Raw genomic sequence first — 57671 nt, 5'->3', positions numbered from 1 at the left:
TTTACCGATGTAGACTTTGGCTATGTGCCGGAAAAAACCGTCCTGCACGATATCAACCTGTATGGCCGTCCGGGCCAGAAGATCGCCTTTGTCGGCTCTACCGGTGCCGGTAAGACCACCATCACCAACCTCATCAACCGGTTCTACGACATTCAGGACGGCAAGATCCGCTACGACGGCATCAACATCCACAAGATCAAAAAGGCCGATCTGCGCCGTTCTCTGGGCATCGTGCTGCAGGACACCCATCTGTTCACCGGCACGGTGATGGAGAACATCCGCTACGGCCGGCTGGATGCCACCGATGAAGAGTGTATCGCCGCCGCCCGCCTTGCCAACGCGGATGGCTTCATCAAGCGCCTGCCGGAGGGCTACAACACCATGCTCACCGGCGATGGTGCCAACCTCTCGCAGGGCCAGCGCCAGCTGCTGGCCATCGCCCGTGCCGCCGTGGCAGATCCCCCGGTGCTGATCCTGGACGAGGCCACCTCCTCCATCGATACCCGCACCGAAGCGCTGGTGCAGCGCGGCATGGACGGCCTGATGTACGGCCGCACCAGCTTTGTCATTGCGCACCGCCTGTCCACCGTCCGCAATGCAGACTGCATCGTGGTGCTGGAGCAGGGCCGCATCATCGAGCGCGGCAGTCACGACGAGCTGATCGCCAAGAAGGGCAAGTATTACCAGCTGTACACCGGCAATCTGGCCGAAAACTAAGCGTTTTTCTGCCTTCTCAAAAGAGCCGCCGTACCGGCACACCGCCGTGCGGCGGCTCCTTTTCTCTTCTCCGCTCTGGACAATCACCCCCTGTTCGCGGTATACTGAACCTTGAATGAATTGCAGGAAAACGAGGTCAGAACATGGCATATCCGGAAAACGCCCTTACATTGGACATCCTGCCGCTTTCGGCAGACACAGCCCGGCTGGTGCGGGTGTACGGCACAGAGCCGTGTATCGCGCTGCCCGGCACCCTGCCAGCACCGGAGGGCGGCAGCTTTGCTGTTACCGAACTGGGCGACTACTGCTTTTCCGAAAAGCCGCGCAGCCTGCCTGCGGCAGACAAGACCTGCCGCTACGAGGCGGCCCCGAACGGCACGGCGCGGCTGACTCGGGCCTTTGGGCAGGCGGTAGGCGGCACCTGCCGCCGGTACGACTTCGACTTTGACGCGCCCGCTGCCGGCTCGGATGCAGACGACCTGCACCCGGTGTGTGGGAACTTTCTCGAAGAGCTGACCCTGCCGGACAGCTTACAGGTCGTCGGCAGCTGCGCATTCTACAACTGCCGCAAGCTGCGTCTGCTCACGGTGGGCACGGGCAGCCTGACCATGGGCAGCGATGTGTTTTTGAACTGCTTTGCGCTGGAGACCATCCGGGTGCAGGCAGGCCCTGAAGAACCTACCGGCCTGTTTGCCCTTGTGAACAACATCACCGAAGCGGTGCGGGCTGAGTTTTGCCCTGCCGGTACAGCAGCCCCGCTGGCGGCGCTTTGGTATCCCGCCTACTGGGAGGATATCGAGGAAACCCCCGCCCACATCCTTCTGCACACCTTTTCCGGCCAAGGATATCATTACCGGCAGTGTTTTTTAGAGAACAAATTCCTCCCCGCAGAATACGACGCGATCTTCCCGCAGGGCCACGATGCCGACGATGCCAATGTGATGGCAATGCTCTGCTTTGACCGGCTGCGGTATCCGTGGCAGCTGACCGAAGCCGCTGCCGGGCACTACCGGGCATTTCTGGCAGCCAACACAGGCCGGGTGCTGGCCCGCCTGCTGAAGGCGCAGGACAATGATGCCGTGCGTGCACTCATTGCGCTGGATGTGCTGGACAAAGACGGCTTTGCCGAAGCTTCAGCCCTTGCCGCCAAGGCTGGGAACGCCGCTGCCGCCGCTCTGCTGGCGGATGCGGAGCACAAAAAGTATGTTCCTCAGCCCAAAAAGCAGCGGTACGATTTTGATTTTTAAACAGCAGAAAACTCCTTCCGTCGCACTTCGTGCGCCAGCTCCCTCTAAGAGGAAGCCTTTGGCAGTAAGGGTAAGCTTCCGGTTTCGCCAGAGGCCCCATCCCTGAGGGGGCTGGCATCGCGCAGCGATGACTGGGGGAGTTTGCAGCGAGGCTGAGAGGGTTCTAAGTGAGGTGACACTTTTGCCCCAAACGATCCAAAAAGAAAAATTTTTTGACCCGCGCAAGCCGTTCCAGTCCCAGCGGCCGGAGACCCACGAGGAGTGGCAGGCACGCATGGGCGGCGAGGTGCTGGCGGTGGTGCGCAGCGGGCTGTATCTGGACTTCCGCTTTCTGGATATGGCGCTCAGTGCCTTGTCCCCCGCCCCGGACGAGCGCTGCCGGGTGCTGGCTACGGACGGTCAGGTCCTGTTTTATCAGCCCAGCCACCTGCTGCGGCTCTATCAGGACAATCCAAAATATCTCAACCGGTTGTATCTACACACCATATTCCACTGCGTATTCCGGCATTTGTGGCTGAAAGGCCGCCGGGAGCCGCAGCTGTGGAGCCTTGCCTGTGATATCGCAGTGGAAAACGTTATCGACAGCCTGAACCGCACCAGCGTCAAGCGCCCGCTGACCTATGTGCGCCAGAACGCCTACCAGCAGATCACCGCCGAGGAAACCGTGGTGGCAGCCGCGCCGGTGTATCGGTGGCTCACCCGGCAGACCCCCGGTGTGCTGCGCCAGCTGGAGCGGGAGTTCGTGACCGACGACCACCGCCTGTGGCCCAAGGACGCTCCCGACCAGCCCCAGCAGATGCCCACGCCGCTGCCCCAGAAAACGTGGCAGAAGATCGGGGAGCGGATGCAGACAGAGCTGGACCTACGGGATAAGGAAGCCGGGGACGGTGCCGATGCCCTGAAGCAGCAGGTAAAAGCCGCCAACCGCAGCCGCCGCAGCTACCGGGATTTTCTGCGCCGGTTCTGCGTGCTGCGGGAGGAAGTAAAGCTGGACCCGGACGAGTTCGACCTGAACTTCTACACCTACGGCCTTTCGGTGTACGGAAACCTGCCCCTCATCGAGCCTCTGGAAAGCCGGGAGAGCAAAAAGATCGAGGAGCTGGCCCTTGTCATCGACACCAGCTACTCCACCTCCGGTGAACTGGTGCGGGCGTTCCTTGCGGAGACCTACACTCTGCTGAAAGGACAGGAGAACTTTTTCCACCGGATGAACCTGCACCTGATCCAGGCCGATAACGCCATCCGGCAGGATATCCTGATCCACAATGAGGACGAGCTGATCCACGCCATGAACCACTTTGAGCTGCGGGGCGGCGGCGGAACAGACTTCCGCCCGGCCTTTGAATACGTGAACCAGCTGTGCGCCGAGAAGAAGTTCTCCAACCTGCGGGGCCTTTTGTACTTCACCGACGGCATGGGCACCTACCCCGCCAAGCGCCCGGCCTACGACACCGCTTTTCTGTTTCTGGGGGAGCGGTTCGACGATGCCAATGTACCGCCGTGGGCCATGAAGGTGGTTCTGGATGAAGAAGAATTTACCGGTGCAGCAGCCCGCCCGCAAAGCACCCTTGCCGACGCGCTGGCCGAAGAGGACGACCTGTACCGTGACCTGAACAATTCGTGAGGGAATTTGCTATGAATATCAAACGAGCCAAAGAAGAAATTGAACACACCGTAAAAGCCTACCTTGCCAAGGATGCTCTGGGCGAATACGCCATCCCGGCCATCCGGCAGCGTCCCATTCTGCTCATGGGGCCTCCGGGCATTGGCAAGACGCAGGTGATGGAGCAGGTAGCCCGGGAGTGCGGCGTGGCTCTGGTGGCCTACACCATCACCCACCACACCCGCCAGAGCGCCGTGGGCCTGCCCTTCATCCGCCAGCGCAACTACGGCGGCAAAGATGTCTCCGTGACCGAATACACCATGAGCGAGATCATTGCCAGCATCTACGCCAAGATGGAGGCCACCGGCCTCTCCGAGGGCATTCTGTTCATCGACGAGATCAACTGTGTGTCGGAAACGCTGGCCCCCACCATGCTGCAATTTTTGCAATGCAAGACCTTTGGCAATCAGGCCGTACCTGCGGGCTGGGTGATCGTGGCGGCAGGCAACCCACCGGAATATAACAAATCTGTGCGCGACTTTGATATCGTTACGCTGGACCGCGTGCGCCGCATGGACATTGAGCCGGACCTGCCCGTGTGGAAGGACTATGCCCGCGCTGCCCACATCCACAGCGCCATTTTGAGCTATCTGGAGCTGCACCCGCAGAACTTCTACCAGATCAACGCCGATGTGGACGGCACCCAGTTCGTGACCGCCCGCGGCTGGGAAGATCTTTCCAATCTGCTGGACACCTACGAAACACTGGGTCTGCAGGCCGATGAAGACCTGATCCGCGAGTACATCCAGCACCCGAAGATCGCAGAGGACTTCTCCGCCTACCTCGACCTTTACTATAAGTACCGCGACGACTACGGCGTAGAGGAGATCTTGGCCGGACAGGCAAAGCCCGCCGTGTTCGCACGGCTGCTGCAGGCCCCCTTCGACGAGCGGCTTTCGCTGGTCAGCCTGATCCTTGCAGGCCTCGGCACCCGGTTCACGGCCTCCCGTCAGGCAGATGCAGTGGCCGACAGCTGCTATGCCTTTCTGCGGGAGACCAAAAAAGCCCTTGCCACCGTTCCGGAGGATATCCCGGACGGCTCGGCAGAAATGTTCCACCAGCAGATCATGGATCACGACACCGAAACACAGCAAAAGCGTGCCGCCGGGCTGCTGAGCAAAGATGCTCTGACCACCCGCCTGCAGGTGCTGGCCGTGCTGCGCGGCTGGGAAGGCGAACTGCGCCGTGCCAACGCCGCCGGTACACAGGAAGCCTTCGACCTGCTGCGCGGGCAGTTCCAGTCCCTTGCCGATGAGCGCGAAAAGGCCCAGCAGACCGCCAGCGCCGCGCTGGAAGCCGCTTTCGACTTTATGGAACAGGCCTTTGCCGAAAGCCAGGAGATGGTGGTGTTCGTCACCGAGCTGACGGTGGACCCGGTGTCCCACGCCTTCCTCACCGAGAACGGCTGCGAGCGCTACTTCAAGTACAACAAAGACCTGCTGCTGGACCACCGCAAAGCTGCCCTGCAGCAGGAGCTGGCGGCAGAGCAGCGCCGCCACGGCGGGGTGTGAGCCATGCTGGAAAATCTTCTGTTCAGCATGAACAGCACCATGCCGCTGTTCTTTATCATGCTGCTGGGCTATGTGCTGCACCGCACCGGTTTTCTGAGCGATGCGTTTGTGGCCGGGGCCAACAAGTTCGTGTTTTATGTGGCACTGCCGGTGCAGCTGTTCCGCGACCTTGGCAAAAACGATGTCCGCGCCACCTTCGATGGCCGGTATGTGCTGTTCTGTTTTGCGGTCACACTGGCGTGCATCCTTGTGATCTGGGCGCTGGCAAAGCTGTTTTTAAAGGGCACCGGCCTTGTGGGCGAGTTCGTTCAGGTGTGTTACCGCTCGTCGGCTGCCATCCTCGGCTCGGCTTTTCTGCAGAGCATCTACGGCGATGCCAGCATGTCCAGCCTGATGATCCTTGGCAGTGTGCCGCTGTATAACATCATGGCAGTGGTCATTTTGATGCTGGAAGCGCCCACTGCGCAGGCTCAGACCGGCAATATGGCCGAAAAGCTCAAAAAGAGTGTGAAAGGCATCCTGACGAACCCCATCCTTCTGGGCATTGCAGCGGGCTTTGCGTGGAGCATGCTGCACATTTCCATGCCTGCCATGCTGGATAAGGCCCTTTCCAATGTGGCCGGTCTGACCAGCCCTCTGGCCCTGCTTGCCATTGGTGCAGGCTTCAAGGGCCAAAAAGCTCTGGGATACCTCAAGCCTACTGCTGTGGCTACTGTGGTCAAGTTGATGGTGCTGCCTGCGCTGTTCCTGCCGCTGGCTGTGCGCTTTGGCTTTACCGACGAAAAGCTGGTGGCCCTGCTGGTGATGCTGGGCAGCATCACCACCCCGGCGTGCTACGTTATGGCAAAGCAGATGGGCCACGAAGGTGTGCTTACCGGCAGCGTGTGCGTTACCACCACCCTGTTCAGCGCATTCAGCCTGACCTTCTGGCTGTTCGTGCTGCGGAGCCTCGGATATATTTTATAACATCTTTTGCATAGCACAACAGCGGACGGCCTGCAGGCTGTCCGCTGTTTGCTTTTCAGATGTTGCTTGGGGAATCAGGCCGCACCGAAGGGATGCAGCTTCTGCCCTTTATTCTGTCATTTCCAGTTCAGAGATCCATTCCCGCACGCGGTCCGGGCGGTTTGTGACGATGGCATCCGGCTGCAGGGGCCAAAGGTCTTTCACGGCCTGTTCCCCGTCCACCGTCCAGTATGCCGCCTTGATGCCCAGATCATGCAGCTTCTGCACCATGCTGGGCTGCTGGTAAGCGGTGTGATATTCACAGCTCACCCAGTCCGGCTTGAAGTCCAGCGTCTGCACATACTTTACCGGGTCCCGCTGTTCCAGCAGGCGCTGGGCTACCTCTACCAGACTCTTGCCCGGAAAGTTCGCCTGCAGCATACTGATCTGGTTGCCCATCCAGCGCAGGGCCCAGCTGCAGTTTTCGTCATCCACATTTTCCACCGACAGCGGCGGCAGCTGTGGAAAATCATCCTCTTCCAGCCCGTTCTGCAGGCCAAGCATTTCCCATGTGCTAGTGGGCAGCGCCATGGTCTCCAACGCACCGTAGACCAGCACGCCCACCTTCAGCTCCGGCATCAGCTGCTTTGCCTGCCGCAGCAGGTCGTGGTTGAACGAGATCACCACCAGCCGGTCAGTAATGTTTGCTGCACGCACCTCCTCGATCACGCGGGGGACAAAATCCGGGTCGTCATCGATGGTGGCCTTCATTTCCAGCTGAACGATGGTACCTTCCATTTCCCTGCACAGAGCCAGTGCCTCCTGCAGGGTAGCGATCCTCTCGTTCTGATAGTTCACATCCTTCCAGCTGCCAAAGTCCAGCGCCTTCAGCTCGCCCTCGGTCATGTCGTAGATCTGGCCACGCATATCGGTGTGCCAGTCAATGACAAAATCGTGGTGGATCACCAGCTTTTTATCTCTGGTCTGCTGTACGTCCATTTCCACGCCGTCCGCGCCGATCTCCATCGCCTTGCGGAACGCAGAAAGGGTATTTTCCGGCGCAAGATAGGACGCGCCGCGGTGTGCAATGATCTCAGGTGTCATAAATTCCAATTCTTTCTCACAAATTTATTTTCTCGCAAATTTCAGGCAAGGTCGGTGCCGTTTGAAGCAATGACCTTTTTGTACCAGTAGAAGCTGTCCTTGCGGCTGCGGGCCAGTGTGCCGTTGCCGTCGTTGTCCTTATCCACATAGATAAAGCCGTAGCGCTTTTTCATCTCACCGGTGGATGCGCTCACAAGGTCGATAGGGCCCCATGTGGTGTAGCCCATCAGCGGCAGGCCGTCCTCGTTGACGGCCTTTTCCATCTGCTCGATGTGGGCGCGCAGATAATCGATGCGGTAGCTGTCGTGGATGGAGCCGTCCGCTTCCACGGTATCCACCGCGCCAAGGCCGTTCTCCACAATGAACATGGGCTTTTCGTACCGGTCGTAGATGGTGTTCAGGGTCACGCGCAGGCCCACCGGGTCGATGGCCCAGCCCCACTCGCTGGCCTTGAGGTACGGGTTCTTCACGGCTTCCAGCACCGCATTGCCGTCGGCCTTTTCTTCTGCCAGGATCTCCTGATCCGTGGTGATGCAGCGGCTGGAATAGTAGCTGAAGGAGACAAAATCCACGGTGCCTTCTTTCAGAACCTGCTCATCGCCCGGCTCGGTGTGTAGGGTGATGCCGGCCTTCTCCATCCGCTTTTTTGCCCACACCGGGTAGGCTCCCCGGGCCTGCACATCGGTAAAGAAGTAGTTGTCGCGGTCCGCTTCCTGCGCGGCACGGATATCCTCCGGTGCACAGGTGCGCGGATAATACTGGCCTGCCGCCAGCATACAGCCCACCATGGCACCGGGCATCTTTTCATGGGCCAGCTTGACCGCCTTTGCGCTGGCCACCAGCTCATGATGTGCCGCCTGATACTCCACCTGCTGCACATTCTCGCCCGGATAGAACACTAGCCCTGCGCCGGTAAAGGGCAGATGCAGCAGCATGTTGATCTCGTTGAAGGTGAGCCAGTATTTCACCTTCCCCTTGTAGCGGTCAAACAGCACTTCACAGTAGTGCACATAGGCATCCACCATGCGGCGGTCTTTCCAGCCGCCATACTTTTTTATGAGGGCAATGGGGGTATCGAAGTGGCAGATGGTCACAAGCGGTTCAATGCCGTATTTGTGGCACTCATCAAACACATCCTCATAGAACTTCAAGCCCTCTTCATTGGGCTGGGCATCGTCGCCGTTCGGCAGGATGCGGGTCCATGCGATGGACAGCCGGAAGCACTTGAATCCCATCTCGGCAAAGAGGGCGATATCCTCTTTATAATGGTGATACAGGTCAATGGCTTCATGGCTGGGATAATAGTGCTTGTCGTCGCACTCCAGCATTTCCAGCCGACCCAGCGCCACCGGGAAGCGGTCCGGGCCAAACGGGGTCACATCCACGGTTGCAAGGCCCTTGCCGCCTGCCTGCCATGCGCCCTCGCACTGGTTGGCAGCGGTGGCACCGCCCCACAGAAAATCTTTGGGAAAACTGCCCATAAGTAAACCCTCCCTATTTTAATTTGTTAATTATAAGATACCGCACAATCGCTGGAATGTCCATGCCTACATTTTACAAAAAGGTGCTTCATTGTTGTGAAAGTACGACTTTTATCGTCAAATCGCCGAATTTTGATTCTATTTTTCGTACATTTTTCACGAGAAAAATGCAAAAACGGCCTGATTTTCCTTTCATTCTGTTTCTTTCAAACTGTCCGCAGACATGGTACAATAATCAGGTAAGATACACCGCCGCTTTTTCGGCATTGGAAAATGGAGTGTTTGATTATGACTGAGTTCAAGCCCATTAAAGAAGGCAAGGTTCGTGAGATCTATGATAACGGTGACAGCCTCATCATGGTTGCTACCGACCGCATTTCCGCGTTTGATGTCATCCTGAAAAACAAGGTCACCAAAAAGGGCACCGTTCTGACCCAGATGAGCAAGTTCTGGTTCGATTACACCCGCGATCTGCTGCCCAACCATATGCTGAGCGTGGACGTGAAGGATATGCCGGAGTTCTTCCAGCAGCCGCAGTTCGACGGCAACAGCATGATGTGCCGCAAGCTGACCATGCTGCCCATCGAGTGCATCGTGCGCGGCTACATCACCGGCAGCGGCTGGGCCAGCTACCAGAAGACCGGCAAGGTGTGCGGCATTCAGCTGCCCGAGGGCCTGAAGGAATCCGACAAGCTGCCCGAGCCTATCTACACTCCCTCCACCAAGGCCGAGATCGGCGACCACGACGAGAACATCTCCTACGAAAAGAGCATCGAGGTGCTGGAAAAGCAGTTCCCTGGCCACGGCGAGGAGTACGCCACCAAGCTGCGCGACTACACCATTGCCCTGTATAAGAAGTGTGCTGAATATGCGCTCTCCCGCGGCATCATCATTGCCGACACCAAGTTTGAGTTTGGTCTGGATGAGAACGGCAACGTGGTGCTGGGCGACGAGATGCTCACCCCGGATTCCTCCCGCTTCTGGCCGCTGGAGGGCTACGAGCCGGGCCACAGCCAGCCCTCTTTTGATAAGCAGTTCGTTCGCGACTGGCTCAAGGCCAACCCCGACAGCAACTACGATCTGCCGCAGGACGTGATCGACAAGACCATTGCCAAGTATCTGGAAGCTTACGAGCTGCTCACCGGCAAAAAGCTGTAAGATCGGCCGTATAAACGTATAAAAAATGCTTCCGTGCGTCGCACGGAAGCATTTTTTGTTTCACTCGCTCAGCTCCGAACTTTCCTCGGAAAAAGCTTCGGACTCCGCCGGTTTTTCGTTTTCTTCGTCCAGCAGGTACTGCACCTCGGTCTGCTTTGCCATCTGGTCAGCCGTCCAGTCCAGCTGTGCAATGCCCACCAGCTCCAGCGTGTACTGCTCCACATTCTGCAGGCTACCGGAGGCAAGACTCTGGCCCGGGTCGTTCTCCGGCGACCATGTAATGCGCAGCTCATCCGGCTGTGCGCTGCACTGCTGCACGGCATCGGTCACGCTGCGGCAGTCCTGCGCAAAGGCCTGTACGCTGTCATAGCCGCCAAACAGCTCCACAGTCAGGCTCAGATAGCCGTTTCCGGCATTCACATCCCGCAGCGTTTTCGCCTCACTGCTGTACAGGTAGGCGTTTCCGCTGATATTCTTCACACGGATATCCGGGGCTGTTTGTTTGATCTTGTCATAGGCTTCTGTCGTATATTCCTGCCCCAGCTTCATGCTTGCCTGATTCCGCTCCGGGCCGAGTTCATCCCACACGACCGGCAGCAGCGACAGACAGAAGCACCCGCCCATGAGCACAAGGCAGATCAGCACCGACCAGAAATCGTACTTCCAGCGCCCCGGGCGGGCGGCAAAAAAGAGCACCTCGCCGCCCAGCAGGATCAGCCCTGCCGCCGGGGCGATCTTGAGCATCAGCTTCCAGTCAACGCCCGGCACAAAATAGGCAAGCAGAAAGAAGATGCCCGCTGCGATCAGGCATACGCCCAGCGTAAAGCTGCCCACCCGGCGCAGCGGCTGCGGTTTTGCAGTCTGCGGTGCTTCACCGGTCAGCGGCGCATCATTTCTCGTCTCGTCCATCGTCGGCATCCTCCGTCTCATCGTCCGGGGTCACGGGCTTGCCCAGCAGAGCCGAGAGCTTGGGCATGGCAAAGCCCTTTGCTTCCGGCTCCGCCTGCGCATCCTGTGCAGTATACTCGGTAAAATCTTCGGCATCGTTCTGCGGCTTCTGCTTTCTGCCCTTGGGGCCGCGCACCAGCCACGCACCGCAGATAATCAAGGCCACGCAGACCACCACCTCCGGCAGCTGATCCATCATCAGGTAAAGTGCACGGAAGAAGGGGCTGCTCTGGCCCCAGCGCCACACGATATCCCCCAGCGTGTTCATAAGGATGTTCTGGTAGGCCACCAGCGCGCCCAGCGCGATCAGGCCCCACCCCAGCAGCTTGTGGCTGTCCAGCATGAACTGTTCCATGCGCTGGTCGTGCCAGTTGATGTGCACCAGATAATCGTCCTGCGGGGCGGTGCCTGCGCCGATCTGCGCCCGGAGATTGAAGGTGTCAAAGAAGCTGTACATCCACACAATGGGCATGGCTACATACAAAACTTCCAGCAGAGTGCCCGCACCAAAGGCCACGCAGAACATCGTAATGAGCGAAAGGCCGCGCTTCATGTAGCCCTGATACATCTGGCCTGCGCCCGGGCAAAAGGCGAAGAGGAAGGTCAGGATTCCGTTTTTCATCATAATCGATCTCCTTATTTTGTTTGATCTGCAAGTGGCGAATTTTTGTATTTTTCTGCTGCAGGGCCGCCGGCTCCGAACAGCAGGTCATTGAGTGCTTTTGCCAGCGAAGCCTGCTGCTTCGGCTTGTCGTCGTCCATTGGCTTTCCCAGTATTTCCGGCTGGGCGGACGGTCGGCCATCTTCCACCGGCTTGCCCAGCTGCAAGGCTTCTTCGGTCTGGCTCTGGCTGGTCTCCGGTGTCCATGTGTGCAGCTCCTGCCGGAAATTCAGCAGCTGGTCTATGGTGCCGGAGCGCCACATGGTAAAGGCCAGCACCGCCGCCACACCGGCCACTGCGGCACGGCCCCATGTGTTCTGCATCAGCCGCACCCAGATGGCGGCCATCACCGCCTTGTGCGCGGAGTGGGGCGGCGTTTCCAGCGCATCTGCCGTCAGCAGAGCGGTGTAGCGGTCCATGCATTTATCGCAGTAGGATAAATGCTCGGCGGTTTCCAGCCGGCCCAGCTCATCCAGCCCGCCTGCCTGCAGGGCCTGCAGGCCTTCGTCGGTCAGACAGCCGTTTTTGTCAAACAGTTCCATGTACGCACTCCTTTCCATCGTTTTCACGCTGTAGTATCTGCTGTGCCAGCATCTTTTTTGCCCGGTAGATCTGTGCTTCCACCGTCTTGGGCGGGCGGCCGCACAGCTGTGCCGCCTCGGCCATGGTGTGCTGTTCCAGCAGCACCAGACGGCAAGGCGTTCTGTAGGGCTCCCGCAGGTCCAGAATCATGGTGGTGAGCTCTTCCTCGCCCAGAGCATCCAGCACCTGCTGTTCCGGCTGGGTGCCGGGCGGCGCACCTTCCAGCGCCAGCACATCGTCGCCGGGAATGTTCACCCTGCGCACCCATGCGCTGCGCAGATAGTCCTTTGCCTTGTTGGCAGCGATGCGTGCCAGCCACTGTTTTTCAAACCCGGACGGGCAGCGGTCAATGGCCCGCCATGCCGCCAGAAAGGTCTCCTGCGTCAGGTCCTGCGCATCGCCGGCATCCGGCACCAGCTGGTGGCAGACCGTATATACGAGCGACTGGTATTTCTGCACCATCGCGCTGAATTCCAAGGTCGTCAACGGCCTGCCCACCTCCTTTCAGTTTCGTCCCGGTCCGACGAAGTGCAGCCCCTGCGCTGCCCTTCTGCACATTCATACGAAACAGCCGTTCAAAATCCTGCAAAAACTTTTATTTTTATGATACAATAGAAGTAGTATAGCACAAAAGGAGGCATTCGGCCATGGCTGTCAGTACCCGTCAGGCACTTTTGCAGGCACTTTCCGCTGCCGGGGGCAGCTACGTTTCCGGCCAGCAGCTGGCCGAGACCCTCGGCGTGAGCCGCGCTGCCGTGCACAAGGCCGCTGCGGCCCTCACGGCCCAAGGGTACGCGCTGGAAGCTGCGCCCCGCCGGGGCTACCGGCTGGCAGGCGGCGACCCGTTCTGCACCGAAGCCATCGGGGACTACCCTGCACCCATCTATTTATATGACACGCTGGAAAGCTCCAACCGCACGGCAAAGCTGCTGGCGTTGGATGGTGCACCCCATGGCACGCTGGTGCTCACCGCCCACCAGAGCGCCGGACGCGGCAGGCTGGGCCGGAGATTTGAAAGCCCGGCAGGCAAGGGCGTTTACTGCTCGGTGCTGCTGCGCCCGGAAATGCCCGCCGCCAATGCCCAGACCGCTACCATCAGCGCCGCGGTGGCGGTCTGCCGTGCCGTGAAAAAGCTCTGCGGGCTGGAGCTTGCCGTCAAGTGGGTCAACGACCTGTACTATCAGGGCAGAAAGGTCTGCGGCATCCTGACCGAAGCGGGGACCGACCTCGAGAGCGGACAGCTGGAATGGCTGGTGGTCGGCATCGGGCTGAACCTTACCTCCACCGCCGCCGACTGGCCGGAGGAGCTGGCCCGCAAGGCCGGGAGCCTGTACCCCGGCGGGCCTGCCCCGGTGAGCCGGGCCGCACTGGCCGGGGCCATTGCCCGGGAGCTGCTGGCCCTCTGCCCGGCGTTTGACTGTCTGGATGAGTACCGCGCCCGGTGCTTTGTGCCCGGCCACTGGGTGACAGTGTGTGCCGAGACCGAGACCTACGCCGCAAAGGCCCTTGCCATCGACGAGGAAGGGCGGCTGGTCATCCAGCGGGAGAACGGCCGACAGGAAGCTCTGCGCTGCGGCGAAGTGACCACACGGCCTGCACGGACCGAATAAGACGCAAAAAAGCACCCTTTCCTGCCCGGAAAGAGTGCTTTTTATGTTCTGCACTTATGTATCCAGATCCACGGCTTCCAGCACCGTGATGTCCTCTTTTTCAAAGGCGGTGCGGATCATCCCGGCAAGGCCTGGCATTTCGGCCTTGTTCTCGATGCACAGGGTGATGATGCCATTCAGGCTGGAGGCTTCCACACCCATGGAGCCGCCATCCGGCGGGACCCAGACGTTGAAGTCTTTGGTGTACTTCTGAAGCTCCGGCGTAGCCGGCAGCAGCGGATTGCCCAGATAGCTGAGCCAGAAATCCGCCGAGACACCGCTGATGTACTCACCCATCTGGAACACCCTCTGCTTGATGCGCAGGGGCGCTTTCTGCTGGTCTACCTTGTAGACCCAGCTCATTTGCTGGACCATCTGGCGCAGCTTTGCCTCCGGCTGCAGGGTGCGGAGCACCTCGGCATCCATTTCCGGCACGATGTCCGCAAGGCGGGTGTCATCGTTCAGCTTCACGCCGCTCTGGAAGGAGCACACGCAGTTGTAAAGGGCATCCGGCACGCCCGCTTCCCTGCGGGTATCTGCCGAGTAGGAATACTGGATCTCGTCTTTGCCCAGATAGTTGCGCAGCGCAAGGTTCAGCAAACCGGCCAGCGCTGTAAAGGGCTTGACGCCGTTCTCCACTGCCCGGTCCACAAGGCTCTGCTTGGTCAGCCGCACCCGGGTGCGGCGCATCCTGCCCTCGTAGGTCTGCACCACATCCCTCTGCATCGTGCTCTCGGTGGCTGTGAGGGGTGGATATTTTTCCATCATGGCCTCGATGTCATAGGCCGGGCTGCACACGATGGGCGTGTTTGCAAACGCCGTGCCATAGCGCAGGTTGCAGTACTGTTCCAGAATGCGGGTGAGGAAGGGCGACACCCCGTGGCCGTCCATGAGGAAATGATACCAGTCAAAATAGACGGTGTCCCCCTCACAGCTCACGCTGAAAAGATAGCCGTTCGTTTCCTCCGGGATATCGCGCTGTGCACTGCCCTGATACACAAGACAGGGGTTCGGGTTCGGCTCCAGAAAAAAGCTCCGCTTTTCCTGCACCAGCTGTACCCGATAGTACGGTGCGGCCGAAAGCGCCGCCTCCAGTGCGCGCTGCAAAAGAGAGGGTTCCACCGCATCCTGCAGTGCAAACTGGTACCGACACAGGATCTTCTCCCGACGGAAGAAGTACATCGTTCCCTGAAAGATGTACTCCGTCGAGCGCTGCGACTCATTCATGAACTGTTACCCCGCGTTTGCCGCCAGATAATCCACCAGATCCCCTATGGTCACAAAGTTGCGCAGCTCCTTTTCAGGGATGCGCAGGCCGAAGGTCTCCTCGAGGTCTGCCACAATGGTCAGGATCTCCATTGAGGACAGATCCAGATCGTCCATCAGGACGCTGTTCTCATTCACATCTTCGGGAGAGACCTCGGCAACATCCTCCAGGATGGCCAGGATCTGGGAAATGATCTCTGCTCGTTCCATAGAATTTTTCTTCCTTTCCGTGACGGATAATAGGCACAATCTCCTATGCCTTTCCATAATAATACCCTGATTCTCTCCTGTGCGCAAGGGTTCCGGCAACAAAGCTTTGTTTTTTGTCGGAACTCCTGTTTTCAGTCTGCCGGTCTGCCGGCCCATTTATGCATCCGGGCATTCGATCGCATCCGGATTACTGGCGCAGCAGCTTGCCTGCACCGTTGCGCGGCAGCGGCTCAGTGCTGAACTCCACTGCGCTCATACGCTTGTACAGCGGCAGGGTGCGGTTTGCCTCGGTGATAAAGTCCCGCACCTGCTGCTGTTTGTCCTCATCGCAATAGACCACCACGCCGATCTTCTTGCCCATCTCTTTTACAACACATTCCTTCACGGCTTCGCACTTGCCCACGATGCCTTCCAGCTCTTCGGGGCTGATGTTCTCGCCGCTGTCCAGAATGATGAGGTTCTTCTTGCGGCCGGTCAGGAAATAGTAGCCGTCCTCGTCCTTGCGGGCCAGATCGCCAGTGTGGAACCAGCCGTCCGCGTCAATGACCTCGGCGGTGGCCTCCGGGTCCTTGTAGTAGCCCAGCATGATGCTGTCGCCGCGCATACACAGCTCGCCGTCCTCGGCGATCTTGTAGTCCAGATAATCGTTGCCCTGACCCACAGCGCCAATGTGCTTTGCGTCCTGTGCGTAGTTGATGATGCCGTCGCCGCAGGTCTCGGTGCTGCCGTAGGTCTGCACCACGAACATGCCGTGTTCCGCCATATCCAGCATCACCTGCGGGTCGAACATGGCAGAGGAGCAGATAGGCACCCACAGCTCACCCAGACGGTCCTTGCGGCCGCGCATCACATCGTGGTGGAGCGAGTTCATGATGACCGGCACCACCGCCATGGCCTGACTGGGCATCCGCTTTACCTCTTTATAGAAGTTGCGGATGTCGCTGCTGACGTTCAGCGCCCAGCCTGCGTGGGCCCAGGAGAACAGGCAGATGAAAGCGCCAAGATGGAACATGGGCAGCACGGTGTACTGGCTCATGACGAGGTCCGGTTCGTGCTTATACGCCATCATGTGCTCACCGATCTGGGTGTGGGCACGCATCACCGAGAAGAAATTCTTCTCGCTCAGCATCACGCCCTTGCTGCGGCCCGTGGTACCGGAGGTGAACATCAGGATCATCAGGGCTTCGTGGTCGATGCAGCGGGTCAGCTGCGCAGGCTCATAGCTTCGGAAGCCATCCATGGGGCGGAGGATATCGCCGTAGGCAGCCTTGAGCTGGTCGTTGAAGCCGTAGTCGTCGCCGTCGGTCAGGATGGCGTCCGGCTCCACAAGGCCCAGCTCGTAGCTCAGCTCGTCCCAGCTCTTGCGCTGGTTCAGCAGCACCAGCACCGCACCGGCCGCCACCACGCCAAAGGTGTTCACGGCATACTCGTAGCTGTTCTTGGTGAGCAGGCAGATCTTTTTGCCCTTGATCTCCGGGATGGTGGACTGGAAGTAATTCACCGCCTTGCGGATATCCTGCACATAATCCTTATAGAGGATGGTGGTCACGGCATCGTTTGCGGTGTCGTAGAAGCGGAAGGCCACATTATCCTTGAAGCGGTCTTCCATGTTGATGGTGATAAGGTCGTAGACATTATCCAGCACTCTGATCTTACGCATTGTTCTGCTTCCTCCTGTGTTCAGCGCAGCAGTTTTCCCATGGCGTTGCGGGGCAGCGGCTGTGCGCTGAGCTCCGGCACCATGCGCTTGTACAGCGGCAGGCCGCGGTTGACCCCAGTGACGAACTCCTTCACAGTTTCCTGCTTTGCAGGGTCACAGTAGATGACAGCGCAGATCTTTTTGTCCTTTTCCTTCACGATGCACTCCTGAATGTCCGCACAGGGTACCAGCAGCTTTTCCAGCTCCTCGGGACTCACGTTCTCGCCGCTGTCCAGAATGATCACGTTCTTCTTGCGGCCGGTCAGGTACATGTAGCCATCCTCTTCCACCCGGGCAATGTCGCCGGTATGGAACCAGCCGTCTGCATCGATGACTTCTGCAGTGCCTTCCGGGTCCTTGTAGTAGCCCAGCATGATGGGGTCGCCCCGCATGCACAGCTCGCCGTCGTCCAGCTTGTATTCACAGCTGAGGTCCACGTGGCCCACGCTGGTCAGGTACTTTGCCTCCTGCGAGGAGTTCCATGCGCCGTCGCCGCAGGTCTCGGTCAGGCCGTACATCTGGGCCACAAAGAAGCCCTTCTCCATCATATCACTCAGAATCTTGGGGTCGAACATGGCAGCGCCGCAGGTCAGCACGCACAGGCCGTTCAGGCGGTCACGGCGGCCCTTCATCACATCGCTGTAGATGCTCTTCAGCAGCACCGGCACCACCGCCATCACCTCGCTGTGCATGGCACCCAGATCACGATAGAAATACTTCAGGTTGTTGCACAGGTTGATGGAGTGGCCGGTGATGCTCCACGAAACAAGGCTGGTCATGGCGGAGATGTGGAACATGGGCAGGGCGGACAGGGACGAGAATTCGTCGGTGTTCCAGCCCGTGTACTTCTTCACATCGTCAAAGGGGTCCAGAAAAGCCGGCATGGCGCTGAACAGGTTCTTCTGGCTCAGCATAACGCCCTTGCTGCGGCCGGTGGTGCCGGAGGTGAACATGATAAAGGCCAGAGCAGAGAGGTCCTCCACCTCGGTCACGTCCTCGGCAGGCTCATAGGCCGCAAAGACATCCATGGGCTTCAGGATGCTGCCGTAGGTCTCAGCGAGGGCAGGCTCCCGCTCCGCGAACTCGCCATCCTGCAGGATGCACACCGGCTCGGTGAGGCCCAGCTCATAGGAGATGGCATCCCAGTCCTTGCCAAGGTTCAGCGGCACAGCCACGGCTCCGGCAATGACCGTGCCGTACATGCAGATGACATACTGGTAGCTGTTGCGGGCCAGGATCGCCACACGCTTGCCGCGCACGTCGCCATACTCTGCACGCAGGAACGCCACGAACCGGCGCAGATCCTGGGCATACTGTGCGTAGTGCACCTCGGCCACGCCCTGCTTTTCTTCATCATACCAGCGCAGAGCCACACGGTCTGCAATGTTGGTTTCCATATTGCAAAGGGACTGATACAGCGATGTAATCATTTTTCTGCCTCCATTTTTATCATCCGATCCGGCGCTCCTGTGTACGCCAACACAGATCCTTCCAGTCATTTCCAACTGTGCCCAGTATACAATAAGGCCTGTGTCAATGCAAGAGTTTTGCAACATTTAATTCCCAATATTGACAATAAATTCTTGCATATCATGTCGTTTCCAGATGTAAATTCTGCCTTTCGCTGCGAAGCCACCCTGCCTGTGCTATGCTTTTATTGCAGGCTGCAATGTGCCCTCCGCCCGCCGGACCGCAATTCAAAATTGACAGTCTGTGCAAAAAGCATTATACTGGGTTTATATCCATACAAAATTTTATCTTTTTCATTCAAAATCTACGCATTGTGCGGCGTCCGGCTCTGATGGAATGTCCCGCGCAAGGAAGGAACCTCCATGGAAGGAACCAAGCCCCGCACCGCCAGCTCCATCGGCATGTTCGACATGCTCAAGGGTGCCGGTATGCTGACCATCGTTTTTGCGCATACCGCCGAGCTTTATCCCATGCAGGCGGTCAGCGGCCTGTCCCTGACCGCGTTTTTCCCGTTCATCTACCGCGAAGCGCTGATGTCCGCCTTTTTTATTGCCAGCGGCTACGGCTTCCGCAAGCGCTCTATCCACAAGTGCATCCACCAGCAGCTCAAAAGCCTGCTCAAACCCTATGCTTACACGGCGCTGTTCACCTGCGTGCTGCACTTTATCATTCATTATAAGACGTTCCAGTATCTACCCGGCACCATCGGCGAGTCTATCAAGGTCACCGGCGGCTTTCTGCTGGGCCTGCCCCACACGGCCGAGTATTTCGGGCAGGAGTTCTTCTCCTGCGGGCCGATGTGGTATCTGCTGGCGCTGATGGTAGGCTGGGTGCTGCTGGATGTGATCCTGAACATCTTCCCGGAGCGCTATGTTCCATGGGCTGTGGCAGGCTGCGTCCTGCTGGGCTGGGGCGCGAGCCTTGTGTGGGAGCTGCCCTTCTGCCTGATCCAGGGTGCCGTGGTGGTGCCCTACCTCTATATCGGCTTCCTTGCCAAAAAGAAGCATCTGCTGGACGAGCCCCTGCCGCCCAAAGTCTTTGCCGGGCTGCTGGCCGCCACAGCACTCATTGCCGTAGGCGCTCTTGCTACCCGCACCACCGACTGCATCTCGCTGGCCGAGTGGTCACTGGGGCCGCTGAGCATCTTTCTGGACGGTGCTGCAGGCCTGCTTTTCATCCGGCTGTTCATGCGGCTCAGCCATGGCCATGGCCCCATCGTACACTTTCTGGAAGCGGTGGGCCGCCGCTCGCTGAACATTTTCTGCGTACATACCGTGGAGATCATCGCTATTCCGTGGTATCTGATGGTAGCAAAGTTCTCTGCGCAGCCGGTGCTGGGCATGTGGCTGCAATATGCCATCGCTCTGGGCTCTATCTGGCTGGTGTGTGAGCTGCTGCGTGTACGCCGCGCACTCATCATCCGATTTTTCCCGGCACAGCGCAGAACGCCCGCCGTGCACTATACCTCCCGGCACTGACATGTTTTTCCGGCTGCTGCGGTGCAGCCCATCATAAAAGTAAGAGGAGAATCCGGTTATGAACAACGATGCCCCCGAGACCCTTGCTGCGGCCCGCAGCCGCGCTGCTGACTTGGAACAGCAGCTCAAGCTCTCTGACGAAGGTGTATCCCGGCTGGCACAGCGGTGTCTGGAGCTGGAACAACAGGTGCTGAACTATCAGGCCGCACTGGCAAGGCACGGCAGCGACAACGAGCCTGCCGCCCTCACCCTGCCACAGCTGTTCTACGATTCCGGCTCTGGCTATTCCCCGCGGGAATGCCTGACCGTTGCCGAGGACGCCTACGACGAACTGACCCACGAGGTCTCTGCGGTGTTTACCCTGCCCACGGATGCCCGTGCGCTGCGGCTGGACCCCGGTGAGCTGGCCTGCTGCGTGACTGACCTGAGCATCTCGGACGAGCGGCTGGAATGCCGCGCCATGAACGGCATCCAGCTGCAGGAAGACTGCCTGCTGTTTTTGGATGTGGACCCCAACCTGACCGTGTGCAGCACCGTGCCCTTTGCGGCCGGGATGAAGTTTGCCGTGACCTATCATTACTATCCGCTGGGCCGCTTCCAGCACGAGCAGCCCGGCAAGGCCCTGCTCAGCGCGTTGAATACCATCAAGCTGCAGGCTGAGGCCGAAAAGAACGATGTTCTGGAACAGCTGCAGGCCGCCCTTGCCGAGAACACCCGGCTGAACAATCAGCTGACGGAACTGCAGAACAGCCGTGCTGCTTATGAAGATTCGCTGGAAAACCTGTACGAGAGCAGCAGCTGGCGGCTTACCGCACCGCTGCGTGCTTTGCGCCGCCTGCTGCGCGGCTGAATCGGATCGCTAAAGGAGTTGTCAACATGTACAGCAGTTACAGCACCCTGCAGCGTAAGCAGCTGACGAAGCAGGTTTATACCGATACCCAGAGCACCTATCTGCTGGTGTATGCACCGGGCCGTCATCAGGCGCTGGAGCACGCACTGGAAAACCAGCTGCACCGCAAGTTCCGGCTGGTGACGGAGCTGGCCCCCGCCCTGACCGACTCGGTGGAGGGCGTGCTGCTGGTCAGCGAAGATCTGGAGTGCACCTCCACCGCCCTGACCTATTTTGCCGCCGCCCTGCGCACCGGTGCCGACCTTGTGGTGTGTGATGCCGCCTTTGGCTTCGATGGCTCCACCGCCCTTTATCTGAGCACCCAGCACATCCCGTGCAGCCGCTGCGCCATGGTGTCGCGGAAGCTTCTGGACCGGGTGCGTGCCGCTGCGCGCGGAAGGGACAGCGTGACCGAGCTGCTGCGCCTTGCCACCGCCATGGCGGAAAACTGCCGCCGCATCCCGCAGTCTTTGCTGCACTTCCGGCGGGAGCTATGTGCCGACGATGTGTTCTCTGCCTCCGGAAAGCGTGCTCTGATCCTGAGCCACGAGCTGACCATGACCGGTGCGCCCATCGTGCTGACAAGTGCCGTGCCGGTGCTGCGCAGCATGGGCTTTGAAGTGGTGGTGCTTGGCCCTGCGGACGACGGCTCGCTGCCGCTGTTTCTGGATGCCGGTGCCGCCGTTGTCACCCGCAGCGACTGCGTGATGAACTCGTCGCTGTGGGGCCTTGCCACCAGCGCCGATTTTGTGCTGGCCAACACCGTGGTAGAGGCTGCCGCCGTGAGCACCCTGAACGGCTCCTTCGTGCCGGTGCTGTGGTGGCTGCACGATGCCTTTGCAGGCTACCCGTTCATTGCGCACAAGATTCCCAAAACACTGGGCTCCAATGTGCATGTGTGCGCCGTAGGCTCCCACGCCACTGCCGCCATGCACTCGGTGCGGCCGGACTTCAGCATTGAACAGCTGATCTACGGTCTGCCGGACTATGCGCAGGAAAGCTTCCCGCCCTACGATATCAGCTATGCCGGCGGCAGGCCGCTGTTCGTGACCGTAGGTTCCTTTGAGCCGCGCAAGGGTCAGGATATTTTCTGCAACGCCATCCGCCTGCTAAAGCCCGAGGTGCGCCAGAAGGCTGCTTTCCTGTTCGTGGGCAAGGCGGCGGACAAGAGCCTGAAGAACGCCGTGGATGCACTGGTGGAGGATTACCCGGACACCGTTTTCTACCGCAAGCGTCTGGAACGGCCCGAGATCAAATCCCTGATGGATCAGTGCGCCTGCGTGGTATGCGCTTCCCGCGATGATCCCATGCCCACCTTCGTCACCGAGGGCCTGATCTTCGGCAAGCCCTCCATCGTGTCGGAGCACACCGGCACCGCCGGGCTGATCACCGAGGGCGTGGACGGCTTTGTGTACAAAGACGACGACCCGGATCAGCTGGCAAAGGTACTGGAGCATGCTATCCTGCATCCGGAACAGCTGGCCGCCATGAAAGCTGACTGCCGGAAAATGTACGAGAAATATTATTCCAACGAAGCCTATGTTGCCACCCTGACACGGCTGGTGAACGAATCAACAGGCTAAAAACAAGATAAAGGCAAGGGTCGATGCGTGCATCCGCCCTTGCCTTTTTATCATTCCATCAAAATTGCACAAGAAAATTCCAGTTCCGTTCACAAAGACACAGGCCACGTGTGTTATACTTTTATCAAATCATTCCGCCTGAAAGGAGCCTGTTCTCTCTATGAGCCAACCCGCCTCTGCCGCACCTTCCCGCAAAAAGACAGTGATCTCGCTGCTGGTGCTCGCAGCACTTACCGGCATCATCGTGCTGCTGTTCGATGACAACTGGGCCGAGATCACCGCAGCGCTTTCGCAGCTGTCCGCATGGCAGGTGCTGGTGGTGCTGGCCATCGGCCTCAGCTACCCGCTGCTGGAGGGGTGCGTGGCGTGGGTCATCGTGCGCAGCCGCATCCCGGGCTTCAGGCTCTGGCAGGGCATCGATACCGCGTGGTGCGGCACCTTTGGCAATGTGGTCACACTGGGCGCAGGCGCAGTGCCGGTGCAGACATGGTATCTGCACCGCTGCGGCCTGCCGGTTGGCCCGGGCGTGGGCCTGATGACCCTGCAGTACGTGTTCCACAAAACCACCGTGCTGCTGTATGCCACGGTGATGCTGCTGTTTCAGCACAGATGGCTTGCCGCCAACACCACCGGTGTGATGAATTATCTGCCCATGGCATACGCTGTAGTGGCGGCCATCATTGTGGTGCTGGTGCTGGTGTGCGTATCGCCGCTGGTGCAGGACCTTGCCCGCTGGCTGATGCGTCTGCTGCCCAAAACGGAAAAATGGCAGCAGCGCCGCGCCGACTGGCAGCAGCAGCTGGATGTTCTGGGCGAGGAGAGCCGCCGTCTGCTGGCAGATAAGCCCCGCTGCGCCGAAATTCTGGCATTGCAGGCGGTCAAGCTGTTCGGGCTGTTCTGCCTGCCTTACCTGTGCATCCGGTTCATGGGGCTTTCCCCTCTGAGCTTTTTGCAGGTGCAGCTGCTCACCAGCCTGATGCTGTTTTTGTCCAACGCCCTGCCCAATGTGGCCGGCATGGGCTCCATCGAGACGGCATTCCTGCTGGTGTTCGGCAGCTTTCTGGAGCGCGGCGAGGTGATGAGCGTGATGATGCTTTACCGCATCGCCAGCTATTATGTGGTGTTCGCCGCCAGCACCGTGGGCTTCTTCATCGCTCAGCGGCATCTGACCGATCTGGAGCCGCCAAAGGAGGATTGACCCGCCATGAAAGATAAGAGCATCCTGTCCCGGTTCGGCATTGTCATTTTAGTGCTGCTTGCACTGGTGCTGATCTTTCCTTCCGCAAAAGTCGACCTTGCATCCGGGATCAAGGCCAGCACACAGGCCAGTGTCCGGGTGGAGCACATTCAGAACTTTGCCCGCTCCGCAGAGATGGATGTTCAGCTGCTCTCTGCCGACGACCCTGCCTATCAGCAGATCGCAAACGTGCTTTCCGACCTTACCTGTGTCAAGCGGTTCAACCAGCAGTATTCCTCCTACAGCCACGAATACCCAGTGGATTCCGTCACTGTGAGCTACTACGATGATGCCGAGAACAATAACCTCCTGTTCACCGTCTACTCCGATGGCACCGCCATCGTGAACAGCCAGTTCGTAAAGATCAAAACGCCCAAGGGCGGCGCGGAGGAAGTGTATCAAAAGCTGGCGGAGATCGTGAAGTAAAACTCCTTCCGTCTGCTCGCTGCACTCGCATCCACCTCCCTCAATGAGGGAGGCTTTGGCAAAACCGTAAAGTTTTCCGCACTGCCAAGGGCTCCCTCTTTGAGGGAGCTGGCATGGCATCAGCCATGACTGAAGGAGTTAAAAACAAAAAACGGGGCACGCAGGTGGTCAAGCTGCATGTCCCGTTTTTGTTTTTCTTTTGCACTTGGTGCGGTACCAATCACACCGAATGCCGCGCATCGAGCCGCGGGAGCAAACTAAAACCACAGCTCATTTGAAAAAAGAGAATGGAATGGAGGAATTGGCGTTTGCGCAGCAATGAAAGCCCCAGTGGGGCTTTTAAGCCACAAAGCGGTCTTACGTAAGCAAGATGGAGCGGCCCTGCCGCGACAAACTTGGCGTTTGCGCAGCAATGAAAGCCCCAGTGGGGCTTTTAAGCCACAAAGCGGTCTTGCGTAAGCAAGATGGAGCGGCCCCGCCGCGACAAACTTGGGGTCTGTGTTCATTACACAGACCGGTTTTTCACAGACACTTTTGCAGAAGCATCTGCTTTTCTGGTGCAACGTGGTTAGGTTTGTCTAACCTCGTTGCGAGAACAGAATACCACAGCCGGTTAGTCTTGTCAACCCTTATTTTGCGATTTTTTTCGCAAAATAGGTGCACCGCCGGGATTTCGGCACTTTTTCTACATTCTGCCCAAAGAAAGCCCCTTGCTTTGGAAGAAAACCCACTTGTTATCTATTGCTTTTTAAAGTGGTTCTTGCTATTATAATAACGCAAGATTTTGTGGGCAGGTTTTCATTTTTGTCTACACCTTGTAGTCGGGGCTGCCGCAATCGGCAGTTCAAGACCGTTTTGCCCCCAGAAAGCCGCCATGCAGAGCGGTTTTTCAAAGGCTCATTAGTTAGAAAACGCTAACTGCGTAATGGAGCAAGGAGGTTCCAATGATCAATTTTGAACAGTGGGAAGGCTTTGAGGGCCGCATCTGGAAAGAAGAAGTCAATGTGCGCGACTTCATCCAGAAGAACTACACCCCGTATGACGGCGACGAAAGCTTTCTGGCCGGCCCCACCGAGGCGACCGACAAGCTGTGGGGTGCCCTGCAGAAGCTGCAGAAGGCCGAGCGCGCCAAGGGCGGCGTGCTGGATATGGAGACCGAAGTCGTCAGCAGCCTGACTGCTTACGGCCCCGGCTATATCGACGAAAGCCTGAAGGATCTGGAGCAGATCGTGGGTCTGCAGACCGACAAGCCCCTCAAGCGCGCCTTTATGCCCTACGGCGGCATCAAGATGGCAGAGCAGGCATGCACCACTTACGGCTACCAGCCCAGCGAAGAGCTGCACAAAATCTTTACCGACTATACCCGCACCCACAATCAGGCTGTGTTTGATGCCTACACCCCTGAGATGAAGGCGGCCCGCCACACCCACATCATCACCGGCCTGCCGGACACCTACGGCCGCGGCCGCATCGTGGGCGACTACCGCCGCGTGGCCCTGTACGGCATCGATGCACTGATCAAGTTCAAGCAGGAGGACTTCGCCAACTGCGGCGACGGCACCATGACCGACGACGTGATCCGCCTGCGCGAGGAGATTGCCCGCCAGATCAGCGCCCTGAAGGGCATGAAGAAGATGGCCGAGGCCTACGGCTATGATATCTCTCAGCCTGCAAAGAACGCCAAGGAGGCCTGCCAGTGGCTGTACTTCGGGTATCTTGCCGCCATCAAGACCCAGAACGGCGCTGCCATGAGCGTGGGCCGCATCTCCACCTTCCTGGATATCTACATCCAGCGCGATCTGGACAACGGCATCCTGACCGAGACCCAGGCTCAGGAGCTGATCGACCACATGGTCATGAAGTTCCGCATGGTCAAGTTTGCCCGCATCCCCAGCTACAACCAGCTGTTCTCCGGCGACCCCGTGTGGGCAACGCTGGAAGTGGGCGGCATCGGCATGGATGGCCGCAGCATGGTCACCAAGAACTGCTACCGCTTCCTGCACACGCTGGAAAACATGGGCCCCGCACCGGAGCCGAACCTGACCGTTCTGTACTCCTCCGCCCTGCCGGAGAGCTTCAAGAAATATGCCGCCAAGGTGTCCATCGATACCAGCTCTGTCCAGTACGAGAACGACGACGTGATGAAGCCTGTGTGGGGCGATGATTACTCCATCTGCTGCTGCGTGTCTGCCACCCAGACCGGCAAGGAGATGCAGTTCTTCGGTGCCCGCGCCAACCTTGCCAAGTGCCTGCTGTACGCCATCAACGGCGGTGTGGACGAGAAGAGCCACGAGCAGTGCGGTCCCAACTATGCCCCCATCACCAGCGAGTACCTGAACTACGACGAGGTTCTGCCCAAGTATGTCCAGATGCTGGACTGGCTGGCTGGCCTGTATGTCAATGTGCTGAACCTGATCCAGTATATGCACGACAAATACTACTACGAGGAAGCCGAGATGGCCCTCATCGACACCGACGTGCGCCGCACCTTTGCCACCGGCATTGCAGGCTTCTCCCACGTCATCGACTCCCTGAGCGCCATCAAGTACGCCAAGGTGAAGGTAGTGCGTGACGAGAGCGGCCTTGCCACCGGCTTTGAGACCGAGGGCGACTTCCCCAAGTACGGCAACGATGATGACCGCGCCGACGAGATCGGCGTGTGGCTGCTGCGCACCTTCCTGGAGATGATCAAGAAGCGCCACACCTATCGCAACTCCGAGGCCACCACCTCTATCCTGACCATCACCTCCAACGTGGTGTACGGCAAGTACACCGGCGCTCTGCCCGATGGCCGTGCCGCCTTCACCCCGTTTGCTCCCGGTGCAAACCCCAGCTACGGCGCAGAGCAGAACGGCCTGCTGGCTTCCCTGAACTCGGTGGCAAAGCTGCCCTACCACTGGGCACTGGACGGCATCTCCAACACCCAGACCATCAACCCGGACGCTCTGGGCCACAACGAAGGCGAGCGGGTGGAGAATCTGGTACAGGTCATGGACGGCTACTTCGATCAGGGCGCACACCACCTGAACGTGAACGTCTTTGGCAAGGAGAAGCTGCTGGATGCCATGGAGCATCCCGAGAAGGAGGAGTACGCCAACTTCACCATCCGCGTCTCCGGCTACGCCGTCAAGTTCATCGACCTGACCCGCGAGCAGCAGATGGATGTTATCTCCCGCACCTGCCATGCAGCCCTGTAACCCCATCGGCTATGTCCACTCGCTGGAATCCTTCGGCTCTGTGGACGGCCCCGGTGTGCGCTTTGTGGTGTTTTTGCAGGGGTGTGCCCTGCGGTGCAAATACTGCCACAACCCGGAAACGTGGGCTGCGGAGGGCGGCGAGGAATGGACGGCAGAAAAGCTGTTCCAGCGGGTCTACCGCTACCGCAACTACTGGGGCAAAAAGGGCGGCATCACGGTCAGCGGCGGCGAGCCGCTGCGCCAGATGGAGTTCCTGACGGCATTCTTCGAGCTGGCCCGCTCCAAAGGCGTGCACACGGCTCTGGATACCGCCGGGCAGCCCTTCCGGCCCGATGACCCGGATTATCTGGCCGGTTTCGACCGGCTGATGAAGTCCACCAGTCTGGTCATTCTCGACCTGAAGGAGATCGACCCGGAACGCCACCGGCAGCTCACCGGCAAAGACAATGCCAACATCCTTGCGATGGCGCGGCACATCTCGGACCTCGGCATCCCGCTGTGGATCCGGCATGTGCTGGTACCCGGCCTGACCGACGACGAGGAGGGCCTGCGCAGGACCGCAGACTTTATCCGCAGCCTGAAAACGGTGCAGCGGGTGGAGGTGCTGCCCTACCACACGCTGGGCCTGTTCAAGTGGCAGAAGCTGGGCATCCCTTATCCGCTGCCGGATGCCGTGCCGCCCACAGCGGAGCAGGTGAAGCGTGCAGAAGAGCTGCTGGAAGTGAGCCGGTATCCCGGCTAAGCTCCTGATTTGAAAAACGACCGTTTCCGGTGTGCAGAATGCGCCGGGAGCGGTCGTTTTTTCTTGACTTCCCTTCTGTACACCGTTATAATGAAAAAAGTAAAAAAGGAGAAACAGCCATGCAGATTTTCAATACGCTGACCCGCCAGAAAGAAGAATTCGTGCCGCAGGTGCCCGGTGAATACCGCATCTATGTCTGCGGCCCTACCGTTTATAACTATATCCACATCGGCAACGCCCGCCCGCTGATCGTGTTCGATACCCTGCGCCGCTACCTTGAGTACCGCGGCAACAAGGTGTTCTATGTTTCCAACATCACCGATATCGACGATAAGCTCATCAAGAAGGGGCAGGAGGAGGGCACCTCCATGAAGGAGGTCGCCCAGCGCTTTGAGGCCGAGTACCTCAAGGATGCCGCCGGCCTCAACTGCAAAAAGCCCACCGTCCAGCCCCGGGCTACCGAGCACATCCAGCAGATCCTGGATATCGTGAAGGATCTGATCGACTCCGGCCACGCTTATGTTGCCAAGAACGGCGATGTGTACTTCCGGGTGAAGAGCGATCCCGAGTACGGCAAGCTGAGCCATTTGAAGCTGGACGATCTGGAGAGCGGCAACCGTGAGCTGCGCAGCCAGATGGACGACGACCTGAAGGAGGACCCCGCAGACTTTGCCGTGTGGAAGGCCGCAAAGCCCGGTGAACCTGCATGGGAGAGCCCCTACGGCATGGGCCGTCCGGGCTGGCATATCGAGTGCAGCGCCATGAGCCGCACCCATCTGGGCAAGACCATCGATCTGCACTGCGGCGGTCAGGATCTGATCTTCCCCCACCACGAGAATGAGATCGCACAGAGCGAGTGCGCCAACGGCTGCACCTTTGCCCGCTACTGGATGCACAACGGCTTCATCAACGTGGACAATCAGAAGATGTCCAAGAGCCTGCACAACTTCTTTACCGTGCGCGATGTGGCGGACATTTACGGCTACGAGCCCATCCGCTACTTCATGCTGACCGCAGGCTACCGGATGCCGCTGAACTACACCGTGGATCTCATCGAGAGCTGCAAGAACAGTCTCGAGCGCCTGTACACCTGCCGCGAAAATCTGGACTTTGCCCTGACCAAGGATGCCTTTGGCACCGACGAGACTCTGAAGGAAAAGGCTGCCGAGGCCCGCACCAAGTTCTGCACTGCCATGGACGATGACCTGAACACCCCGGATGCACTGGCTGCCGTGTTCGATCTGGTCAAGGAGATCAACACGCTGTCGGCTGTTTCCTCCAAGGATGCCCTGCAGACCGCCGCCGCTGCGTTCGACGAGATCACCGGCGTACTGGGCCTGCTGTACAACCGCAAGAAGGACGAGGTGCCCGCCGAGGTGACTGAGCTGGTAGAAAAGCGTGCCGCCGCCAAGAAGGCCAAGGACTGGGCCACTGCCGATGCCATCCGTGCACAGCTGACCGAACTGGGCTGGGCGGTCAAGGATACCGCACAGGGCCCGCAGCTGAGCAAGCTCTAAATTAAAGTAAAGCTATTCGCGGCATGTTGCGGATGGCTTTACTTTTTTGCGCGTATTTGCCATAATAAGGAAGAAGATCAGCTTTGTGGAGGGAACAGCAATGAAGGTCATGGTTTTTGACGTAGGAGGCACCGAGATCAAATATTCGGTCATGGACGAGCAGATGAACCGTTTCGATTCCGGTTCCGTGCCCACGCCGCAGGATACGCTGGCGCATTTTCTCGACACAATATACGCTCTGTATGCACCGCATAAGGATGAAGTGGACGGTATCGCCATGGCGCTGCCCGGCTTTGTGGATGCCAACACCGGCTATGTCTCCAACGGCGGGGCACTTCTGTACAACACCGGCACGCAGGTGGGGCAGCTGGTGCGCGAAAGATGCGGCTGCCGTGTCACGCTGGAAAACGACGGCAAGGCTGCAGCCATTGCAGAGCTGCGGGCCGGTGCCTTGCAGGGCTGCTGCAATGCGGCGGTGTTTATCATCGGCACCGGCGTGGGCGGCGGCATCATTGCCAATGGCCAGCTGGTGCGCGGCATGCACTTTACCGCAGGAGAGTACAGCTTTGTGAACACCAACGCCGACGAGTGGGAGAATACCGAAAAAACCATGGCCTGCCAGTGCAGCACCAAATACCTGCTCAAGTGGTACCGCGCCCGCAAGGGCCTGCCCGCCGATGCCCCCATGAATGGCAAACTCTTTTTTGAAGCCGCCAATGCCGGAGAACCGGAAGCGCTGGAAGTGCTGGAACGGTTCTGCAGGATGGTGGCCGTGCAGATCTACAACCTGACCGTATTGCTGGATGTGGAAAAGGTAGCCATCGGCGGCGGCATCAGCAAGCAGCCGCTGCTGCTGGACGATCTGCGCCGGGTATATGCCGGGCTGTTTGCTTCCCGTGGGGAATCACCTTACATGATCGGTCTGCCCCGCTGCGAGATCGTGCCCTGCCATTTCAGCAGCGAAGCCAATCAGGTGGGAGCATTGTATACCTATCTGCAGGCGGAAAGCAAAACCATTTAATGGCTTCCGCTTCGCTCCAGCCCTATTCAGCGGAACAATTATTTTTACAAAGCAAACTCCGGCAGACTGCGGTCTGCCGGAGTTTGCATTTTCACAGGATAGGGCCGTATTGGAAAACGGCATCCTCCCTTAGATTTACTTATTGGTCAGCCGGTTGAAGTGCGGCTTTTCGTCTTCTTCCTTCTTCGGTTCCGGCTTTTCCGCCGGGGTCAGGCGCACCTCGGTCACGCGGCGCTTGGCCGTGCGGGTAACAACACCGTCGTACTCGCCCAGCGTGAACCGGTCGCCCACCTTGGGCAGATGGCAGGTTTTTTCCTGCACCAGACCGTTCACCGTATTGGAATCGATGTCCTCATCCTCCGGCAGGCCCAGCCTCTCATACAGGTCGTCCACACCGGCACTGCCCAGCACGATCCAGCTGCCGTCCGACTGCCTGCGGAAGTCCTCGGTCGCTTCGTCGTGCTCGTCCCAGATCTCGCCTACCAGCTCTTCCAGAATATCTTCCAGCGTGATGATGCCCTCGGTGCCGCCGTACTCGTCCACCACCACCGCCATGTGATGGTGCTGCTCGCGCAGGGTGCGCAGCAGCTGGGAGATCTGGGTGGAGCCGGTGGTATAAAGGGTGGGCTTCACAAGGTCTTCCAGCGTGGTATCCTTGCGCAGACGGCCAAGGTAAAAGTCCTTTTCATGTACCACACCGATGATGTTGTCAATGGTGCCGTGGTAAACGGGCAGACGGGAATATCCCGATTCCGCAAAGGTATCGGCCACCTCATCCAGCGAGAGGTCGTCCTCCACCGCGATCACATCCACGCGGGGCGTGAGGATCTCCTCCACCTCCACATCGTCGAACTCAATGGCGCTGCGGATGAGCTGGCTTTCCCGGTCGGTCAGCTCGCCGTCGTTCTCGGCCTCGCTGACCATGGTCATCAGCTCACCCTCGGTGATGGTGTCCTCCTCGGTGCTGTGGATGAAATGCCCCAGCAGGCGCTTCCACTGGGTGAACAGCCAGGTCAGCGGGGTGAACAGGATCATGAGCAGGTTCAAAAAGGGCGAAACCGCCGTGGCAACCGTCTCCGGCATCTCCTTTGCAAGGCTCTTGGGGGTCACCTCGCCAAAGATCAGAACCACAATGGTCAGCACGAAGGTGGACACCGTCGCGCCCCGCTCCGGGTCCAGCAGGCGGGTGAACAGCACTGTGCCAATGGATGCTGCGGCAATGTTGACGATATTGTTGCCGATGAGGATGGTGGAGAGCAGCTTGTCGTACTTTTCCGACATAGCCAGCACGCGGGCTGCTGCCGAATCGCCGTCCTCGGCGCGGCTTTTCAGGCGGATCTGGTTCAGGGAAGAAAATGCGGTCTCAGAGGCGGAGAAAAAGGCGGAAAATGCCACCAGAATGATCAGCGCCGCCAAAAGCGTAATACTGCCATCGTCCATAAAAAGGGAAATCACACTCAACTTTCTGTTTTTATTAAAGAACAGACTCCCTCAGTCTGCTTCGCAACCAGCTCCCTCAAAGAGGGAGCCTTGCCGCACGATGACGGAAGGAGTTCTTTCCGTATACAAAAATGTGCTTCCCATCGTTGCTGTTCCGCGATGAAAAGCACATCAATGTTATTTGTAATCATACCATATTCTGTACGGTGGTGCAAGCTTTCTTGCCGCAAAGTCCATACAGAACAGGTAAAATTTACATTATCGCAGGGTCAAAGCGCCATTCTCGCAGTCTACCGTCAGGGTATTGCCCTCGGTATAGCTGCCCTGAATGATGGCCTTGGCGATCAGGGTCTCCACGCGGCTCTGGATGAACCGCTTGATGGGACGTGCGCCATAGACGCTGTCGTAAGCAGAATCGATGATGAAGTCCTTGGCAGCGGTGGTGACCTCCAGCTTGAGGTGCTTGCCCTCGTCCATGCGCTTGCGCAGATCCTGCAGCTGCAGATCCACGATCTTGCGCATCTCGTCCTTGGTCAGGCTCTTGTAGTAGACGATCTCATCCAGACGGTTCAGAAATTCGGGGCGGAACTTGCTCTTCAGCAGCTGGTCGATCTGGTGCTTTGCTTCCTCGCTCAGCTCGTTGGAGCCGTTGGCACGGCGCTGCTCCAGATCGTTCAGGATGATGTCGCTGCCCAGATTGGAGGTGAGGATGATGACCGTGTTTTTGAAGTCCACGGTGCGGCCCTGACTGTCGGTGATGCGGCCATCGTCCAGCACCTGCAGCAGGATGTTGAACACATCGGGGTGGGCTTTTTCCACCTCATCGAACAGCACCACGCTGTAGGGCTTGCGGCGCACAGCCTCAGTCAGCTGGCCGCCCTCTTCGTAACCGACATATCCCGGAGGCGCGCCGATCAGACGGCTGACGCTGAACTTCTCCATATACTCGGTCATATCGATTCGCACCATGTTGCGCTCGTCGTCAAACAGGGCCTGTGCCAGTGCCTTGGCCAGCTCAGTCTTGCCAACGCCGGTGGGGCCGAGGAACAGGAAGCTGCCGATGGGGCGGTTGGGGTTGGCGATACCGGCGCGGCTGCGCAGGATGGCCTCGCTCACCTTGGTCACAGCCTCGTCCTGACCGATGACCCGCTGGTGCAGCACATCGTCCAGATGCAGCAGCTTCTCGCGCTCACCCTCCACCAGTTTCTCCACCGGGATGCCGGTCCAGCGGGCCACGATGCGGGCGATCTCCTCGTCGGTCACGCGGTCACGCAGCAGGCTGTCCTCCTTCTTGGCGGCGGCGATCTTCTCTTCCTCTTCCAGCTGTTTCTGCAGCTGAGGCAGCTTGCCGTATTTCAGCTCGGCAGCCTTGTTCAGGTCGTACTCACGCTGAGCCTTTTCAATGTCGGCATTGGTCTGCTCGATCTGCTCACGCAGAGATTGCACCTTGCCGATGGCGTTCTTCTCGTTCTCCCACTTTGCCTTCATGCTGCGGAACTTGTCCTGCAGCTCGGCCAGCTCCTTTTCCAGATCCTTCAGGCGGCTCTGGCTCAGGGCATCGGTCTCCTTTTTCAGGCTCACCTGCTCGATCTGCAGCTGGGTGATGCGGTGGGCCAGATCATCCATCTCGCTGGGCATGCTGTCCATCTCGGTCTTGATCATGGCGCAGGCTTCATCCACAAGGTCGATGGCCTTATCCGGCAGGAAACGATCCGTGATATAGCGGTCGGAAAGGGTGGCAGCGGCGATCAAGGCGCTGTCGTTGATCTTCACGCCGTGGAACACCTCGTAGCGTTCCTTCAGGCCGCGCAGGATGGAGATGGTGTCCTCCACGGTGGGCTCATCCACCTGTACCGGCTGGAAGCGGCGCTCCAGAGCGGGGTCTTTCTCGATATACTGGCGGTACTCGTCCAGCGTGGTGGCACCGATGCAGTGCAGCTCGCCCCGGGCCAGCATGGGCTTGAGCAGGTTGCCTGCGTCCATGGCACCATCGGTCTTGCCGGCACCCACGATGGTGTGCAGCTCATCGATGAAGAGGATGATCTTGCCCTCGCTCTTCTTCACCTCGTTCAGCACGCTCTTCAGGCGCTCCTCGAACTCGCCGCGGTACTTTGCACCGGCCACCAGAGCGCCCATGTCCAGACTGAACACGATGCGGTCCTTCAGGTTTTCGGGCACATCGCCGCGCACGATACGCTGTGCAAGACCCTCTGCAATGGCGGTCTTGCCAACGCCGGGTTCACCGATCAGGCAGGGGTTGTTCTTGGTCTTACGGGACAGGATGCGGATCACGTTGCGGATCTCCTGATCACGGCCGATGACGGGGTCCAGCTTCTGCTTGCGGGCAAGATCTACCAGATCCTGACCATACTTCTGCAGGGCGTTATAGGTCTCCTCGGGATTGTCGTTGGTCACACGCTGGTTGCCGCGCACAGCCGTCAGTTGCTGCAGGAACTTATCTTTCGTGATGCTGAACGCACGGAACAACTCGGTGGTGTTCTGGGTCTGCTCGTCCAGCAGACCAAGGAACACATGCTCCACGCTGATATAGTCGTCCTTCATGGCCTTGGCTTCTCGGGCGGCGGCGCTGAGCACCTTATCGGCAGCCTGCGAGATATAGACCTTGTCGGGGTCACGGCCGGAGCCGGAGACCCGAGGCAGAGCCGAAAGCTTTTCGGCCACGGCGGCAGCAAAGCTGCCGGGGTCAACATTCAGCTTCTGCAGCAGCTGCGGGATCAGGCCCTGCTCCTGCGAAGCGAGGGCGTGCAGCAGATGTTCGGGTTCCAGCTGGTTATGCTGATACTCCACAGCCAGCTGCTGCGCTGCCTGCAGAGCCTCCAGCGTTTTCTGTGTATATTGATTGGTATTCATAAAGTCAAGCCTCCATTCATACCGGAAGGTTTATTTTAGCGAACACGATAGTCATCTGCTAAAAGCCCGGTGCAGAGATGCTGTCGAACGGGAAGCAGCGGCTATTCTTCAGTTGTTTCACGGTTTCAAGCACCTCCTGCCGAACTGGTTTTACTTGTTTTAGCACTCTATCTGTTCGACTGCTAAAACTATACTCCTGTTTTCCCACTTTGTCAATAGGGTTCATAAAAAGTTTGCAAATCATAATTTTTGCTAGAAAAAACACGCAGCCTTGCCATACCGTTCGTCGCGTAAGCGACTTAAAATCGGCGCAACACAAAAAATCCTCTAGCGCAGCGACTTGGATTTTTTGTATGGAGCCCATCTGCTTTGGGATTATTAAGGGCGAGCAGCCCTTAGTTTGCAACGGCGACGACCGCGGCCAGTGGCCGAAACAGGGAGGAGCTGTTGGGGCAGCGGCCTGCAGGATGCGAGTGCCGCGCAAGGCACGAAGCAGACGCAGGGAGCCGCAACCCGCCGCCTCCCGCGCCTCGAAAGTAGCGGGTGCTTTTCTGGTTCTCTTTTGGCACGCAAAAGAGAACTTATCCGGTGGAGAAGAATTGCATAAAAGTCAAGAAATCTGTTCCACTCGAATACGCTCTGTATGGGAAGCATTGCTCTAAAAAAAGAACCCCAAAAAATCCATAGATTTTCTGGAGTTCAAAAATTCATATAATGTGATCTCAGCCCTGCTTTTTCCAGCGGCGCATCACGCCCATGCCCAGCGCATAGGGGCCGGTGTGCACGGCAATGGTGCAGCCGATCTGCAACAGGCCCACTTCGCACTGTGCGCCGGGGTACTTTGCACGCAGGGCCGCGCGGGTCTGCATCCACAGGCGCTTGCCTTCCTCTTCGTCGTAGCCGTAGCCTACGGTGATGCGGTAGTCGTCCGGGGTGCCGCCGTGGGCATCCAGATAGTTCATCAGCTGTTCCAGCGCTTTTTCAAAGCTCTTCTGTCGGCCGCGTGCCACGCCGCCGGAGAAGATCTCGCCATCCTTGAACAGGATCATCGGCTTGATGCCCAGCATGTTGGCTGCACGGCCCGTCACCTTGCCAATGCGGCCGCCCTTAATGAGATAGTCCAGATTGCCTACCGTGAAGAAGATCTGGTTGGTAGCTTTCTCTGCTTCCAGCCATGTCACAGTCTCGTCCAGCGTGCAGCCTGCGTCCCGCATGGCCACGGCGTTTTCCACCATGGTGGACTCGGTAACGGTAGCCGCCGCGCTGTCAATGACCTCAATGCGGGCATCGGGGAAATCTTCCAGCACCAGATCCCGGGCATTGCGGGCGCTGCCCACACAGCCGCTCATCTTGCTGGTGAACACCAGACACAGCACATCCCGGCCAGCAGCAGCATGGGCACGGAATGCCTGCTCAAAGTCCTCAATGGAAGCAAGGCTGGTTTTGGGGTAGGCCGAAGGGTTGTCCACCATGAACTGGTAGAAGTCCCGCACGGCGATCTCCTTGCCTTCTTTGCGGTAGTGCTCGCCGTCCAGCGAGACATAGAAGGACACGACCTCGATTTGGAGCTGTTTGGCAGTGTCCAGCGTCAGGTCGCATGCGCTGTCGGTAATGATATCAAACATCTGTGACGCTTCCTTTTCTGAATCATTCAGGAGCTTTGCAGGGGATCATACGTGGTGGATATAAGCCTCACGCTCGGCACCCACAGAGATGTAGGTGATCTTGCAGCCGACAGCCTTTTCCAGATATTCCACGTAATCGCGTGCTTCCTTGGGCAGGTCTTCCCACTTGCGGGCTGCGGTGATATCGCAGTGCCAGCCGGGCAGGTACTCCACCACGGGCTGTGCGGTGTCCAGAGCTTCGCCCATGGGGAAGCGGGTGGTAGTGCTGCCATCGGTCAGCTTGTAGGCAGTGACCATGGGGATCTTTTCCATGTAGTCCAGCACGTCCAGCAGGGTCAGAGCAACTTCATCGCAGCCCTGGCAGAACACGCCGTAGCGGCTTGCCACCAGATCGATGGGGCCAACGCGGCGGGGACGGCCGGTGGCTGCACCGTACTCGTGGCCAGCCTCACGCAGGTCGTGCTTTTCCTCTTCGGTCATAGCCAGCTCGGCAGTGAAGGGGCCGTCACCCACGCAGGAGGAGTAAGCCTTCATCACGCCGATGGAGTTGTGCAGCTTGTGGCCCGGGATGCCTGCGCCGATGGGAGCGTAAGCACCGATGACGTTGGAAGAGGTGGTATAGGGGTAAATGCCGAAATCGATGTCGCGCAGAGCGCCCAGCTGAGCCTCGAACAGGACCTTCTTGCCTGCAGCGTCTGCATCGGCCAGATACTGGCCCACATCGCAGATGTAATCCTTGAAGATGGCGGCATACTTTTCGAGCCATGCCCACATCTCATCCACGCTGATGGGAGCTGCGTTGTAGCTGCCCTCCATCACCAGATTCTTGGAATCCACCATGGTGACGAGGCGCTTCTTCACAGCGTCGTCCAGATGCAGCAGGTCGCCCATGCGCAGGGTCTTCTTCATGTACTTGTCGCCGTAAGCGTAGGCAATGCCGCGCTTGGTGGAGCCGAACTGTGCGCCGGTCTTGGACAGACGTGCTTCTTCCAGACCGTCCTGCTCCACATGGTAGGGCATGGTGATGGTTGCACGGTCGGAGATCTTCAGGTTTGCCGGGCTGATCTCAACGCCCTGCTCCCGCAGCTTGTTGATCTCGCCGTCCAGATGATGCGGGTCGATGACCATGCCGTTGCCCATAACGCAGACCACGTTCGGACGCAGGATGCCGGAGGGCAGCAGATTCAGCACGAACTTGCCGCGCTCGTTCTTGACCGTGTGACCGGCGTTGTTGCCGCCCTGATAACGTGCAACGATGTCATACTCCTGGCTGATGAGGTCGACCATGCGGCCCTTGCCTTCATCGCCCCAGTTGATACCCGTAATTGCAGTAAGCATAATAAATGACCTCTTTATCATTTTTTCAAAAGACAGCCTTTTCCGTGCACCTTGCCCGGGATACGCCACCTTGGGAAAACGCATCAGCAGGCATACACAAAGCACATACCAATGCAAGTATAGTATAGCACAGATCGCCGTGCAAAAAAAGAGGAAAACACAGCTTTGGGCTGCGTTTTCCTCCAAAAAAGTGTGCGCAAAATTGTGCGTTCAGCTGCGGGGGTTCTCAAGGTCGGCACGGCGGGTCACCTTGTGGATGGTGCCGTCCGGCTCCTGAATGGAGGTGTTGGCCAGCTGCGCGCGCAGGCTGGCCTTCATGTCGTCGATGTATTCGCGGCGCAGGGCCTGCTGCTCTGCCTTTTCGGCCTCGGTCAGTCCGGTGGTCTTGCTCTTTTTTGCCAGCTCGTTGATGCGGGCGATCTTTTCCTGTGTCATGGTGCCTCCTGTATTTTCAAGCGGAATATGTTATAATAAGAAAGCAAACCCTCTCAGTCATTGCTGTGCAATGCCAGCTCCCCCGAAAGGGCGAGCTTTTTGAGGAATTTTCTCAATCAGTATAGCAAAGGATGATAAAAATGGCAACTCAATTGAATTTTGCACAGCAGATGGATGCCGTGCTCAAAACGCTGGATGGCACCCGGCCGCGCCTTTTGCTCCACGCCTGCTGCGGCCCCTGCTCCAGCGCAGTGTTGGAACAGCTGTGCCAGTATTTTGAGATCACAGTGCTTTACTATAACCCCAACACATGGCCTGCAGAGGAATACTTCCGCCGGGGCGAAGAGCTGAAAAAGTTCGTGGCAGCAGCCCATCCTCTGGGCGTGACCGTGGTGGAGGACCACTACGACCCGCAGGAGTTCTACTCTGCTGTCACCGGCCTTGAAAACGAGCCGGAGCGGGGCAGCCGGTGCACGATCTGCTACCGGCTGCGAATGCGCCGGGCGGCGCAATACGCCAGTGAGAACGGCTTCGACTGGTTCACCACCACACTGTCCATCAGCCCGCATAAAGATGCCAAGCGCATCAATGCCATCGGGCAGGAGCTGGAAGCCGAGTTCGGCGTAAAGCATCTGCCTTCGGACTTCAAAAAGCACAACGGCTATCTGCGCAGCCTGCAGCTTTCGGAGGAATACGGCCTGTACCGGCAGGATTACTGCGGGTGCGAGTTCAGCGCGAAGGCCAGAGGGATCGAAAAGTAAGCCGTTATCGGGCAGGCCGCTTTTTTGCTTACTCTTCCGGCAGCTTTGCCACCAGCAGGGTAAAGACCACAAGGCCCACGCAGGGCACGATGTTGGATGCCATACCGGCGGCAAGGCCAGCCTTTTCGGCTACGATGCCAATGATCCACGGCATGAGGATGGCACCGCTGGACGCCGCCGGCAGCATGATGCCCATGCTGGTAACGCTGGTCATGCGGCCCGCGCTGGCTACAGCAGTGGGGTTCAGGCCCGCCATGGAGAACGCAAACGCAAACAGCAGCACGATGGCCATGCCCTGCGTGTGGGCCATGACCAGCAGCACATAGAAGAAGGTGCACAGCACGCTCATGCCCACCATGGCCTTGCGCGGGCTCCTGAACGGGAACACGAATGCGATCAGCAGACGGGCCACCAGCGTGGCACCCCACATGACCGTGACGGTGTAAGCCGCCAGTGTGCCCGCAATGATGCCGCTGCCCTTGAAGTAAGTGACCATCCAGCCGTTGACGCTCTGCTCTGCAGCGTTCTGGAAGAACAAAAGGCCGGTCAGCAGCCAGAAGCGCGGCGCGTGCAGAAAGCTCCAGTCGATGACCTCTTTCGTCCGGGCTGTTTTCTGACTCCCGCCGCCCAGCGGAGTAAATCCATACACCAGCCAAAGCATCAGGCCCAGCACCGCCAGCAGGAACACTGCCAGTGCGGTGCTCACCCTTGCCGCCGCTGCAATGAGGAAGGGGCACAGCAGTGCACCGCAGGCGTAGCAGCTGTGCATCAGGTTCATGCCCCGGGTGCGGTCGGCAGAGTGATCGCTGACCAGAATGGTGCAGGTGTTCATGACGCTGCCCTTGGCAATGCCCACCAGAAAAAACGCCAGCGCCAGCACCGCCACGGCACCCGTCAGGCCCATCAGGCTGTAGCCCACCGCGTAGCCGATGGTCAGCAGCAGCACGCTGCGTTTCATGCCCAGCGCACCGGGCAGCACGCCCACCAGAAACCCGGCGATCAGGTTGCCGATGCTCATGAGCGAGAGCAGGGTGCCGGTCATGCCGTAGGCAAAGCCGTAGCGCTCCTGCAGCAGGCTGACCACCACGCCCGCACTGATGGGCACAGATGCCACTGAAGAAGAAAGTAAGAAAGCCTGTATTCCGCAGGCGTGCAGACTGTTGTTCCATAATCGTCCTCTTTCTGTGAAAATATCCTCCTTCTATTTAACCATAATTCCGCCTCATTGCAACCGGATTTTCTTACAAAAAGTTGCAAAAAGCCCGCCGGGGCATGGACGATTTAAAATGCCCTCCGCGTTGCTCTGGGCATAATTCAAGGAAATATTCTTCTGGATTTCGGTAGAACGGAACGCCTGCGGGCGTTCCGTTCTACCGTTTTCACAAGAAAGGTCGCAGAGATGAGATGCATTTTCCCGTCACAGCCCCTCTCGTGAAAAAAGCGTTTGGAGCGCTCCGCAGAGCGCGACAAACGTGAAATTAAAAATGATTTTTCCGCTGAAGATGCCCAGAGCAACGCGGAGGGCATTCCCAATCATTTTCTATGCGAAAAGCCCGCCGGGCATCGCTGCACGGCGGGCTTTGGTTTACAGTTTACTCTGCCTTGGTCTCGGGCTTTGCCTCAGCAGCGGCTTCCGGCTTTGCTGCGGGGGCAGCAGCGGGAGCGGCGGGCTTCACCACGGGCTTCGGAGGATTGGGGTCATCCTTCAGCGGGAAGAGGATGATGTGCTTGGGGCACTTCTGGGCACACATGCCGCAGCCCTTGCACTTGTCATAGTCGATGCGGGCCACGCCGTCCACCACGTGGATAGCGTCGAACTTACAGGTGCGCTCGCACATACCACAGGCAATGCAGGAGGTGGTGCAGGCCTTCATGGCCACAGGACCCTTGTCCTTGTTGGAGCACATGACCACCGGCTTGCGCGGGCCGCCCACGTCGATCATGATGACCTGCTTGGGGCAGATGTTTGCGCAGGCACCGCAGCCGGTGCACTTGTCCTTGTCCACCTTGGCAACACCGTCCACAATGTGGATAGCATCGAACTTACACACCTTAGTGCAGTCGCCCAGACCAACGCAGGCAAAGGAGCAGGTCTTGGGGCCGCCGTACAGTGCAGCAGCGGCTGCACAGGTCTGGATGCCCTTGTAATCATAAGCAGGCTTGCAGTGCTCGGAATTGCCCTGACACTGGACAACCGCCTTCTTTTCCACAGCGCTGGCCGTGCCGCCCATGATCTTGGCAATGGCAGCGGCAGCCTTAGGGCCGCCAGGTGCGCACTTGTCGCAGGGCACGCCGTCCATGACCACAGCCTTTGCGTAGTCCGCACAGCCTGCGTAGCCGCAGCCGCCGCAGTTTGCACCGGCAAGGCAGTTGGTAACTTCTTCAATGCGGGGGTCTTCCTCCACCGCCATGAACTTGGACGCTGCGACCAGAACGATCGCGCCGACTGCGCCCACGATGGTACACAGGATAACAGCAGATACAATATTCATAATCCTGTTCCTCCCTTACAGCGTGACATTGAACAGGTTTTCGACGATGCCGCCGAAGCCCATGAAGGACAGGCTGGTGATTGCTGCTGCGATCAGGGTGATAGGCAGGCCCTTGAAGGGTGCCGGGGGATCGCAGGCTTCCACGCGCTTGCGCACGCCGCTGAACATGACCATGGCCAGCATGAAGCCGCAGCCTGCGCCGATGGCACACACCAGAGCCTCAATGTAAGCAACACCGAAGCCCATAGCAGCCACATCTGCGCCGTAGTCGCCCACGACCAGAATGGTGACAGCCAGAACACAGCAGTTGGTGGTGATCAGGGGCAGGTAAACGCCCAGAGAGTTATACAGTGCAACCACGTACTTCTTGAGGAAGATCTCGATGAACTGCACCAGAACAGCAATGACCAGAATGAACACGATGGTCTGCAGGTAGCTCAGACCAGCCGGGTCCAGAATGAAGATCTGGATGGGGAAGGTAACGGCCGTTGCCATGAACATGACGAAGATGACGGCACCGGACATACCAACCGCAGAATCCAGCTTTTTGGAAACGCCCAGGAACGGGCAGATACCGTAGAACTTCACCAGCACGTAGTTGTTGACCAAGATCATGCTGAAGAAGATCGCAGCGAGTTTTACTAACATCTTATTCTGCCTCCTTCTTCAGGTTATCAAGGTCGCAGCAGCTCTTGCGCTCGATGCGGGCATCCAGCTTGCCTTCCAGCCACACACAGCCGGCCATCAACAGGCCAAAGCAGAAGAATGCGCCGGGAGCCTGCGTCATGATGGAGACCTTGGCAACGCTTTCCGGGATCACCTGGAAGCCCAGCCATGTGCCGCTGCCCAGGATCTCACGGATGGATGCCATCAGGGTAGCGGTGAGGGTGTAGCCAACGCCCATTCCCACGCCGTCCAGTGCGGAGTCCACGATGCTGTTCTTGCAGGCGAACATCTCGGCACGGCCCAGAATGATACAGTTGACAACGATCAGGGGCAGGAACACACCCAGAGCGTTGTACAGGCTTTCCATGTAAGCCTGCATGAACATCTGAACGATGGTCACGAAGCTTGCGATAATGACGATGTAGCAGGGCAGATGCACCTTGCCGGGGATCACCTTGCGCAGCAGGGAAATCATGATATTGGAGCACACCAGCACGAAGGTGAAGGCGGCACCCATGCCCAGAGCGCTGGAAACTGCGGTGGTAACTGCCAGAATGGAGCAGGTACCCAGAACCAGACGCAGAACGGGGTTTTCTTTGATAATGCCGTTGGTAAGGATGCTTACCTTGGACTTATTTTCTTGTGCCATTTCTTACCAACCTCCTTTACGCCAGCTCGTTGTAGCAGTTGACACAGTCATTGATGGCAGCAAACAGAGCGGTGGACGAAATGGTTGCACCGCTGTAGGCATCGTAATCCTGATTCATCACAATGTTCTGGGTGCCGTCCATGCCGTCGAACTGCGCCAGGAAGTCGTCACTGCTCACGTTGGAGCCGATGCCCTTGGTCTGGGTGGAAGCGTCTACCCACATGCCGGTCTCGGCACCATTGGCATCAAAGCCCATGATAACGGTCAGGATACCGCCGTCAAAGCCCTTTTCCTCGGCCTTGATGGCAGTGCTGCCGTCCGGAGCCTTGACCACGCCGGTGATGCCGGCGGTGGTGTAATCGGTCACTTCTTCCAGCTCGCTGGCATCCGAAACGGAGGGCAGCACGCCGACATAAGCGGCCAGAGTGGTGCGCTTGGTGTTCTCGGCAATGACCGGGGCGGTCATACCGTTCACCAGTGCCAGCAGCAGGCTGGCGATCAGGGAGATAACGCTCAGCACAACAATGGGCTTGATGGTGCTCTCCCAGTTGGAAGACTTACTCATTTGCCAGCACCCTCCTTTGCTTTCTTTGCAGGCTTGATGTAGCCATACGGGGTCTGACGGGTCAGATCGTTGATGTAGGGAACCCACAGGTTCATGAACAGCAGTGCGAAGGACACGCCCTCGGTGTAGCTGCCCCAGTAACGGATGGCAAAGGTGACGATGCCCAGTGCCACGCCGTACACCAGCTTGCCCTTCAGGGTGAAGGGGCTGGTAACGTAGTCGGTAGCCATGAACACGGCACCGAACAGCAGGCCGCCGCTCAGCACGGCAACCAGAGCCTCGTGCACACTGTGGGTAGCAATGAGGTAGAACACGAACATGCTGCCGACGTAAGAAGCCGGGATGGCGATGCTGATGGTCTTGGTGGCCACCAGATAAATCAGGCCCAGCACGATGGCCAGTGCGCAGGTCTCGCCCAGCACACCGCCATGGATGCCCATGAACAGATCCAGCAGGCTCAGCTTGGACTTATCGGCCACAGCCAGCGGGGTAGCGCTGGACAGCTGGTCCACCGCTGCATCCGGGAACACCCACTTGTTCATGGAACCGGCAAAGCTGATGAACAGCACGATACGGCCCACCAGAGCGGGGTTGGCAAAGTTCATGCCGATGCCGCCGAACAGCTGCTTGACGATGACGATGGCCACCAGATCACCGATGATGAGCTGGCCGATGGGCATGCCCACGGGCACGTTCATAGCCAGAATGATGCCGGTGACGACGGCGGACAGGTCGCTGATGGGGTTGGGCTTCTTGAGCAGCTTGCAGTACAGCCACTCAAAGGCCACGCAGGCCACCACGGACACGGCTGTTACCAGCAGTGCACGCATACCAAAAATGATGGCAGAGGCCACCACGCAGGGGCACAGGGCGACGATCACGTTGGCCATCAGGCTCTGGGTGGTCTCTTCGCTGCGCACATGCGGGGAAGCCGAAACAATAAGCTTCGTATCCATTACTTATTGCCTCCTTTTTTGATTTCACCAAGGTAGAACGCCTTTGCCAGACTCATCATCTGGGTAACAGGGCGCTTTGCCGGGCAGACGAACGAGCAGCTGCCGCAGTTGAAGCAGTAGTCTGCATGCAGCTTGCCCAACTCCTGCACATCGCGTGCAGCGTATGCCTGATTGACCTCCACAGGCTCCAGACCCATGGGGCAGTACTCCACGCAGCGGCCGCAGCGGATGCAGGGATTCACCGGTGCAGGCTCTGCAGCGGCCTTGCTCAGGAAGATCAGGCCGGAGGTGGTCTTGGTGGTGGGGTAGCTCAGGTTCTCCACAGCGGGGCCCATCATGGCACCGCCGGCAACCACTTTGCCCAGCTCGCCCTTGACACCCGCAAAATCAATGATGTCCTGATAGGCAGTGCCCACGGGGACAACGATGTTCTGGGGCTTTGCGCAGGCGTCGCCGTCCACGGTGATGGTGCGCTCGACCACCGGCATACCGGTAGCCAGATACTTGCCAAGGGTGGAGACGCTGGTCACGTTCATGACGATGGCCCCGGCATCTGCGGGCAGACCGCCGTGGGGCACTTCGCGGCCCAGACACTTTTCAATAAGGATCAGCTCTGCGCCGGTGCCGTAGACACTGGGCAGGGGCTTGACCTCGATGGTGCTGTCGCCATTGGTCTTTTTGCACAGCAGGTCGATGCACTCGGGCTTGTTGTTCTCAATGCCGATGACGCACTTCGGGATGCCGGTGTACTGCAACACGGCCTTGATGCCGCGGATGATATCATCGCTGCAGTTCAGCATCTCCTGCGTATCGCTGGTCAGCCACACTTCGCACTCGGAAGCGTTGATCAGCAGGGTATCCACCTGCTGCTTGGGCTGCAGCTTTACGTCGGTCGGGAAGCCTGCGCCGCCCAGACCGACCAGACCGCACTCACGCACAGCCTTGAGGAAGCTGGCCTTATCGGTCACTTCCGGTGCCTTGACAGCCGGGTCCACGGTCTGTTTGCCATCGGTCTTGATAACGACAGAGTCGCACATGCGGCCATTGGACAGACGGAAGGGCTCCACTGCGGCAACCGTGCCGGAGACACTGGAGTGGATGTTTGCAGAGACGAAGCCGCCAGCCTCGCCGATCTTTGTACCAACGAACACCTCGTCGCCCTTTTTGACCAGAGCTTTGGCGGGAGCGCCGATATGCTGGCTCATGAGGATGCGTACCTGCGCGGGCAGAGGCATCGGGATCGGTTTGCTTGCAGCAGTTGCCTTGTCATGCGGCGTATGCGCGCCAAGCGCCGCACGTTTCAGCTTGTTCAACATGGAATTCAAATCCCCCATTCTGCTTGAATTGCCGCCCCCACGCCCATGCAGGCGCACTGGTACAGGGACAGCAGCTGCTTAACATGTTTATTGTATCATTTTGGCGTGGGAAGTCAACGACAATGGCACAAAAATGATGTATTTTCCTGAACTTTCTTTTCATTTTTTCGTGGTTATATACAACTAACCACCGTATTTTTCTTCCAGCATCCGGTGTTTGCCTTTGCAGACGAAATATGGTATACTATTGTCAACATTCACTTGCGGAACGTCCCCCGCTCCGCGCAAGACTTTTCCAAGGAGGCTTCAAACCATGAAAGTTCTCAAAGTGCTGCTCGCATTGCTCACCACGCTGGCCGTTGCCCTGACCGCCGCCCTGCTGCTTGTTCAGGATAAAAACGCGCCCCGCTATATCCAGATCTACGAAAACGAGCAGTAACACCCGTCTTGCACAAACACATCCCCCAGCCTGAGCGGCACGCCGCTGCCCGGGCTGGGGGATGTGTTGTTTTTACAGCGTAGGACCAACACAAAAACGCCGCTGACTTTTTGCCAGCGGCGTTTGCTCAAATTTTAGGATTACTTGAGAACGATATTATATGCGATCACTGCCGTTGCACCACTCTTTTCAGCCCAGACAACCGCCAGATAGCCGTCGTCTGCGTTGACCATCGGAGCCCAGGTGTTCACTTCCGTAATACCCTCGCCGGTTTTCTGCTTGCTGTGCTCCATTGCGTTCTTGATCATATCCGGTGTTGCAGTAACGCCCTTTGCAAAGCCTACTGCCATCTCCGACTTGGTCATATCGACCTTTTTGCCGTCGATCGTAAGCAGAGACAGCTTACGTATTGCTTCCTGTTCGGCAGCCGCACCTGCTGCTTCCGTCGTCTCATTCTGGACTACCAGATAATCGACCATAGCCTTTGCATAATCGGCCAGAATCGCTTCTGCCTCTGTAGAGCGGTTCAGTTCTGTCTTCTTGCCTGCCGTCTTACGGTCCGTGTTGACCAGCGCCACAAGCGCCGTTGCCTGCTTGTCATTCAGGGTCGCGCCAGCCGGTGCACTGTAGCAGCCCACCATAGCCAGAGCCATTACAGCAACCAAAGCAATTGCTGCCAGTTTCTTGAACAGTTTCATTTTACATTCCTCCTGTAGTCAGAGTTTTTTTCACACCCCAGCCGGACCCCTCCGGCTTGGATGAGTTAAGTTTCCCCCCCCGTACCCCTTTGTCAATGCGCGGATCACACAAAAAATGGCATGTATTTTTTTGCAGCCCTGCGTGATGGCCCACCGGAGTGGTTTTTGTGCTTTTTTATGGCATACAAAAAACACCGCCGGGTCTCCCTCAGCGGTGTTTTCAGAATTCTTATTTATTTCTGGGCCCTTGCAGCAGGATAATACATCCGGTATAATGTCGTGTATTTTTTGCAGTAAAGCGCACCATCGAAAACGCGGCAGCGCCCTGCCGGAGGGAAAGCCCGGCAGGGCGCTGCACTTGGAGAACTTATGAGGAAAGCAAAAATGCTGAGGTCAGCTGTTTTCAGCAGGGATCTCGGTAATGCGCAGGTAGACGATCGACATCTTGCCGTCCTTCACGGCAATGCCCACGCTGTTGCAGCGGTAATCCACCAAGCCCGCAATCATAGTATCGGTATAGCGTTTGTTCAAACTATAGTTGGTTTCTTCCAGATCGCTGGTCCACACAGCATCGGGACCAGAAAACTTGCTCAGGCTGGATGCTTCAGCGGTATCCTGTGCATTGGAAATGCGCAGGCCCTGCTGGGCCAGAGCGGCTTTCAGCTCGTTAAATGCTTTGGTCTTATCGCCGCCGTTCAGATATGCTTCTGCCAGTGCTGAAGCTTCTTTGCTGTAGGCCGGGGCGGAAACGAAGTTCATCTTTGCGGTTTTCTGCTCGATCACTTCATATACAGCCTGCACGGCCGGGTCTTCCGGGCGGGGACTGGTAGGCACAGGGCCGTTCACACTGCCGCCAGAACAGCCAGCCAGCATCCCTACCGCCAGCACACCGGCCAGCATTGCGGACATCAGTTTTTTAAACAGTTTCATCGTTTTTTCCTCCTGTCCGGTTTATTCCTGTGCAGCTGCATCCGGGAAACGGACATACACGGTGCACTCGTACTTTACTTCTTCCTTGGTATCGGCATTCGTCAGGGTGACGATTGCAATACCCACACGGTTTGCACCCTTCTGGATGATCGTGTTCTTCATGCTATTGACGGAGAGCGGAGCTTTGGCTGCAGTGTCATAAGGGTTCAACTCATACACCAGATACTCTGCACCATCCATCAGAGCAGACACATCCATTTTAGCCTTGTTGATCACAGCAGCAGACGGTTGCGTGGTGTAGTACCGGTGAATCACAGCCGCCTTGGCAATCTCCTGCGCGATGGGTTCCAGTTCAGCACAGTAAACCGGCGTCTTTACATTATATTTTTTACAGGTTTCCGAGACGCCCTGATACAGTGCCAGAGCTTCGGCGTCATTGGGCAGCGGAGTGTTCGGGGCAGCCGGTGCGCCGCTGCATCCGGCCAGCATCCCCATCGCCAGCACACCAGCCAGCAGAGCAGTCATCAGGCGCTTGAACAATTTCATAACAAAATTCTCCTTCCATCGTTGAATGTTTCGGAGCGGATGTTCTCCGACTCCCTTCCTGCTTTTATTGTACCCTCCCCCGGAGATTTTTCCATGGAAGAACTTTTGTTTGATCTGCTCTTTTTTCACGGTTTTTCAGTGAAAAATATCTTTTCTTTTTTGGCACCTGCACTTTCTTTTCGGATACTTTTTTGAATGCATTTTTGTACTCAAATCCCTGATTTTTTCAACAAAAAAACACCGCCGGGTCTCCCTCAGCGGTGTTTTTAAGCAAAATATTCCTTTTAGTAATCTTTTTCGCAGCCCAGCAGGTATTTCATGTGCTCAAAGGTGCGGTCATGCCCAAGGTCGCGCACCATTTTCAGCAGCTCTTCCAGCAGGGCGCGGGTCTCCGGGTGGAGCAGGTAGTGGGTCTTGCTGCGCTCGTAGTATTCCCACGGGGAAGCATCGGTGTACCTGTCGCCCAGATAGATCTGGCTGGCGGCCACGCGGTCGCACACCATTTCGCACACATAGCGCAGGGGCATCTTCATGCCGGCAAGGCCCGCCTTCCGGGTGCTGTAGTCGATCCAGTATTCCAGATGGTGCTTGTTGCGGCCCTTGTGGTGCAGCCACGCGGAGGAGTAGCCCCGCGCCGCGCGCTCGGCCTCGTTGGGGCTGTGGTCGCCCTGATAGTAGATGCACCCCGGGATGAACTCGGTGGGGCTGTACTTGCTCAGGTCATGGGCAAGGCCCTGCTCGTAGAGCCCGCAGGCAAAACAGTATTTCATCACCAGCAGCTTGTGCCGGGTGATGGTCTCAAAATGGCCTTTGATGTTCATGCTGTTATTTCCTCCACTGCACCGTGATGCGTCCCTCTTTCAGCCCGCGCAGATCATTGCTTTCGGAAAAATCCTCCCGGTCCATGGTCAGGTTGGGGTTATAGTAGGGGTCGTGCAGGATGTTCGCCTTGCCGTGCACGGTATACAGCCGCTGCTGCTCGGCGGCAAAGCGCCGGGCCTTCACCGGGTCTTTTTCGTCGCCGCCGCGGCTCTTGCTCTCGTAATGGGTCAGCCGGGCGTAGGGTGTCCACGCAATGCGGTGCCCCGCATCCCGCACCCGCAGGCAGAAATCCACATCGTTGAAGGCCACCGCAAAGGCTTCGTCCAGACCGCCCACTTCGTCCCACACGCTGGTCTTTACCAGCAGGCAGGCACCGGTGACGGCGGAAAAGTCCTGCACCGTGGCAGCGCGGAACATGTAGCCGCTGCCGCCCGCCTTGCGGTATTTGTGGCTGTGGCCCGCGTAGCCGCCAAGGCCGGTCACGACGCCCGCATGCTGCAACGTCTCGTCCGGGTAGAGCAGCTCTGCGCCGCAGATGGCCGCGCCGCCGGGGTGGGCGCACTGCCGCAGCAGCTCGGTGAGCCAGTCGGCATTGCGCACCTCCACGTCGTTGTTCAGCAGCAGCAGGTAATCCCCGCTGGCGTACTGCCGGCCAAAGTTGTTGATGCCGGAAAAGTTGAAGCCCTTCTGCGGGTAGTTGACCACCTGCAGGCCGTCGTAGCGCTGCCGGGCTTCCTTATAATAGGTAAAGGTCGCCGGGTCGGTGGAGTTGTTCTCGATGACGATGACCTCAAAGTTCTCCCAGCCGGTTTTGGTCCAGATGCTGTGCAGGCACTTTTCCAGATCGTCGGTGTGGTCCTTGTTCGGGATGAGGATGCTTACCTTCGGATCGCCCACGATGTCCCACTTCACCCGGTAGGTACTGGGAAACAGGCCGTCCTCCACGGTGCCGGTGCGCCCGGTGCGGGCCAGATGGTCGGCCAGCGCCTTTTTGGCTGCTGCCGCCACATAGGGCTTGGCATCGGTGCCGCCGGAGGTGGAGCCTGCGTGCACCCGCCAGTAGTACAGCACCTGCGGTACATGGGCCGCGCCGCTGGTCTTTTCCACAAGGCGCAGGAACAGGTCGTGGTCCTGACTGCCGTCGCACTCCGGCCGCTCCCCGCCGATCTCATCCCACAGCGCCTTTTGGAACACCGCCAAGTGGCAGATGTAGTTGCAGCACAGCAGGTAGTCCGGGGCGTAATCCGGCTTGAAGTGGGCCACCATGGGCCGCTGAATGCTCTTGGAAAAGAGTGCTTCATCGCTGTAGAGGAAGCCGTCCGGCTCGCCCTGCGCCCGCAGCTGCAGAATGGCTTTGCCCATGGTGTACATGGCGTGGGGCGCAAGGATATCATCGTGGTCGGCAAGGGCCAGATATTCCCCTGTGGCAAGGACTGCCGCAGCATTGGTGTTGGCCGCAATGCCTTTGTTTTCGATCTTTTTGTATACGATGCGTTGATTCTTTGTCTGATATTCCTCCACGATGCGCTTTACATCGGCATGTTCTGCATCGGAAGCATCCGCAAGGCAGAGCTGACCGTTGGGGGCCGTCTGGTTCACAAAGGAATCCAGAAATTCCCGCAGGTATTTTTCCGGTGTATTATACAGCGGAGTCAGGATGCTGATGGTGGGCAGGCCGCAGTCTGCCGCCGTTTTGCCGGCCATTTCAGTCCGCTGGGCTTCCAGCACCTTTTTGGCGGGCAGATAGCGGGCACGCTTGCCAAAGCAGCGGCGCTTGACAAAGCCCGCGCCCCGTTTGAGCATGGTGGGCAGGCCCTCGTCCTTCGTCAGCTGCACCGCATAGCCTGCCAGTTCTCTGGCACGTTTCAGTCGTACATTCATATCAGGCCTCGCCGCGCTGCGTTGCCTTGTAGGCCGCGCAGACCGTTGCCGTATCGCCATTCATTTTCAGGTGGCCGTGGCTCAGCCATGCCACCTTGCTGCACATGCGCTCGATCTGCTCAATGGAGTGAGACACCAGAATGACCGTGGTGCCGCCCGCCATCAGCTCCTGCATCCGCTTTTCGCACTTCTGCTGGAACAGGAAATCGCCCACCGAAAGCACCTCGTCCGCAATGAGGATATCGGGCTTGGTGATGGTGGCAATGGCAAAGCCGATGCGGGCCACCATGCCGGAGGAGTAGTTCTTGAGCGGCACATCCAGAAAGTTCTGCAGCTCGCTGAACTCCACGATCTCATCAAACTTTTCGTCCAGATACTTGGGCGAGAAGCCCAGCACCGTGCCGTTCAGATAGATATTCTCGCGGGCAGTCAGGTCCATATCAAAGCCCGCGCCCAGCTCGATGAGCGGGGCGATGGAGCCGCGGACCGTTACCTTGCCCTTGCTGGGCTTGTACACGCCCGCAATGGTCTTGAGCAGGGTGGACTTGCCCGAGCCGTTCAGACCCACAAGGCCGTAGAAATCGCCGGGCATGATGTCCAGACTCACGTCCTTCAGTGCGTAAAATTCATCGTACTGCAGGCGGCCCTGCACCATGGCCAGAAAATACTCTTTCAGGCTCTCATGCTTTTCCTTGGAGAGGTTGAAGCACATGGAAACATTGTCCACTTTGATGATCGGTTCCATTGTTCTTCCTCCTTAAATATGCAGCACAAAGCGATCCTGCGTTTTGCGGAATACCCACACGCCCACCAGCATGGAGAGCACGGCGCAGCAGCCGCACACCGCGAACATGTTGAAATCCAGCGGGATGCCCCACATCACGGTACGGCGGAAGCCTGTGATGTACCAGTACATGGGATTCAGCTTGATGATCTGCTGCATGTTGAACCCGCCGATGGAAAAGGTCATCTGGGTGGGATCGTAGAAGATGGCGGAAAAATACAGCAATGCGGTGATGAACACGCTCCAGATGTGCATGATATCCCGGAAGAACACGGTAGCCGCTGCCAGAAGCAGGCCCACGCCCAGACTGAAGAAGAACAGCGTCACCAGCGGGTAGACCGCCTCGATGAGGGTCAGGTGGAAGGGTGCACCGGTAAAGATCATGACCAGCAGCAGCGCCACAAAGCTGAACACGCAGTTCACCATGGCAAAGCAGCACTTTTCCAGCGGGAAGATATACTTGGGGATATACACCTTTTTGAGCAGGGGCGCAGCGCCCAGCACACTGCTCATGCCGGTGGAGGTGGCCTCGTTGAAGAAGTTGAACAGCAGCTGGCCGCACATCAGGAACACGGCAAAGTTGTCGATGCCGCTGCCGCGCATGTCCATCAGACTGCTGAACACGGCCCAGTACACAAGGCACATGAGCAGCGGGTTCAGAACGCTCCACACCACGCCCAGCACGCTGCGGCGGTATTTGAGCTTGAAGTCACGGCTGACGAGGTTCCACAGCAGATAGCGGTAGCACCAGAAGCCGTTCCACATTGCTTTGAATTTTGCCACAGGCGATCACCACTTTTCAAAATATTCAAACTTCTGTGCAGCAAAGGGCTCGTGCAGCTTGTCCTTTGCGCTGGTCTTGTGCTCGCAGCCGCAGTCCGGCCACTGCACGTTCACGGTGGGGTCATCGTAGGGGATGCCGCCCTCGCTGGTGGGGTCATACACATCGGTGCACTTGTAGCAGAACTCTGCCACATCGCTCAGCACCAGAAAACCGTGTGCAAAGCCCTCCGGGATGTAGAACATCTTCTTGTTTTCCTCGGAAAGGGTCACGCCCACCCACTTGCCGAAGGTGGCGCTGTGGGGGCGGCAGTCCACGGCCACGTCAAACACCTCGCCCTTGGTCACGCGCACCAGCTTGCCCTGCGTGTGGTTCTTCTGGAAGTGCAGGCCGCGCAGCACGCCGCGGGTGGAGCGGCTCTGGTTGTCCTGCACGAATTCCTTATCGATGCCGGCTTCGGCAAACTGATCCTTCTGATAGGTCTCCATAAAATAGCCGCGGTCGTCGCCGAACACCTGCGGCTCAATGACCACAACACCGGGGATCTCGGTCTGAGTAAACGTAAACTTGCCCATATTTTGTACCTCTCTTTTTGTGAAGCATGTTTGTTTTATCTGGAAAAGTCTGTTCGACACAGGCTTTTGCGCTTATTTGCTGCGGCGGATCTGTCCCTGTTCCGTGCGCGTTCTGCGGCGTTTCTTCCGCCAAGTGATGAACCGCACCACCAGAAAAGTCACCAGCGCTGCCGCTGCGGTGGACCCCAGCGAGATGCCCAGCAGCCAGAATGCATGGCTTTGGGGCTTTACCGCCTTGGCCGCTTCCAGCTCCTGACCGGTGCTGTTCTCCAGCAGTTCAGGCAGGCCGGAAATTTCTGCATCCACACGCACGCTGGTGCTCTCCTGCTTTTCGCCGCCGTGGACGGTGTACACAGCGTACACCTCCGGGTCAGAGCCAAGGACATAGCTTTCCGGCAGTTCCAGCGTCACCTCCACATCGTCGGCAGTCAGGCCGTTGGCCAGCAGCAGCCGCACGCCGGGGTCGGAGACGGTCACGGTGCCAAGGCTCCCGCCGCCGCCCACCACGCTCAGCGGTGCTGTGATGCCCTGCGCGGGCAGGTCGGTGTAGCCGGTAAAGGTGCTGAAGGCGTAGTCCAGCAGAGTGCGGACATCGTTGTATTTATCGGTGCTCAGCTCGCTCTGCATGGTCACGCAGATGAGCCGGACGCCGTTCTGCTCCGCCAGACAGGCGTAGCTGTAGCGGGCCGTGTTGGTATAACCGAGCTTGGAACCCAGAATGGACGAGATGTAGTACCGGCTGGAGCCAATGCGCATCTTGTCCTGCTGGGAAAAGTAGCGGGTCACGGGCTGGATGTTGGTGGGGTCCATGGTGTACATCTCATTGCGGGTGAACACCTGCTCAAAGCCCGGCTGCTCCAGTGCCCAGCGCAGGATCTGCGCCATATCGTAGCAGCTGGTGTAGTGGTCGTCGTCACTGATGCCGTGGGGGTTTGCAAAGTGGGTGTGCGCAAGGCCCAGCTCTTCTACCCGCGCATTCATCTTTGCCACGCCGTCCGCGATGGTTCCCTCTCCCACATATTCGGCCAACAGGTTCGCGCCGTCGTTGGCACTGGCCATCTGGGTGGCATACAGCGCATCGGTCAGGGGCACTTCTTCGCCCTCGCGCAGGGCAATGTGACTGGAATCGGTGCCCGCCAGCGAGTAAACATCCTCGTGAGTCACGGTGAGCTTTATATCATCCCAGTTTCCCTGCGCCTTTTCGCAGGCAAGGCCCAGCGTCATCACCTTGGTGATGGATGCCGGGTGCAGCTCTTCGTTCATATTCTGCTGTGCCAGCACAAGGCCGGTGTCTGCATCGATGATGCAGTAAGCGCGGGTGGCACCAAGGGCAGGGCCAGCCGCCGCTGCCCCCGGCACGAACACGCAGATCATAAGCAGCACAACGCACAGCGCCGCTGTCAGTTTTTTCATCTGCTTTTTCTCCATTGAGCGTTTTTCTGCCCGTCGTACTGCACCGGCAAAGCATCAGATAATAGTATACCACACTTTACCCCGGCTGAAAAGCCATTCAAACGTTGTTTTGCAGCAGAACGGGCTGCAGCTGCCGCCCGGCCAGCGCAGCGTCCAGTGCAGCGGGCAGACGGGCAAAGTCCGCCTTCAGGCTGTTGGGCTTGTGGGTGGGGTCATCCTGCCCGTAGGGCACAAAATAGTAATGCTTGCGTTGGAAAAGTCGAGCGATGTTCTCCCCCGACGCGCCCAGCCCGTCGTTTGTGGAAACGCCCACCACCACCGGGCATCCCACCCGCAAAAGGCTTTTTGCCGCCAGCGTTACCGGCGTATCGGAAAGGCCCTCCGCCAGCCGTGCCAGCGTGGCCCCGGTGCAGGGCGCGATCACCAGTGCACTGGCCAGCTTTTTAGGGCCTAGCGGCTCCACGGCCTGCAATGTGTCCAGCACTGCGTGGCCGGTAAGGGCTTCCAGCCGTTCCTGCCAGAACTGCCCGGTGCCAAAGCGGGTATCCTGCTTTGCAGCAAAGCTCATAATGGGCAGCAGATCCCAGCCCTGTTCTGTCAGCTGCTGCGCTGCCGCAAGCGCCGCTTCCAGTGTGCAGAAGCTGCCGCACACCGCAAATGCAATGCGTCCTTTTTTCTGCGTGCTCATGTGTGTTCCTCCCGCTCCTGCAAAATGGTCAGCACGGTGCGTGCCACCGCTTCCCCGGCCGTGTCCGGCGCATAGGCGGCGGGCAGGCTGAGCGCATGGATGGCCTTGCAGCCCAGCCGCTGCGCCGCAGCAAAGTCGGTGCCGCCGGGCTTCGATGCCAGATCCACGATCAGGCTGCCGGGCCGCAGAGCCGCCAGCACCGGCTCGGTCAGCACCGGGGCCGGGATAGTGTTCACCACCGTATCAAAGGCCGGAGCCAGCGCGGCCAGCCGGGCAAGCTCTGCCCCCCGCAGACCAAGGCTCTCGGCCAGCGCCCGCTGTTCGGCGCGCCGGGCACAGACAGTCACATTTGCCCCCAGTGCCGCCAGCCGCACCCCCAGCGCCTGCCCCACCGGGCCAAAGCCCAGCAGCAGAAGGTTTGTGCCCCACAGGGTGCGGGTGCGCTCGGCCAGCAGGATGCCAATGCAGCCCTCCGCCGTAGGGATGGCATTGTACACCGTCAGCTCCGGTCGGGCAAAGTAATCCACCAGCTCCACGCCAGCTTCCTGTGCGATGGTCTTTGCCTGAACTGAGAGCCTGCCGCCCAGTGCCACCGCACCGGGCTTTGCGGCCCGCAGCAGCTCTGCCAGCGGGGTGCGGGCCGCATCCAGCGGCAGAGGCAGCAGGATATAATCTGCCAGTGCAACCTGCTCGGCTCCGCCCACCGCATAACCTGCCCGTTCCAGCACCCGGCCTGCCGCCGCCTGCCGGGCATCGGTGCCCACCACCGCAAACAGCTTTTTCTCTTCCATGCCGCATCCCCCTTTGCCTGCTCGTGGGCCATCCTATGCACGAGAAATATTTGTTGTGAAAAAAACTCCTCCAGCTTTCGCCGGAGGAGTTTTTTATCACGATTATAGAATGCGCCGCCCTGACATCCGGCACATCTTTTATTTTACGAACTTTGCCACAGCACGGGCTACGATGCCGCCCAGAATGCCAGAGACAAGGAACTCGGCCACGCCCTGCACGCCGACCAGCAGCACCACGAACATGAAGGGGTTCGCAGCGCCCTTGACGGACACGAGGTTCTGCACGTAGTCACAGCCGTAGAAGGCCAGCACGATCCAGCCCATGAAGAACACCGTGTTCAGGAACGGGGCGCTCATGGCGCTGACGATGTAGCTCCATGTGCCGGGCTTGTCAAAGCGCTTCAGGCTGCTGAAGATCAGGCCGCAGCACAGGCCCATCAGCACGCGCATACCCACGCACAGGATAAAGGTGTTCACAGGGCTTACCTGAAACAGCGCACCCGTCATAGCGGAAGCACCGGTGATGGCATCGTAGAAGCTCACTGCGCCGAACACACCGCCCAGCAATGCGCCCACAGCGGGGCCCATGGTGATGGCACCCACTGCAATGGGAAGAGTCAGGAAGCTCATGTACAGCGGGCCCACAGGCACACTGCCCAGACCCACCATCTTCATGACCAGCTCAATGGCAACCAGCAGCGCCACACGGGTAAGAGTTTTCGTATTTTTCATATTCAGTTTTCCTCCTGCTGCCGTTCCGCCCTATACGTCGGATACGGCGCAAACCTGCCCGCTCTATGCGGGTTTTAAAGTAAATATTCAAATAATTTGGAGCGCGTTTTGTCAGGGCGTGTTCCAATGGAAATGGCTGTTTTGGGGGTCAGTGGTCGCACGGGAAGCGGATGCCCGCATTGCGGCGGGCCACCGTGAGCACACGGCTCACCGCGATGGTGGTATCCTGCATCCGGCCGCACAGCTCCTGATCTCCGCTCTCCAGCGCACGGGCAAAGGCTTCAAACTCTGCCGCCTGCCGGGGCCTGCCGCCATTCAAGTTATAGTGCTCTTCCTTGCCCTCGTTAGGGTGGAAGGTGATGCCGCCGCAGCAGTTGGCGGTGGACTTCTGCAGGATATAGCCCTTCGTGCCCTGAATGATGTACCGGGCCGGGGCCGCGCAGTCCTTGGCGGCGATGCTCACGGCCTTGAAGCCGCTGTAATCCATGGTCAGGATGCCGCTGGTGTCGATGCCGCGCTCCATGTTGGCGGTATATTTGGCCTGATTCGGCTCCCCGAACAGGCCCACGATGTAGCTTACATTGTATACGCCAAGATCCATCAGAGCGCCTCCGGCACAGGCCGGGTCAAAGGCAGGCTGCACATCGCCTGCACAGAAGGCATCGTACCGGCTGGAATACTGGCTGAAATTGCACTGTACCAGCTTCACGGTGCCAATGCGGGGCAGCAGCTCCCGGATCTTTGCGTAGTTTTCAAGGTACTGGGTGGTGATGGCTTCAAACAGGAACACCTTTTTGTGCCGTGCCAGATTTACCAGTTCTTCAGTCTGGGCTGCCGTGGGTGCCAGCGGCTTTTCCACAATAACATGTTTGCCTGCTTCCAGCGCCACGCGGGCATAGCGCACATGCTGCAGGTTCGGCACTGCAATGTACACCACATCCACCCATTGCAGCAGTTCCAGAAAATTGGTGGTGTGCTGCGGCACGCCGTACTGGCCACAAAGGCTCTGAGCCAGCTCGGCGCTGCGCTCGGTGCTGCAGATGGCCTGCACCGTAAAAGGCGTGTGCTCTGCAAGC

At 58.5% G+C, this 57671-nt stretch carries 53 protein-coding genes (2 of these 53 cut by a window edge); 18 read left to right on the top strand and 35 right to left on the bottom strand.

The genetic code is table 11. From position 1 onward, the window contains the following. The 5 genes from MTP41_RS10095 to MTP41_RS10075 form a co-directional block, all read left to right on the top strand. On the top strand, positions 1-717 hold the 3' portion of the coding sequence (locus MTP41_RS10095) for an ABC transporter ATP-binding protein (protein WP_249235455.1). 1203 nt of this gene lie to the left of the window's left edge; 717 of the gene's 1920 nt are visible here — the last part of the coding sequence; its start codon lies off the left edge, out of view; the stop codon is at positions 715-717. A 143-nt stretch (positions 718-860) separates the two neighbouring features. After that, positions 861-1964, top strand: coding sequence for a leucine-rich repeat protein (locus MTP41_RS10090; protein WP_249235454.1), 1104 nt, complete (start codon positions 861-863; stop codon positions 1962-1964). A gap of 172 nt (positions 1965-2136) precedes the next feature. Then, positions 2137-3588, top strand: coding sequence for a vWA domain-containing protein (locus MTP41_RS10085; protein WP_337679872.1), 1452 nt, complete (start codon positions 2137-2139; stop codon positions 3586-3588). 11 nt (positions 3589-3599) lie between these two features. Then, a complete protein-coding gene (locus MTP41_RS10080) occupies positions 3600-5138 on the top strand; it encodes an ATP-binding protein (RefSeq protein WP_249235453.1) in 1539 nt (512 codons plus the stop codon). A 3-nt stretch (positions 5139-5141) separates the two neighbouring features. Further along, a complete protein-coding gene (locus tag MTP41_RS10075; protein ID WP_097774318.1) occupies positions 5142-6104 on the top strand; it encodes an AEC family transporter in 963 nt (320 codons plus the stop codon). 108 nt (positions 6105-6212) lie between these two features. On the opposite strand, the gene MTP41_RS10070 is transcribed toward MTP41_RS10075, so the two are convergent. Then, complete coding sequence (locus tag MTP41_RS10070) at positions 6213-7187, bottom strand: glycerophosphodiester phosphodiesterase (RefSeq protein ID WP_154260732.1); 975 nt, start codon at positions 7185-7187, stop codon at positions 6213-6215. Between the two features lie 41 nt (positions 7188-7228). Further along, positions 7229-8668, bottom strand: coding sequence for a 6-phospho-beta-glucosidase (locus MTP41_RS10065; RefSeq protein ID WP_097774317.1), 1440 nt, complete (start codon positions 8666-8668; stop codon positions 7229-7231). Between the two features lie 288 nt (positions 8669-8956). On the opposite strand from MTP41_RS10065, the gene MTP41_RS10060 reads away from it, so the two are divergent. Next, a complete protein-coding gene (locus MTP41_RS10060) occupies positions 8957-9826 on the top strand; it encodes a phosphoribosylaminoimidazolesuccinocarboxamide synthase (RefSeq protein ID WP_044953963.1) in 870 nt (289 codons plus the stop codon). Positions 9827-9886: 60 nt separating this feature from the next. Here MTP41_RS10060 and MTP41_RS10055 read toward each other — a convergent pair whose 3' ends face one another. From MTP41_RS10055 to MTP41_RS10040, 4 genes are read right to left on the bottom strand one after another with little or no spacing between them, the layout of a single operon-like run. Further along, positions 9887-10735 (bottom strand): hypothetical protein, encoded by an 849-nt coding sequence (locus MTP41_RS10055; protein WP_249235452.1) that lies wholly within the window; start codon positions 10733-10735, stop codon positions 9887-9889. After that, positions 10716-11399 (bottom strand): hypothetical protein, encoded by a 684-nt coding sequence (locus MTP41_RS10050; protein ID WP_097777408.1) that lies wholly within the window; start codon positions 11397-11399, stop codon positions 10716-10718. Before MTP41_RS10050 ends, MTP41_RS10055 begins: the two co-directional genes overlap by 20 nt. A gap of 11 nt (positions 11400-11410) precedes the next feature. After that, the gene (locus tag MTP41_RS10045; RefSeq protein ID WP_097781335.1) at positions 11411-11977 is read right to left on the bottom strand and encodes a hypothetical protein; all 567 of its coding nucleotides are present in this window, start codon (positions 11975-11977) and stop codon (positions 11411-11413) included. Then, positions 11964-12503, bottom strand: a complete 540-nt coding sequence (locus MTP41_RS10040; protein WP_249235451.1) for an RNA polymerase sigma factor — start codon at positions 12501-12503, stop codon at positions 11964-11966. Before MTP41_RS10040 ends, MTP41_RS10045 begins: the two co-directional genes overlap by 14 nt. Positions 12504-12664: 161 nt before the next feature. On the opposite strand from MTP41_RS10040, the gene MTP41_RS10035 reads away from it, so the two are divergent. Further along, on the top strand, positions 12665-13627 hold the full coding sequence (locus MTP41_RS10035; RefSeq protein ID WP_097777406.1) for a biotin--[acetyl-CoA-carboxylase] ligase: 963 nt from the start codon (positions 12665-12667) through the stop codon (positions 13625-13627). A 54-nt stretch (positions 13628-13681) separates the two neighbouring features. On the opposite strand, the gene MTP41_RS10030 is transcribed toward MTP41_RS10035, so the two are convergent. The 4 genes from MTP41_RS10030 to MTP41_RS10015 all read right to left on the bottom strand — a co-directional run bounded on the left by MTP41_RS10030 (position 13682) and on the right by MTP41_RS10015 (position 18271). Next, complete coding sequence (locus MTP41_RS10030) at positions 13682-14893, bottom strand: hypothetical protein (RefSeq protein WP_097777405.1); 1212 nt, start codon at positions 14891-14893, stop codon at positions 13682-13684. Positions 14894-14899: 6 nt separating this feature from the next. Further along, the gene (locus tag MTP41_RS10025; protein WP_044953961.1) at positions 14900-15142 is read right to left on the bottom strand and encodes an acyl carrier protein; all 243 of its coding nucleotides are present in this window, start codon (positions 15140-15142) and stop codon (positions 14900-14902) included. A gap of 187 nt (positions 15143-15329) precedes the next feature. Further along, positions 15330-16802: a class I adenylate-forming enzyme family protein gene (locus MTP41_RS10020; RefSeq protein ID WP_120120870.1), complete on the bottom strand. Its 1473-nt coding sequence runs from the start codon at positions 16800-16802 to the stop codon at positions 15330-15332. Between the two features lie 20 nt (positions 16803-16822). After that, complete coding sequence (locus MTP41_RS10015; RefSeq protein WP_243111469.1) at positions 16823-18271, bottom strand: class I adenylate-forming enzyme family protein; 1449 nt, start codon at positions 18269-18271, stop codon at positions 16823-16825. Positions 18272-18673: 402 nt separating this feature from the next. On the opposite strand from MTP41_RS10015, the gene MTP41_RS10010 reads away from it, so the two are divergent. The 9 genes from MTP41_RS10010 (at position 18674) to MTP41_RS09970 (ending at position 30401) form a co-directional block, all read left to right on the top strand. Further along, the gene (locus tag MTP41_RS10010; RefSeq protein ID WP_097777403.1) at positions 18674-19789 is read left to right on the top strand and encodes an acyltransferase family protein; all 1116 of its coding nucleotides are present in this window, start codon (positions 18674-18676) and stop codon (positions 19787-19789) included. Positions 19790-19847: 58 nt separating this feature from the next. Further along, the gene (locus tag MTP41_RS10005; RefSeq protein ID WP_249235450.1) at positions 19848-20639 is read left to right on the top strand and encodes a hypothetical protein; all 792 of its coding nucleotides are present in this window, start codon (positions 19848-19850) and stop codon (positions 20637-20639) included. Between the two features lie 26 nt (positions 20640-20665). Then, positions 20666-22261, top strand: a complete 1596-nt coding sequence (locus MTP41_RS10000) for a glycosyltransferase family 4 protein (protein ID WP_097777401.1) — start codon at positions 20666-20668, stop codon at positions 22259-22261. Positions 22262-22421: 160 nt separating this feature from the next. Continuing rightward, a complete protein-coding gene (locus MTP41_RS09995) occupies positions 22422-23459 on the top strand; it encodes a lysylphosphatidylglycerol synthase transmembrane domain-containing protein (RefSeq protein WP_249235449.1) in 1038 nt (345 codons plus the stop codon). A gap of 6 nt (positions 23460-23465) precedes the next feature. Beyond that, on the top strand, positions 23466-23924 hold the full coding sequence (locus MTP41_RS09990; RefSeq protein WP_097777399.1) for a hypothetical protein: 459 nt from the start codon (positions 23466-23468) through the stop codon (positions 23922-23924). 944 nt (positions 23925-24868) lie between these two features. Continuing rightward, the gene (gene pflB / locus MTP41_RS09985; protein ID WP_249235448.1) at positions 24869-27121 is read left to right on the top strand and encodes a formate C-acetyltransferase; all 2253 of its coding nucleotides are present in this window, start codon (positions 24869-24871) and stop codon (positions 27119-27121) included. Continuing rightward, positions 27108-27863, top strand: coding sequence for a pyruvate formate-lyase-activating protein (pflA, locus tag MTP41_RS09980; protein ID WP_005943928.1), 756 nt, complete (start codon positions 27108-27110; stop codon positions 27861-27863). The genes pflB and pflA overlap by 14 nt, the downstream gene beginning before the upstream one ends. A gap of 119 nt (positions 27864-27982) precedes the next feature. Then, positions 27983-29380, top strand: coding sequence for a cysteine--tRNA ligase (gene cysS / locus MTP41_RS09975; RefSeq protein ID WP_249235447.1), 1398 nt, complete (start codon positions 27983-27985; stop codon positions 29378-29380). Positions 29381-29480: 100 nt separating this feature from the next. Continuing rightward, positions 29481-30401: an ROK family protein gene (locus MTP41_RS09970; protein ID WP_249235446.1), complete on the top strand. Its 921-nt coding sequence runs from the start codon at positions 29481-29483 to the stop codon at positions 30399-30401. Positions 30402-30536: 135 nt separating this feature from the next. Here the strand turns inward: MTP41_RS09970 and MTP41_RS09965 are convergent, their stop codons facing one another. The 5 genes from MTP41_RS09965 to MTP41_RS09945 all read right to left on the bottom strand — a co-directional run bounded on the left by MTP41_RS09965 (position 30537) and on the right by MTP41_RS09945 (position 38110). Beyond that, positions 30537-31841, bottom strand: a complete 1305-nt coding sequence (locus MTP41_RS09965) for an HlyC/CorC family transporter (RefSeq protein WP_097777462.1) — start codon at positions 31839-31841, stop codon at positions 30537-30539. Between the two features lie 258 nt (positions 31842-32099). Continuing rightward, positions 32100-34712, bottom strand: coding sequence for an ATP-dependent chaperone ClpB (clpB, locus tag MTP41_RS09960; protein ID WP_097774301.1), 2613 nt, complete (start codon positions 34710-34712; stop codon positions 32100-32102). Between the two features lie 722 nt (positions 34713-35434). Beyond that, the gene (locus MTP41_RS09955; protein ID WP_118528731.1) at positions 35435-36337 is read right to left on the bottom strand and encodes a DegV family protein; all 903 of its coding nucleotides are present in this window, start codon (positions 36335-36337) and stop codon (positions 35435-35437) included. Positions 36338-36382: 45 nt separating this feature from the next. Further along, positions 36383-37675: an adenylosuccinate synthase gene (locus MTP41_RS09950; protein ID WP_044953951.1), complete on the bottom strand. Its 1293-nt coding sequence runs from the start codon at positions 37673-37675 to the stop codon at positions 36383-36385. Positions 37676-37885: 210 nt separating this feature from the next. Continuing rightward, positions 37886-38110 carry a DUF896 domain-containing protein gene (locus MTP41_RS09945; protein WP_005943900.1) on the bottom strand — a complete coding sequence of 75 codons (225 nt, stop codon included), beginning with the start codon at positions 38108-38110 and terminating at the stop codon, positions 37886-37888. 131 nt (positions 38111-38241) lie between these two features. On the opposite strand from MTP41_RS09945, the gene MTP41_RS09940 reads away from it, so the two are divergent. After that, positions 38242-38871, top strand: a complete 630-nt coding sequence (locus MTP41_RS09940; protein ID WP_249235445.1) for an epoxyqueuosine reductase QueH — start codon at positions 38242-38244, stop codon at positions 38869-38871. A gap of 28 nt (positions 38872-38899) precedes the next feature. Here the strand turns inward: MTP41_RS09940 and MTP41_RS09935 are convergent, their stop codons facing one another. From MTP41_RS09935 to rsxC, 7 genes are all read right to left on the bottom strand, one after another. After that, positions 38900-39976, bottom strand: a complete 1077-nt coding sequence (locus MTP41_RS09935; RefSeq protein WP_249235444.1) for an MFS transporter — start codon at positions 39974-39976, stop codon at positions 38900-38902. Positions 39977-40463: 487 nt separating this feature from the next. Continuing rightward, positions 40464-41363, bottom strand: a complete 900-nt coding sequence (locus MTP41_RS09930) for an RnfABCDGE type electron transport complex subunit B (protein WP_154260764.1) — start codon at positions 41361-41363, stop codon at positions 40464-40466. Between the two features lie 15 nt (positions 41364-41378). Then, positions 41379-42011 (bottom strand): electron transport complex protein RnfA, encoded by a 633-nt coding sequence (locus tag MTP41_RS09925; RefSeq protein ID WP_005943888.1) that lies wholly within the window; start codon positions 42009-42011, stop codon positions 41379-41381. A gap of 1 nt (position 42012) precedes the next feature. Next, on the bottom strand, positions 42013-42678 hold the full coding sequence (rsxE, locus tag MTP41_RS09920) for an electron transport complex subunit RsxE (RefSeq protein ID WP_005943886.1): 666 nt from the start codon (positions 42676-42678) through the stop codon (positions 42013-42015). A gap of 16 nt (positions 42679-42694) precedes the next feature. Further along, positions 42695-43243, bottom strand: a complete 549-nt coding sequence (locus tag MTP41_RS09915; protein WP_005943884.1) for an FMN-binding protein — start codon at positions 43241-43243, stop codon at positions 42695-42697. Then, a complete protein-coding gene (locus MTP41_RS09910) occupies positions 43240-44199 on the bottom strand; it encodes an RnfABCDGE type electron transport complex subunit D (protein ID WP_097774296.1) in 960 nt (319 codons plus the stop codon). The genes MTP41_RS09915 and MTP41_RS09910 overlap by 4 nt, the downstream gene beginning before the upstream one ends. Further along, positions 44199-45515, bottom strand: coding sequence for an electron transport complex subunit RsxC (rsxC, locus tag MTP41_RS09905; RefSeq protein ID WP_242959231.1), 1317 nt, complete (start codon positions 45513-45515; stop codon positions 44199-44201). The genes MTP41_RS09910 and rsxC overlap by 1 nt, the downstream gene beginning before the upstream one ends. Positions 45516-45828: 313 nt before the next feature. Here rsxC and MTP41_RS15585 point away from each other — a divergent pair, with 313 nt between their 5' ends. Beyond that, complete coding sequence (locus tag MTP41_RS15585; RefSeq protein WP_256466439.1) at positions 45829-45954, top strand: hypothetical protein; 126 nt, start codon at positions 45829-45831, stop codon at positions 45952-45954. A 140-nt stretch (positions 45955-46094) separates the two neighbouring features. Here MTP41_RS15585 and MTP41_RS09900 read toward each other — a convergent pair whose 3' ends face one another. The 13 genes from MTP41_RS09900 to MTP41_RS09840 all read right to left on the bottom strand — a co-directional run. Continuing rightward, entirely contained in the window at positions 46095-46652 is a 558-nt protein-coding gene (locus tag MTP41_RS09900; protein WP_249235443.1) for a hypothetical protein, read from the bottom strand. 393 nt (positions 46653-47045) lie between these two features. Further along, positions 47046-47582 (bottom strand): hypothetical protein, encoded by a 537-nt coding sequence (locus MTP41_RS09895; RefSeq protein ID WP_249235442.1) that lies wholly within the window; start codon positions 47580-47582, stop codon positions 47046-47048. Positions 47583-47603: 21 nt separating this feature from the next. Further along, a complete protein-coding gene (locus tag MTP41_RS09890; protein WP_249235441.1) occupies positions 47604-48128 on the bottom strand; it encodes a hypothetical protein in 525 nt (174 codons plus the stop codon). A gap of 284 nt (positions 48129-48412) precedes the next feature. Then, positions 48413-48949 carry a DUF5662 family protein gene (locus MTP41_RS09885; RefSeq protein ID WP_249235440.1) on the bottom strand — a complete coding sequence of 179 codons (537 nt, stop codon included), beginning with the start codon at positions 48947-48949 and terminating at the stop codon, positions 48413-48415. 4 nt (positions 48950-48953) lie between these two features. Then, positions 48954-50831: a glycosyltransferase family 2 protein gene (locus MTP41_RS09880; protein WP_249235439.1), complete on the bottom strand. Its 1878-nt coding sequence runs from the start codon at positions 50829-50831 to the stop codon at positions 48954-48956. Between the two features lies 1 nt (position 50832). Beyond that, positions 50833-51576, bottom strand: a complete 744-nt coding sequence (locus tag MTP41_RS09875) for an ABC transporter ATP-binding protein (RefSeq protein ID WP_005943870.1) — start codon at positions 51574-51576, stop codon at positions 50833-50835. A gap of 12 nt (positions 51577-51588) precedes the next feature. Next, positions 51589-52398: an ABC transporter permease gene (locus tag MTP41_RS09870; protein ID WP_223388262.1), complete on the bottom strand. Its 810-nt coding sequence runs from the start codon at positions 52396-52398 to the stop codon at positions 51589-51591. 6 nt (positions 52399-52404) lie between these two features. Next, positions 52405-52971 (bottom strand): dTDP-4-dehydrorhamnose 3,5-epimerase, encoded by a 567-nt coding sequence (gene rfbC, locus MTP41_RS09865; protein WP_044953950.1) that lies wholly within the window; start codon positions 52969-52971, stop codon positions 52405-52407. Positions 52972-53043: 72 nt separating this feature from the next. After that, positions 53044-54384, bottom strand: coding sequence for a D-alanyl-D-alanine carboxypeptidase family protein (locus MTP41_RS09860; protein ID WP_249235438.1), 1341 nt, complete (start codon positions 54382-54384; stop codon positions 53044-53046). Between the two features lie 97 nt (positions 54385-54481). After that, complete coding sequence (locus MTP41_RS09855; protein ID WP_249235437.1) at positions 54482-55072, bottom strand: dipicolinate synthase subunit B; 591 nt, start codon at positions 55070-55072, stop codon at positions 54482-54484. Beyond that, positions 55069-55863 (bottom strand): NAD(P)-dependent oxidoreductase, encoded by a 795-nt coding sequence (locus MTP41_RS09850; protein ID WP_249235436.1) that lies wholly within the window; start codon positions 55861-55863, stop codon positions 55069-55071. The genes MTP41_RS09855 and MTP41_RS09850 overlap by 4 nt, the downstream gene beginning before the upstream one ends. Positions 55864-56001: 138 nt before the next feature. Then, positions 56002-56595, bottom strand: coding sequence for an ECF transporter S component (locus MTP41_RS09845; protein ID WP_242961829.1), 594 nt, complete (start codon positions 56593-56595; stop codon positions 56002-56004). Between the two features lie 148 nt (positions 56596-56743). Continuing rightward, positions 56744-57671, bottom strand: the 3' portion of a protein-coding gene (locus MTP41_RS09840; RefSeq protein WP_005943855.1) for a Gfo/Idh/MocA family protein. It continues 53 nt past the right edge of the window; 928 of the gene's 981 nt are visible here — the last part of the coding sequence; the start codon falls outside the window, past its right edge; the stop codon is at positions 56744-56746.

Origin of the sequence: Faecalibacterium sp. I4-3-84 (assembly GCF_023347255.1) — a bacterium.
Classification (GTDB): domain Bacteria; phylum Bacillota; class Clostridia; order Oscillospirales; family Ruminococcaceae; genus Faecalibacterium; species Faecalibacterium taiwanense.
This window is presented reverse-complemented; position numbering and strand designations above follow the sequence as displayed.

Excerpts from the sequence above, each read along its gene's own strand:
- MTP41_RS10005 (WP_249235450.1), top strand. The coding sequence starts at position 19,848 with ATGAACAACGATGCCCCCGAGACCCTTGCTGCGGCCCGCAGCCGCGCT.
- pflB (WP_249235448.1), top strand. The coding sequence starts at position 24,869 with ATGATCAATTTTGAACAGTGGGAAGGCTTTGAGGGCCGCATCTGGAAA.
- MTP41_RS15585 (WP_256466439.1), top strand. The coding sequence starts at position 45,829 with ATGAAAGTTCTCAAAGTGCTGCTCGCATTGCTCACCACGCTGGCCGTT.
- MTP41_RS10090 (WP_249235454.1), top strand. The coding sequence starts at position 861 with ATGGCATATCCGGAAAACGCCCTTACATTGGACATCCTGCCGCTTTCG.
- MTP41_RS09955 (WP_118528731.1), bottom strand. The coding sequence starts at position 36,337 with ATGTTTGATATCATTACCGACAGCGCATGCGACCTGACGCTGGACACT.
- MTP41_RS09915 (WP_005943884.1), bottom strand. The coding sequence starts at position 43,243 with ATGAGTAAGTCTTCCAACTGGGAGAGCACCATCAAGCCCATTGTTGTG.
- MTP41_RS09950 (WP_044953951.1), bottom strand. The coding sequence starts at position 37,675 with ATGCTTACTGCAATTACGGGTATCAACTGGGGCGATGAAGGCAAGGGC.
- MTP41_RS09890 (WP_249235441.1), bottom strand. The coding sequence starts at position 48,128 with ATGAAATTGTTCAAGCGCCTGATGACTGCTCTGCTGGCTGGTGTGCTG.
- MTP41_RS10045 (WP_097781335.1), bottom strand. The coding sequence starts at position 11,977 with ATGGAACTGTTTGACAAAAACGGCTGTCTGACCGACGAAGGCCTGCAG.
- MTP41_RS10065 (WP_097774317.1), bottom strand. The coding sequence starts at position 8,668 with ATGGGCAGTTTTCCCAAAGATTTTCTGTGGGGCGGTGCCACCGCTGCC.
- MTP41_RS10000 (WP_097777401.1), top strand. The coding sequence starts at position 20,666 with ATGTACAGCAGTTACAGCACCCTGCAGCGTAAGCAGCTGACGAAGCAG.
- clpB (WP_097774301.1), bottom strand. The coding sequence starts at position 34,712 with ATGAATACCAATCAATATACACAGAAAACGCTGGAGGCTCTGCAGGCA.
- MTP41_RS10010 (WP_097777403.1), top strand. The coding sequence starts at position 18,674 with ATGGAAGGAACCAAGCCCCGCACCGCCAGCTCCATCGGCATGTTCGAC.
- rsxE (WP_005943886.1), bottom strand. The coding sequence starts at position 42,678 with ATGGCACAAGAAAATAAGTCCAAGGTAAGCATCCTTACCAACGGCATT.
- pflA (WP_005943928.1), top strand. The coding sequence starts at position 27,108 with ATGCAGCCCTGTAACCCCATCGGCTATGTCCACTCGCTGGAATCCTTC.
- MTP41_RS09845 (WP_242961829.1), bottom strand. The coding sequence starts at position 56,595 with ATGAAAAATACGAAAACTCTTACCCGTGTGGCGCTGCTGGTTGCCATT.
- MTP41_RS09875 (WP_005943870.1), bottom strand. The coding sequence starts at position 51,576 with ATGGAACCGATCATCAAAGTGGACAATGTTTCCATGTGCTTCAACCTC.
- MTP41_RS09930 (WP_154260764.1), bottom strand. The coding sequence starts at position 41,363 with ATGAATATTGTATCTGCTGTTATCCTGTGTACCATCGTGGGCGCAGTC.
- MTP41_RS10025 (WP_044953961.1), bottom strand. The coding sequence starts at position 15,142 with ATGGAACGAGCAGAGATCATTTCCCAGATCCTGGCCATCCTGGAGGAT.
- rsxC (WP_242959231.1), bottom strand. The coding sequence starts at position 45,515 with ATGTTGAACAAGCTGAAACGTGCGGCGCTTGGCGCGCATACGCCGCAT.
- MTP41_RS09940 (WP_249235445.1), top strand. The coding sequence starts at position 38,242 with ATGATAAAAATGGCAACTCAATTGAATTTTGCACAGCAGATGGATGCC.
- MTP41_RS09970 (WP_249235446.1), top strand. The coding sequence starts at position 29,481 with ATGAAGGTCATGGTTTTTGACGTAGGAGGCACCGAGATCAAATATTCG.
- MTP41_RS10080 (WP_249235453.1), top strand. The coding sequence starts at position 3,600 with ATGAATATCAAACGAGCCAAAGAAGAAATTGAACACACCGTAAAAGCC.
- MTP41_RS10020 (WP_120120870.1), bottom strand. The coding sequence starts at position 16,802 with ATGCGTAAGATCAGAGTGCTGGATAATGTCTACGACCTTATCACCATC.
- MTP41_RS10070 (WP_154260732.1), bottom strand. The coding sequence starts at position 7,187 with ATGACACCTGAGATCATTGCACACCGCGGCGCGTCCTATCTTGCGCCG.
- MTP41_RS09850 (WP_249235436.1), bottom strand. The coding sequence starts at position 55,863 with ATGGAAGAGAAAAAGCTGTTTGCGGTGGTGGGCACCGATGCCCGGCAG.
- MTP41_RS10060 (WP_044953963.1), top strand. The coding sequence starts at position 8,957 with ATGACTGAGTTCAAGCCCATTAAAGAAGGCAAGGTTCGTGAGATCTAT.
- MTP41_RS10015 (WP_243111469.1), bottom strand. The coding sequence starts at position 18,271 with ATGATTACATCGCTGTATCAGTCCCTTTGCAATATGGAAACCAACATT.
- MTP41_RS10050 (WP_097777408.1), bottom strand. The coding sequence starts at position 11,399 with ATGATGAAAAACGGAATCCTGACCTTCCTCTTCGCCTTTTGCCCGGGC.
- MTP41_RS09880 (WP_249235439.1), bottom strand. The coding sequence starts at position 50,831 with ATGAATGTACGACTGAAACGTGCCAGAGAACTGGCAGGCTATGCGGTG.
- MTP41_RS09995 (WP_249235449.1), top strand. The coding sequence starts at position 22,422 with ATGAGCCAACCCGCCTCTGCCGCACCTTCCCGCAAAAAGACAGTGATC.
- MTP41_RS10055 (WP_249235452.1), bottom strand. The coding sequence starts at position 10,735 with ATGGACGAGACGAGAAATGATGCGCCGCTGACCGGTGAAGCACCGCAG.
- MTP41_RS09965 (WP_097777462.1), bottom strand. The coding sequence starts at position 31,841 with ATGGACGATGGCAGTATTACGCTTTTGGCGGCGCTGATCATTCTGGTG.
- MTP41_RS10030 (WP_097777405.1), bottom strand. The coding sequence starts at position 14,893 with ATGAATGAGTCGCAGCGCTCGACGGAGTACATCTTTCAGGGAACGATG.
- MTP41_RS09885 (WP_249235440.1), bottom strand. The coding sequence starts at position 48,949 with ATGAACATCAAAGGCCATTTTGAGACCATCACCCGGCACAAGCTGCTG.
- MTP41_RS09895 (WP_249235442.1), bottom strand. The coding sequence starts at position 47,582 with ATGAAACTGTTTAAAAAACTGATGTCCGCAATGCTGGCCGGTGTGCTG.
- MTP41_RS09855 (WP_249235437.1), bottom strand. The coding sequence starts at position 55,072 with ATGAGCACGCAGAAAAAAGGACGCATTGCATTTGCGGTGTGCGGCAGC.
- MTP41_RS09910 (WP_097774296.1), bottom strand. The coding sequence starts at position 44,199 with ATGGATACGAAGCTTATTGTTTCGGCTTCCCCGCATGTGCGCAGCGAA.
- MTP41_RS10035 (WP_097777406.1), top strand. The coding sequence starts at position 12,665 with ATGGCTGTCAGTACCCGTCAGGCACTTTTGCAGGCACTTTCCGCTGCC.
- MTP41_RS09925 (WP_005943888.1), bottom strand. The coding sequence starts at position 42,011 with ATGTTAGTAAAACTCGCTGCGATCTTCTTCAGCATGATCTTGGTCAAC.
- rfbC (WP_044953950.1), bottom strand. The coding sequence starts at position 52,971 with ATGGGCAAGTTTACGTTTACTCAGACCGAGATCCCCGGTGTTGTGGTC.
- MTP41_RS10075 (WP_097774318.1), top strand. The coding sequence starts at position 5,142 with ATGCTGGAAAATCTTCTGTTCAGCATGAACAGCACCATGCCGCTGTTC.
- cysS (WP_249235447.1), top strand. The coding sequence starts at position 27,983 with ATGCAGATTTTCAATACGCTGACCCGCCAGAAAGAAGAATTCGTGCCG.
- MTP41_RS09945 (WP_005943900.1), bottom strand. The coding sequence starts at position 38,110 with ATGACACAGGAAAAGATCGCCCGCATCAACGAGCTGGCAAAAAAGAGC.
- MTP41_RS09900 (WP_249235443.1), bottom strand. The coding sequence starts at position 46,652 with ATGAAACTGTTCAAGAAACTGGCAGCAATTGCTTTGGTTGCTGTAATG.
- MTP41_RS09990 (WP_097777399.1), top strand. The coding sequence starts at position 23,466 with ATGAAAGATAAGAGCATCCTGTCCCGGTTCGGCATTGTCATTTTAGTG.
- MTP41_RS09860 (WP_249235438.1), bottom strand. The coding sequence starts at position 54,384 with ATGAAAAAACTGACAGCGGCGCTGTGCGTTGTGCTGCTTATGATCTGC.